Source organism: Shewanella sp. GutCb (assembly GCF_002836135.1).
In the GTDB taxonomy this organism is placed as follows: domain Bacteria; phylum Pseudomonadota; class Gammaproteobacteria; order Enterobacterales; family Shewanellaceae; genus Shewanella.
In genome coordinates this window covers 115,344-160,573 of the sequence record NZ_PJBL01000028.1, presented here as the reverse complement: position 1 = coordinate 160,573, position 45,230 = coordinate 115,344, and the positions used below count along the sequence as shown (strand labels likewise).

Sequence of the window (45,230 nt, the reverse complement as noted above, 5' to 3'; positions counted from 1 at the left end):
ACGTTAATAGTGAGGATTATTTATGCCCCTAAAGAAATAAAGTTAGAACCTTTTTCGGGTTTTTTGGTTATTGACAATAGAGAAGTCAGTTTGGAGGGGGTGAGGAATATTGATTTTATATATTGTAAAAAACGGATGTCTTTAATGGTTGTCAACAAGGTTGGAGAGGTAGTTTTAAATACGAAAATAAATTATTCATGCAATAAGTCTATCGATGAAATAAAAGAAATAACATCCGATATTAAAACAGCATCAATTTATTATCGATAGAATAAAAGTGCTTATAAGTCATTTATTGACACATACTTAAAGATATTTCCAGCCCTTTGAAAATATGTACGGGGCGCTAAGGCAAGCCCCCCCTAAAGAAAGGCCTGTCCAGCTTGTCTATCACTCCCTATTAACGCAGTTTGTTTCCCACCCAAATATAAGATCAAAAGCACACTATTAAAGACCAAGACCAAGACCAAGACCAAGACCAAGACCAAGACCAAGACTAAAAGCGGAAGTCAAAACAAGTACAGCAACAAAGCGTGGTTACACTGCTGGCGTAAAGCATGCCTAGCGGCCACCGCTCTCCAATGCAGCGCCCCCTAGGGGCACAGCAGGGGCGTGTTACGGCTACTTAATCTGATTATCTGTCATTGTTGTTATCATTTGCTTTGCCACAACATCTACTTCCTCATGCATACTGAGTTACCAAATTGCTTGTAAATTTGTCCTTGTGATTCAGTCACCGAAGCTATTTTAATAATCTATTTTTATAACACGCATGCGCTTTGCCAATACCAGTTGTAAAAGTGTCCAAAGCATTTTTCCGTAAATTTCAGATGAAAACAATTTGCTACCTTGAATCGTTGTAAGTCATATCCAATACACTTTCGAGGAAAACTAGTTGCACACCTTGTCCGTCCTGTTATCTAAGAAGTTCAAGCGTGTACACTTTCACCTAACTGAATTTACGCCTCTCTTTCTTTTCACTCAATAGCAAACCGTGAACTGATTGCGCATAATTTAGAGACTAACCGCACAAAACCAATAATACTGCATAAAAGTACAAGCACTGGTTAACTAAGAGGTCGTCGTTAGACGGAACCCATACCTTTCTAACTGATGAGAAAAAGTATTACAAAGAGGTCAGTGCTGCATAGGACAAATTACTGGAGATAACACATAAAGGGGCATAAACGAGCTGGCTTTTGGCAATGGTGGTTCCATTGACCATGCCACTGCGGCATTTGTAAATCCATCGACATCAAATGTCCCATCGGAAGCATTAGGCTTGAATAGATAATTCAGGCTGTTCCCACTTCACTTCACGGCATACCCTGCGTCTGACTGCCTAGTATTTCCGCCACAGCAGCTCTCATCATTGACGGTGGCTGAGATAAGTCGGCCCCACCTGCAATAAAGAACGTCGGGATATTACCCGCTCTGATTTTTGCCAACTAATATCGCTCTTGGCATTTTGACCATGTCGAGCGGAATGAGTCAACTTGTGGGGTATTGTTTTCACTTAAAATGATATTGAACAGGACATTAAACAGGAGATCATCTAGCAGTTGTAAATCAGCCTCTTGCAAGCTAGTGTAGATGATTAATTAATCAAAAGCGGTATAAGTGATAAGCACTGAGTGCTAGGGAATAGCGAATGGATAATAATCAAATATCGGTTAATACCTTTGATAAGCTGGCTCAAAGGTATCAGGATAAATACATGGATCTTGCAATGTATTCAGACACCTTTGATTCTTTTATTAGCCATTTACCCACCGATGATGCTCGCGTGTTAGAGCTGGCTTGCGGGCCGGGCAATATCACTCAAATGTTATTATCTGAAAAACCAAATTTGTCGATATTAGCAACGGATCTAGCACCCAACATGCTGATGTTGGCCAAGAAAAACAACCCCAAGATAGAGGTTCTGCAGCTAGATAGCCGCCATTTAAACCGCGTTGAAGAGCAGTTCGATGCCATTATGTGTGGTTTCTGTTTACCTTATCTTGATAGGCTGGAGGCAATAGCGCTGATTGATGCCGCGGCGCTGCGCCTTAAACTTGGAGGAATTTTGTATCTGAGTACCATGGAGGGGGAATGCCTGAACGTGCGCGAAGATACTTCAAGTGATGGTGATAAGGTCTTTACTTACTTTCATCATGCGGAGCAGTTAGTGCCGGCACTGAATCGTCGAGGCTTTAAATTGTTGGCGTTACAACGCAAACAACAAGCTAGCCCGATGGGTGAAGTCACAGACCTGTTTATCACCGCTCGGCTAGACTCAGAATAAGAGCCGTTTAATACGCGCTATTGAACAAGCGTTATCAATAACAACTATGGCGTTGGCAGTTAGCAATCACAGGCTTTGTTATAGCTGAGCTAACGCCATTAGTTTAGGTAAAAAGGTATTGTCTTGAGAGGCGATAACCGTTTGCTCGGCAAGTACCTGCTGTAAAATCTCATGGGTCGTGAGTGGATTGGCTAACACGACTCGAAACACCACGGCTTTGATCTCCATCAGCTGCTTGTTCTCAGGATTAATACGGGTGCGTGAGACAAATGAGGTGCCTTGTTCACGCTGACGTTTCTGCACAAATTTAGTTAAGCCATCCAATAATTCATTAAACTCAGTCAGCTTTTGTACATCCTTGTTAGCTCGCGCCGTTGCCATCGCCGTTTGCACCACCTGCGGAACATATCGGTAGGTTAATAAGCAAAGCTCAGGCTTGGACACTAATTCAAACTCAGTATGCTTGTTAATTAAGCTCGCAAAGTAGTGCGCTTTCTCTAGACTGTTGTTGATCAGTATTTCATAACCATCGCGGCCAATAACTTGCAGGCAAGCATGGACTAGCATTGCCATGCCGGGACGCGATCCCTCTAACGTTTGGCTGCCTAAATCTTTTGAGCCTTTTCTGAGTATGTATTCGGCGTGGTGTTTAATGGCATTGGCAAAAGTGGGATCTTTAAAAATCACCATTCCTGCGCCCATGGGCACATACATCTGCTTGTGAGCGTCGATAGTCACTGAATCAGCCCGCTCAATTCCGGCTAATAGATGACGGTACTTTTTAGATAATAGACTAGCGCCCCCCCATGCGGCATCAACATGAAAGTGACAGTTAAGCTCTATTGCTAAGTCTGCTAATGCATTTAATGGGTCGATATTACCGGTTTCAGTTGTTCCCGCAACACCCACAATGGCCATCACTTTAATATTGTCTTCGGCAAGCTTGGCAGCGATTTTTCGCATCTGTACGACATCGACTTTGTTATCGTTTGAAGTCGGAACTTGAACAATGTTTTCGCGGCCGATCCCGAGTAAATCAGCCGTTTTAGATAATGAGTAATGGCCACGTTCAGAGACCAAAATCGCTAAGTCATCAAATCCATAGTGACGTAGCCCTTTAATCACGCCTTGAGCTGCAACGCCGCGATACTCACCATCTGCTTTAAGTAATTGGTTACGTGCAGTCCATAGAGCAGTGATATTAGCGACGGTACCACCTGAGCAAAACGCGCCTAATGAAACGTTAGCGCTGTGCATCCAACTCTGATAAAAATCATCATTCTTTTCATAAACAAGATGATGCATCATCCCCAAAACTTGACGCTCTAATGGCGTAAACGCTTTTGAGGTTTCAATTTTCACCAGATTTTGATTTAACCCCACCATCATTTTAGATAGCGGCAATACAAAGTAGGGCAGTGCAGATGTCATGTGGCCAATAAAGCTGGGTGCTGAGGTATGCACTGAATGCGCGACCAGCGTCTTCATCATGTCGTCAGCATAGTCTGAGACAAACTGCGGCGCGGCAGGTATTTGGTGTTGTTGAAAATCCAGCTCAATTTCGGTCAATGGCTTTTCAACGGCCACCACGCTGTCTTGTAAAAAACCCATTAAGTTCTGTGAGATATTTTGTTCAATAACACTAAGGGTTGAATCGGGGGCTTCTGGAACGGTAAAGATTCTCAGTAGTGCTTCTTCAGAAGCGGTGGCTCGTCTTGGTGTCATCGGCTAACAATCTCTATTCACCACACAGTGATTGTGTGCTGGATCAGTCTTTAAAATGGGATGCTCACTTTACTTTAAGCTTTCTAGCGCATCAAGTAGAAAAGTAAATTGCCATTATTGGCAGCGGCTTATTAAGTTTGCGATTAGCTTACTAAAAAGGCGCCGTAGCGCCTTTAATCGGACGTGGTTTGAGGCTATTTTGCTGGCATGGACAGCGAATAAAGTGCGGCAACATTTTTGCTGGTGGTATAAAGATTTGCTTTGGCGTTTGCTAACACTTCAGCTAAAGGTAAAGCGCGTGGCGTGATTGAAAATAGTGCTGTAAAGCCATGTTCTAATAACACATTGGCATCGTCACTGACACAACCTGCAATCGCGAGAACGGGTACATTGAACTGGTTGGCAACTCCCGCAACTCCCATCGGCGTTTTGCCGTGTAATGTTTGACTATCTAGCTTGCCTTCGCCGGTGATCACTAAGCTAGCGCCTTCAATATGGCTAGCTAAGTCAACGGTGTTCATCACAATGTCGATACCCGGTTTGAGCTGCGCATTGAGAAAAGCCATAACGCCGAGCCCCATTCCGCCTGCTGCACCAACACCCGCTAGGTGACGGTTGTCTTTGATGCCCGTTTGCGCAATAACATCTGCATAATGGTTTAGGGCACTGTCCAGTTGCTGCACCATGGTGGTTGTCGCGCCTTTTTGAGGGCCAAAAATAGCGGAGGCGCCATGTTCACCGCAAAGCGGATTATTAACATCGCAAGCCACTTCAAAGCGGCATTGTGAGACCAGTGGATGCAGATCCGTAATATCAATATGTTGTAACTGACTTAAGGCCGCACCACCTGGCGCTAGGGCGGTTGAATCAGCGTCTAAAAGATGTACCCCAAGTGCTTGTGCCATTCCTGCGCCTCCATCGTTGGTGGCACTGCCTCCGAGGCCGATAATAATATGTTTGATGCCACGATTAAGCGCGTCAACAATCAGCTCACCGGTGCCGTAGCTGGTGGTTAACATTGGGTTACGCTGGTCTGCAGCGACTAAATGTAAGCCTGATGCAGCGGCCATTTCGATTACGGCTGTTTTTTCATTGCCATGATAACTGTCGCCTAAAATGCCGTAAAAAGCGTTAACTTTGTGGCCTAATGGACCGGAAACCTGCGTCCAAATAAGGCGACCATTAGTCGCATCAACCATTGACTGCACGGTGCCTTCACCGCCATCGGCGACGGGGATTTTGAGATATTCAGCATTGGGTAATACCGTGCGAAATCCTCGCTCAATTTCGTTAGCCACTTCCATTGCGGAGAGGCTTTCTTTAAATGAATCGGGGGCTATCACAATTTTCATGCCGTCTTCCTATTTTCAGCGCAAGGCTGAAACTGTTTAAGCGAACGATTAGCCTTGTTCTAGGCAAATGTCTTATTAAGAGTATGAATAGTCGTGCTAACACGACTGTTCAAATGAGGAGGAAGGCGAGTAAGCACACTCGCCTTTTAATTGAGCTTAGATAAGAAACCTAGATAAGGAATAAGCTCAGTATATACACCACCGTCATGGCGGTGAGTCCTTGAATTAAGGTGGCCATGGTTTGTGCTTTATAAGCTTGCTTAACGCTCATGCGGCTAAACTGGGTAACAACCCAGAAGAAGCTATCATTGGCGTGTGATACGGTCATCGCACCTGCACCAATCGCCATGACGGTGAGCACTCTGCCCATGTCACTCGCAAGGCCGATATCACCCAACATAGGAGCGACTAACGCTGAAGTAGCAACAAGTGCAACAGTAGAGGAACCTTGAGCAGACTTTAATGCTGCAGCAACGATAAACGGCATAAAGATCCCGACGCCTAATGCCGACAGCGAACTGCCTAAAAACGCGCCAATTTCAGTTGCTTTGAGTACCGCGCCAAATGCGCCACCGGCACCAGTGATAAGTAGAATTGGGGCTGCTACAACCAGACCTTGGCTGATACGCTCGCTGAACTCTTTGACCTTGTTGTTACTTTTAAGCAGTGACAATGATAGGAAAAGACCAATCATTAATGCATTGACCGGTTGACCCAGAAAAGCCAACACATCAAACAGTGTCCCATCCCCTAATGGAGCTGATGGGAAGTTGGCAATGGAGCCAAAACAGATTAATAGGATCGGCACGAAAATGGGTGCAAATGCTCGTATCGGGCTAGGCAGTTCACCATAATTTTGCTTGAGTGTTTCGTAGTCTTCAGTCTGAGTTAACAGGTCTTCTGCGCCTTCACCATCAGGTTGTACATTGGCAAATCGATTCGCCCACAGGGTGCCAGCAAGCGCCGCGATAGCGGCAACAAACACACCGACAAAAATCACTAATCCAAGGTTAGATTCAAGCCCAAGGTTACCTGCTGCAGCAATCGGCCCAGGTGTTGGTGGTACAAAAGTGTGGGTGGCATAAAGGCCAGTTGCTAGCGCGACACTCATTGACACGCTAGAGACCTTCATTCTATTCGCCATAGACTGTTTAAGTGAGTTTAAAATCACAAAACCAGAATCACAAAAGACCGGAATAGAGACGATGTAACCAATGATAGACATGGTCAACGTTGGAAAGCGAGTGCCAAGTAATTTAATGACGACATCTGCCATGGTGATGGCGGCGCCACTTTTTTCAAGTATGGTACCTATGATGGTACCTAGTACGATAACAAGACCGATATAACCTAGGATGCCACCAAAACCTGAAGTGATGGTTTTGGCAATATCGGCGCTAGGTAGGCCATAGGCAAAAGCGGCAATAAACGACGCTATTATTAAGGTTAAAAATGGGTGTAACTTAAATTTAGAGGTAGCGATGACGATAAATGCAATCACCGCCAGCAAGATCATTACGAGGCTCATAGCGTTTCCCTGTAGGGGTATTTTTAATTTATGTGTAGGGTTTGATGTTACTTAAGCCAAATATGACGTCGACTCATTGTGAGTCGAGGTCATAGGATTTCAGGCTTAGCTATTATGCGGTTCGATGGGATGTATATCTTTGGTTGAATGCACAAATATATATCTAAAAATAAATGTTTTCTTGTTCAATTGAACATTTTTTGCTTTGAGGCTGATGTTTAGGTCATATAGCCAAAGCGAATGATATGCAACATGAGTCATCAGCCTATTATCGGGTGGTTAACATCACTTGCCCTAGGTAGAGCTGCAGTAGACCATCCAATTTCTGTAAATTACTGCCGGTGATTTTTTCAATTTTTTCGAGTCGATAACGTAAGGTGTTTCGGTGAATAAACAGCGCATTGGCACACTGCTGTTGATCGCCAAAATGTTGTAAGTAACAGGTCAACGTTTTAGCCAGTTGACCATTTTTATCGGCACTGATTAATGATTGATATGGGCTTACTAGCTCTTGCCCACGCCAGTTATCTTTGAGGGAAGATAACAGCACTAACAGAGAGAAATCTTCATAAAGATATTTACTCTGCTCTGGGCGCATTTGAGAACCGATAGAAAGAGTCTCTAAAGCGGTTTGGTAGGAGCGATTAATTTCTTGTGGTTTCACAAAGAAATGCCCGAGGGATATTTTTAATCGTTTTCTCATTTCACTCGGTAGACGAGCGATAAGCTGATCAATACGCTCACTCTCAAGTGTTGCATCCCACTTCTGTCCATCAAGAAAAGCAGGTTTGAGGATCACCAGCTCAGTCATTGAGGTCATGGCGACTAAGTTACCGCGCGACGGATTTTCCAGTAAGTGCAATATCTGTTTTAGCATCGAATTAGCCGAGGTTTCCTCTTCGTCCGCTTGCACCTGAATAATGGCCGCAACACGAGGGGTGTCTAAGTTGATATCGAGCTGCGCCGCCCAGTTTAGCTGATGTGAGGTAAATGCACCGTCGGACTTAATCAAATCGATGATCAACTCCTCTTTTTGACGGTATTGCCATTGTGCCAGTTCAAGGGAGTTGGCTTGCTCAACAATGATTTCGGCGGTCATTTTAAGGAGCTCACCGTAATGACCGAGCTCTTTGGGGTCACCGGTGATGCCAATAACACCAATGATGTCGCCTTTATAATGCAGAGGCAGATTAATCCCCGCTTTGACGCCTTGTAAGGTGTCTTCACTCGCATGGCTAATTGCAACAGTTCTTTGTTGGCTAATGGCCAGTAATGCGCCTTCATGCACCTCACCAATTCGATGGGGATCGCCTGAGCCCAATATAATGCCGTGTTTATTCATTACATTGATGTTGTGACCAATGATTTTCATGGTGCGATTGACTATCTGTTTGGCAAGTAAGCCATCTAAAAAATACATTGATACCCCTAATGAAACTGAGCTGTAATTGAACGGTTTAGGTTTGCTCTGGACTGATGAGCGTGGCGACACGTTGCTGCAATTTGGGGATGATTTGTTGTTCGAACTCGGGGTGACGCTTTAGCCAAATGTTGTTTCTTGGGCTTGGGTGAGGCATGACTAACGTGTGTGGCCATAAGGTTTGCCATTGTTCTACTGCGTGGGTGACGGTTAATTTGCGCTTTAGATGCCACTCAATAGCGTATTGGCCCACCAGTAGGGTTAATTCAACATTGTGTAGTTCATTGAGCAAAGGTTGTCGCCATGCAGCTTCGCATTCGGGACGAGGTGGCTTATCGCCACTTTTCTTATCGGTTGTTGTGTAACTGCCAGGAAAACAAAACCCCATCGGCAGAATGGCAAACAGATCGGGGTTATAAAATTGCTCTCGCGTAACCCCTAGCCAAAGCCTGAGACGCTCGCCACTGGCATCGTCAAAAGGATGCCCTTTATGGTGTGTCTTTTGCCCTGGCGCTTGGCCAGCAATCAGTATTTTTGCATTGCTGGCAAGTTGCACAATAGGCTTGGGCGCAAACGGCAAGTGCTTAGCACAAAGCTGACATTGCTTTACTTGGCTAAGTAAATTGGTGAAGTTAGCATTTTCTCGCATAAGTGGAGGCGGACTCAGTGACGATGCATTTAGCTGTGCAGCGCAATTTGATAAGCCCAATACCCTAAATAGCTGTAGCCTGTGATGAGTGTAGCGTAGCTCAGCAGTTTGACACTTAGCGTGCCACGACTTGACGCTGCAACATGAGCGATGGCCAAGGCAAATATGGTCAGTGGCGCGGCATAATAGGCAACAACCATGAGCAATAATGCGACGGTCGCGAGAATTAACGGTGTTTTATCAGTAGGTGCATTAGCTGTCGGGCTCAGTTGTACTGGCAGTATACTCAACGCAATACTGACAATGATCACACCGATATTGAGTGAAATAGCACCGGCGCCTTCGATGTAAGTTATCGCTAATATAAAGGTTAATAGTGCAGGTAACAGCGAGATCAGTGTATGGATTTTGGCAAAACGTCTGCTGTGGTATTGACCTGTGAAATAGAATAAGCCAGTTAACAGCAGATTAAAAAAACAAAAGCCGCCAAGCGAGATTGCCAGCATTAATATATTGGTGGTGTCGGATTGAAACGCGAATGCAGGCATAGGCGCTAACAGACATAAACAGAGAAAAGGCTTGAGCAAAGAGGGCATACGGGTCATCGGGAGTCTTAGTAATCGAAGAGATGGCTTACAATCGCTTAAAGTGAGCCTAACTTCAAGATGAAAGCCGAGTAAATCGTTAGATTTAGATCTACGTCAGGCTATAAACCTTATTTTAGAGGCATAAAAAAACCCGCGATTGCGGGTTTTTAACGAAAGGCTAACGACTACAGACGGTAGCTCATGCTAAGCATGATGAGGTGCGCGTTGTAGTCATGGCTGTTACTGCCAAAACTTAACACGTTCCAGATCCCGTCTGGCGCAATATCATTGCCAGCGTCGTTATCTTTATAATTTTCCATCTTATAGTCTACGCGTACGTCCATCTTGTCCGTTGCACGGTATAAAGCGTAAACATTAACGTTATGGACTTTGGCATAGTAATCGCCGTAATCACCCGTAATACCTTGGGTAACTTGGGTGGTACTATTCGAATCTGAGTAAGTGTAATCAACACCTAAACGCAGTTTCTTTTCCATAAGGTTGTTGTAGCTAAAACCGGTACCAACCACATCGACTTGATCTTCAACAACGCCATACCAATTTGGGCTAGAGAAGTTGGTGCTACCTGCTTGATCTGAATCGATGTTTTGACGGTTGTAGAACGCCGTCAATGTCATGTCTTCAGTGAGCAAATAGCTGACACTTGCATCGTAACTCATATCTTTCGATTCAGTTAAGCCGATTTGTGTGTCGCTGTAATCGTCGAGCGCATAACGCGCACCAAAGTCGATAGTCAGCGTCTCAATTGGGCTGTGTGTAACACGGGCTTCAACTTGAGTACGGCTTCTATCCGCTAGGTTGTACTTACGCAGCAAGTCGTTTGACTCACTTGAAGTCCATTTTGATGCTTGATACTCAGAACCATCACGGTCGCTATAACTGCCTTTAACCCACATGTCCCACTTATCAAAGGCACTGACGCGGTACTTCGCCCAAACAGTGCTTTCTTCGGTGGTTTCGCGGTCTTGGTAGTTACGCTCATCTTTACGGTAGTCAAATCCACCTTCAAGTTTATGGCCACGAGCAAGACGGTAGTCAGCTCCTAACTTAGCTTTGTGAGTGGTGATGTCGTAAGGCGTGTTGTAAGCTGCTTGACCCGTTGTTGAGTCAATACTTATTTGCGTCCACTCTTCAATGTTGGTCTGGTTGTCACGGTCGTTGTAATCGTAACTCGCGTTTAAACGCAGTTGACGAGTAATACGTGACACAACTTTAAGTGTGGCGCCCGTGGTTTCAACTTTACCGTCGAGTGACTCTGTCGGCATTTGATAGCCGTAGCCTGAGCTGCTGTAGTCTTGGTCTTGCGTCATTTGACCATAATGAACTCGGCCATTGATGATCGTTTTGCCTGCTACATATTGACCCATTAACGATACTGTGTGTGCTTCATTATCTGGATCAAGTGACATATAGCCGGTCGTTTGTGCGCCAAACGTTGGGCTAAAGGCATTATCAAAAGACAGCTCACTGTACTCATTCTTAAAGATAGAGCCGTTGTAATTTAGCGCTGTAAACCAATTGTCACCGCCAAAACGAATACCCGCTTCAAGCGTATCAGTCGAGTAATCAACAGGTTCAGCAATCATCATCGATTGATTTGAGAAGCTACCAGAAGCTTGTTTAAGGCCGGTTTTGTCTTCACGCATATAATTGATGTAGGTGCTCCATAAAGACTCACCCTGCTGATTGACAAACGCGTAGTCAATACCTAACCCTGCTCGCTTACGTTTTAGCGATAGCTCAAGCGGGTTAAGGCTTGAGTTCAAGTTGGTCATGTCCGCAGTGCTGCCGCCGTTTACCCAGTCACCAGGAAGGGTTAGGTTATCACTGCCAACTCCTTGGTAAGGGCTCATGGCGCTATCCGTTTTGTAGGTAGCAATCTGGCGATAATTTAGGTTTAGATTGTATTGACCCGCTTTGCCGACATTGATATCAGCTCGGCCATTTTCCATGCCGAGATTATCAGCTTCGATAGAGGCTTGGTAACCGCTTTTACCTGAGTATTTAAGGTCAGCATCAACTTTAGCTGCGAATTCATCTTCAGCGGCAAACGCATTTGCTGAATGAATATCGCTACTGTCGTTGTAACCTACACCGACACCCACAGTGCCGCTATAACCGGTTTCGACTGCACAACGTTTACAAGCCCATTTATCGAATTTTACTTTAGTGGTATTCGCATTTTGAATACCGTAACCGTCAGCTGCTATTGCGACGCTAGGTACAATTGCACCAGCACTTGCAAGTAGGGCGAGGGTGACTAAATTTAGTTTGAATTTCATCTTCTCGTCTCCGTTAGCGCTGGAACAGCTTGCCAGATGGATGGTTTGAACCATGGATCTGGTTATGACAGTTTAGACAGCTGCGGCCACCAGTAAAGGCATTATCGCCGACACTCGAACCTTGTCCTGTATTGCCCATGTAAGCTCTGCTTTCATGGCCATCGCTGGCATGACATTGTTGACACAGTTGCGGAGCACGCGTTTTTAACATGCCTTCATTTACACTGCCGTGAGGGTTGTGACAAGTAACACAATTCTCAGTAACGGGTGCATGCTCCCACAATTTTGGGCCACGTTTCTCTGCGTGGCATGAGTAACAGGTTTCGTTAACGCTAGGCTTAACGAGATCTGAATCACTCATTGATCCATGTGGGTTATGGCAATCGCTACAGACCATTTGGGCCCATTTCATTGGGTGGCTTGAGCGTTTGTTCATGTCGGCTTTCTGTTTGGTATGACAGCTAGTACAGACTTCCATTTCAGTATTTTTTGATAATACTGGATCTTTGGCTGCATGAATTGAGTGACAAGAAGCACAAGCAATATCAGCATTGTCATGGTGTCCACCATTCCAATCCATACGCTTGTCATCTTTGTGACAACTCATACAAACACTGTTTTGCTTTTCAGCAATTAGCGTAGAGTCTGGACCAAAAGCGATCATCGGCTCGTTGCCGCCACGGTTATGTTTACCCATTGGGCCGTGACACGCTTCGCATTGAAGGCCTGCCATCGGACTTTTACTTGAGTCTATAGAACCGTGAACACCGTCAAAGATGGCCATGACTTTTTCTGACTTCTTGTGACACATAAGGCAAGAGTCTGCGCCTTTTGGCGAGTATTTGCCTTCGGCGAATTTCTTGTCGAGTGTGGCTTCAACTTCATCAGGGCTCATCTTCGCATCCCACTTTGACGCCATTGCTGTGTGAGCAAAGCTAAGTGAAAGTACTGCCGATGCTAATAGCGCTGGAAGTAAGGTTTTTAGTTTCTTGGTGATCTTCATAATCGATTTCCTAAACTTGCACAAACTTAGTGAAAGTGGGGGAGAGGACTCCCCCCCGATTTCAACACTTTTTAATTTTCAAAGTTGTTTTAAGTGGTGTACAAATTACATCTTAACCGCAGTGTGATCCGCTGGAGTTGGCGCATGGCAGTAGAAACACGTTTCTAGTTGAGCAGCGTTCGTCGCTTCCTCTTTAGATACGTTGACTAATGCACCTTGACCTTCAACGTGTGTCTTGAACTTGTCCATGTTGTAGCTGTGGCAAGAAGCACAAGTTGCCGCGATAGGCGTAGTGTATTGACCACCAGCAGTTGCAATCGCGCCTTTTTTCTTAAAGGCATCACGGTTGAAATCGTTATGACACTGGTCACAGTTCATTCCTGGGATTACCGCGTAATCACCTTGGCTGTGAGTCTTATGGAGTTTAGTCTCCAATGCACCCATGTTTACACCGCCAGCATAGGTACCGTCTGGAGTGTGGCAAGCTGCACAAGCATCTACACCGATGATCGGTTGGTCGTTAGCATCTTTGCTATGAGAAAGTTGCTCTGACATAACGAAACCAGCATGGTGACCACCTTTGTGGACTTGGAACTCAGCACTATGACATGTTGCACATGCGCTAAAGTTAACAGAGTCAACGTGACGCATACTTGGCGCTTCACCAGAAAGGGTAGCGAAAGCAAGATCGGCTTTCATACCTGTGTATTTGTCAGTGTCATTACCATCGAAATCAGGATCATCACATTTAACAAATTCGCCGTCAGCAGAACACATAGCCCAACCAACAAAGGTGAAGGCTGTTTCGTCGTCAGCGCCAACAGCGCCAAGCTTAAGGTCTTTAGTTGTTGAGTAGACTAACTTACCATCTTCGATAGCGGCATTAGTATCAACAACACCGTTCTTAATCGCATTGATAGAGTCTTTGCCACCGTAACCTAGGGTTACGTTGTTTGGACCGACGTTAGTGATAACTTCAAAACGCTGCACCATTGGCAGGATGGTGCTGATATCAACTTCAGCGCCACTAGAGTCAACAACTTGAATACTAATTGTTGCCGCTTGAGTTGTGCTATCAATTGTAGACGCAACGTTGATGCCGTAAGTGTCGATTAGCGCTTTAGTGTCACTGAAGCCGCTAGTGTGTAGTTCAGCTGTCCAGCTGGCACTATGACAAGCAACACAGTTTGAGTTGTCAGCCTGTTGTGAGTGACCTTTACCTGCGACAAAATCGATACCTGTGTGACAGCTAGTACAAGTTTCCATTGTAGGAATACGTGACCAGTTGCCCCATTCCGTTAGCTCACCGCTGTCAGCTTCTGGTTCAACGTGGCAAGTTTGACAGTTGTCTTGAACGATACTCTGAGCTTTTACTGCGTCTTTAGTAAAGTCACCAGTAGTTCTGTCAGCCTTCCAGCCTTTAGCTGAGTTATGAACATTGTGAATAAGATGATCAAAGTCAACCTCTGGCTTGCCTTTACTGTCAGCCAACCCAGGAGTATGACACGAGGTACAGGTTTCTACTGAGGTGTAGCCGTGATAAATTTTCTCACCAACAGCATGGCAGGTATTACAAGTTTCAGTTGAAACAATGTTTTTAGTGTAAAGAGCTGCGTAGCCGTCACCAGAGAAATCTTGAGATAGCTCAGTACGTGGCACACTGGTCACACCATCAGCGAGTGTCGAGGCACTTGCGATGACGTTGTAGCGTTGCGTTAGCGCTGAGTTATAACCTTCAACAGGAATGGTGAAACTATATGTACCGTCTTTATTATCGGTAAACTCTTTGTTTGAACCAATCTTCTGCCACTGGGCGTTATCACCTGCTCCAGTTGAACCTTGAGGTAGAAGCTGTGCAACAGCTTTAACTTCAAAAGCTGTTAGACCAACAACGGGTATGTCTTCTTCATTGGTTGCGAAGACATTGATTGTTGGCACACCGTCATTATAAGTCACGTCGGTGACTTTAAGATTTAGTGTGTTGATGTAGTCAGCTGCTGGGCCACCTGGGTTGCCAGGATTACCGTCAGTGCCATCGTCGCCGCCACAGCCGGTTAAGGCCATTGATACAGCGCTTGCTGCTAGGAGCAGCGCAATTTTAGATTTATTTACGTTCATCATTTTTTCCCTGCATAGGTTTTGGCACTGCCTAAACGTGTGGTCCGATTATGTAGACCGACTGTAATTTTTTAATTGCCGTTTAAGTCAATGCTGGAAATAAGATTCCCCAATGAAAGGCTAACGTAATGCAAGGCGAAAATCTGCATAGCAGGTGCCAATGTGTGACGTGGATCTTTCTATTTCTAAAGAGGTATTGGTGAGGGTTGCTAAAGCCGAATCAATATCAATAAATGCGCGATAAATATCCGAAATATGTAATAAAATGAGTATTGATGATGTGAGAATGACTCTCATTAAAAAAGGGAGGCTAAGCCTCCCTTTTTAGTGGTATTTCAGTGTGACTACTTATCGATAAAAACTAGTTACCGTGTAGCTCCATAATTTGCTCTGGAGAGTGACATGTAGCACAAGCTTCTTTTGCTCTACCAAGAACATCAGCGGAATCTGTACCATCCAAGATACCACCGTTTGTTTCGATATGAGATTTGCCCGCATCGCTTAAATGAGCTTGATGACAACTTAAACATGCACCCGCGTCAGATGAAACCCAGATGCCAGCTTCTTCTTTTGTGTCAAGATTTGGATAGTTCCAAACACGTTCAGGAGCACGGCCTAAGGTAATTCCATTTTCGATTTTATTTTTGCTATCTTCAGCAGTGTGGCAAGTCAAGCAATCTGTCTTCATCACAGTACCAGACTGCAAACCACTACCCCATTTACCATTCATATCATGGCCGGCTTCATGGTGTGCTTTATAAGCAAAACTAGTCGCTCTGTCGAATATACCAGACTTTTTAACCGTTTCTCTAAGTGACTGATCAGAGGTGTGGCAAGTTTGGCAGTTAACACCATTGTCATTATGGATAATTTTTTGGTTATGACAACCTTGACACTTAGTGGCATCGATAATATCACGACGCATCATAGCTTCAGCATCGGTTGCTTCACCAGTACCAGACCAGACGAAGTGATAAGGTGCATCTTTAACTGGGATAGAGCGAGTCTTATCAGAACACTCAGTCATTACTACTTCAGCAACGCCGTAGCCGCCTTTGTTAAAGCAAACTTCTATCGTTGACCAAAGCTCAAATGTCTTACCTGTCGCATCGACTGGCATATCGAAACCTTCACTTACGATAGTGAAGGTTTTAGTACTCGCATCATAGCTACCATCTTTAAGCTTTGTGCGACGCTCTGAGTATGATGCATCTTTGTATGCTGGGAAATCTTTATCGCTATCCCAAGCCACAACGACTCGATTGTTTTGATTAATGAATTCTCCAGCAATAGCTGCGCCATCGGCATCCAGAATCTGAACGTCGTAGCTGAACTTTCCTTCATCGGTTAAGCCTATGTTACTAAAATCAACGCTCATTGCTTTAGCATCGTTGTAGGCTTTTAGTACATCACCATGACGCTTTTCAGCGCTGCCAGTTCCACCATAGGTGTCGGTAGAATTATGACAAGAAACACAGTTTGTGCTGCTGTGATTTTGAGAAGGTTTTTCTGTATGACAACCGATACAAGCTGTATTACTTAAATCTGCTTTAAACAAATCAGCATTTGCTGGTGCGTTTTCACCTTCAACGTGGCAAGAACTACAATCAGCAGCAGGCTTTTGAGGGAACATAACCTTGCCGTAATCATGAACACCGCCGCCATATCCGATAACCTTATATGGAGCAGCAACCGGGCCGTCTGGCGTGCTGGTCATTCTGTCACTTCCCTTATGAATCGCATGGATCATATAGGTGAAGTCAACACTGTTGCCACTTTCAGGATCGCCTGAAGTTGCAGTATGACAAGATGCACAGTTTTCTAGATCGGTACGACGGCCGCCATGAAGTTCTAGACTTTCAGGCTGGTGACAGGTGTAACAGGTCTCAATTGAAACAACATTACGAGTTTGAATCCCATCAGTCATGCCGGTTGATGGCTGCCAGTCGTAATTAGCATTTGCTGCAAAGTTTGGAAGATCAAGTTCGATAGTGGCACGCTGAGTATTGTCAGCGTCGTAAATGACTTCTACTGGTTCAGCAACATTGCCAATATTTTGTTGGAAAGTGTATGTGTAGGTACCATCTTTGTTATCGACGAAACAGGTATCACAGTCGCCAGCTTTTTCTACGTTAGCCTGGAACTGTATAGACGGGGTGATATCTGACTCACCTTCAGGAACCCAGTCTGGATTGGGAGCTTTTTCAGAATTGATATAGGCTTGCCATTGATAGCCTCTATCGGCCTGTGTGTCACCCATTGTCTCGGTGACATGAGAAAGTTGCGCAATACCGAAACGTAAGTCGTGATCTTTGGTCAAACCAAGAACCGCGACACCGTTGTCATTTTCAAGTGTGAATTCAACAGTTACCGCGCCAGTCTCTACGGTTGCATTAGTGAATATGGCATTTACGCTTTTTGCTGCGTCGATATTAACACCAACAACACCATTTTCGCCGTCTTCGCCTTTCTTACCATCATCGCCACCACAACCTGACACTGCTAGTGAAAGCACTCCGGCTGTTAGTAGCGCTTTTGAAGCTGCGCTTAAGTTAAACAATTTCATCATTTTTTGTCCCTGCAATAGTTTTTTAATCATCACCAAAATGGATATAAGTTGAGAACAAATCTCATTAACCCACAATTAGTGTGCGGAATTTTATTTCCATCTCTAAGGCTAACGAAGAGGGAGGTTTTTAGCAGGTGTTTTAGCCGCTTTATGTGATTAAGATCTGACTATTTCTTTAGGGGTATACAAAAAAGTGCGTTTTTAGGACTATTTTAATTTTTGATTAAGAATGAGGCGACCTAAAAAGGCGGAATGTTGATGCTCTGTTGGTTTGGTGTTGGATGTAGTAACAGTATTTAAGTCGCTGTCACCAAATAAATAAAGTGTTACTGAGGTGGATTTTTAATAGGAGCAAAATAGTAGCTTAAAAATAAAAAAAGGATGAGAAAGCGAGTTCCTCATCCTTTGTATTTGTAGTACCTTCTACCACTTTTTGAGAGTGTTAGTCGGTGTCAACATACTTAAATTATTTAAGCATGTGGTTCTCTGCGACCTTTTCTGCATTATGACATGTTAGACATGATTCGCTATTCAGCATCGCTTCAGTATAAGTGCCAGCTACTACGCCACCCATCCCCTCGATGTGTGATTTGGCTGAATCTTTACCGCCACCGATATCGTAGCTACTAGATACGTGACACGATGCACAAACCCCAGCTTGTGGGCTAGAGAAAGTTTCGTCTTTACGGTTCCAGCGCATTGGTGTTGAACGTGCATTCTCTAAGCTGTAATCGCTATTATCGTGACATGCGGTACAGGTTTTAGTATCGACTAAAGACTGGACATCTTCACGACCATGAGCTTTACCGAATGTACCGTGAACTCGGACGATCATGCTATTGTAATCACCCGCTTCATGACACTGTGCACAAGTGTGAAGGTCTGCGTTTCGGTAGTGACTAGCGCCTTTTCGAACGACCATGTCATTGTTGTGACAGCTTGCGCAGTTGTCATAATTTACCGCACTTGCACGTTCGACCCCTGCAGTACCATCAAGCTTTAAGAACTCAGTTGTTGCTGCATTGGCGCTAAGGATCCCACTGCAGTTGCCCTCAGAATCGAGTTCAACCAAGGTTGACGCTTTATTCTTGAAGCAGGCACTGAAGCTTGCTGATAGCGCTAAGTCTGCGCCATTGTCAATCGCCTTAGCTAATGCTGGTAACGTATAGCCAGCAGGTGTTGCATCAACGACAACATTAAAACTACCATCGTCATTTGCAGTTACAGTACTGCTAGCGCGTGATGCTAAAAAAGCGTCCGGCTTAACAGCATCAACAGCATTGGCATAAATCGTCAGTCTAGGTACGTAACTAGCGCTAACAACTTCTTCACCCATCATTAAGTTGACGGTGAAGCTAAGCTCTGCCACCTCTGTATTCCACACAATATTGCTGTAGCTTGTTTCTATGAGCTTACCGGCTTCAATTGCAGATTCACGACTTTCTTTGTCGTGTCCGGCGAAGTGACGGAAGGCGCCACCGCGAGTGTTACCATCGTTTGAGGTATGGCAATCGACACAACCGATATATGCGGTGCCACTGTCATCAGTTGTAGTACGGCCACCGTAGTGGTAATCGCCGTGACAGCTTTGACAGCTATCGGCATCCATATCTTTAAACCAATCTAGCGCGTGCACCGTTACATTTTCAGGCAGTGTTTCTGCTGTTTCAGTGTACTGCACATGGCAGCTTTCGCAGTTGGCGGTAGCGGCAGGGTAGTTGATTGGCTTTAACGGATTGCCTTCCTCATCAACTTGTGTAGTCCGGTCATATTTATAGCCAAAAACAGGGTTTTTAGCGGCGTTTCCAATGACAGTGTCAAACTTACCTAATGCACGACGATCACTTTCTGTCGCACCAGTATGAATAGCGTGAACCAGTCCTTTAATGGATCCATCGACGGTGAAGTTAACTTCATTACCTTCTTCATCTGTGCCTGCACCAGAATACTGAGTGTAGTCAGTGTGGCAGAACAGGCAACCATCGGCCGTATTGCCATAGTTACCATGACGGATGTGGTCTTCGCCAACATGGCAGCTGGTACACGTTTGGCTTTCTAGTACTAACTTAGGTGAGCTAACCGATTGCTCTGTCGCTGGCTCCCAGTAGTATGACTCAACATGCTTAACCTTATTGGCACCAGCGCCATAGGTCATTAGGTATACACCTTGAACCTGAGTGGCATCGTAACCGTAATCTAGGCTCTTGGTATCAATGATATCGGGCGCTGTAATGCGGTACTTACCACTACCAAGATACTCAAGACATTCTAGTCCTTCTTGGCAATTACGGTTCGGGCGCCAGTTATCTGTTCCAGTGACCAATGTGTCATTTTGCTTGTTACGATATGACAGCCAAATTTCACGTTCACCATCGGCACGTGAATCTACAGTGCTGCTATTGCCTTCTGAATCGGTGATCTCGTAAGGCAAAAATGCTTCTGCTCGCGTTCCCATACGACCAAAGCTAACGCGGAATGGATCGGTTAGCTCCTCTAGTCCGGTAACGGCAACGCCGTTTAGGTTAGTAAAGTTAAACTCTATTGTAAGGGTGGAGTTTGCTTCATCGTAGCTGGCAAGTTCAACTTGGGTTTTAACTGCGGTTACATCGTTAATGTGCAATGCAATCTCACCATTATTGCCATCTTCACCATTTTCACCATCACTGCCACAACCCGCAAGCGCAAAAGAGAGTGCGCTAATGCCGATTGCTGATTTCACAGTTGCTGCTAATTTATACCGATTTATCATCATTTTATTCCCTGCATAGGTTTTATCTGCTGTGAGGTTTTTTACCTCTTAAGCGTGAGGGGCTTCCTCACCTTGATCTTACCCAAAAGAGGTAGCTCGCTATAAATCAATACAGCTAAATGTGAGGTATATCTTTTAGTCGTTATAAAATGTTAATTGTTTTTTAAGTTGTTATTTAACAGGTAGTTGTGGCGTTGCAGGGCAGAGGATTAATAATGGGTTAAGCTTGGCTCGCCAAAGCTTAATTTTAGCTGAAGGTTGAAGATGGTTTCACGATAGTTGTTGATTTAAATCAATTTTTATGGCGATCTTTAGTTCGTAATTTTAACGTTGCAGTTACATTCGGCGTTAACTTGTATGTGATACGTTAGCTCCTCGTGATGGGTAAGTGTCTTGAACTGTCTTATTAACACCATCCTAGGTGGATAGGCAATTGAGTGATGATACTTATCGCAAAACATCACGGAAACCAATGACTCAATACGTGCTTAAGACTATCTGAGAGTAAAAAAGGAGGCTTTAAGCCTCCTTTTTTAATTGCTAGATGATCAACATATTAGTTGCCGTGAACTTCAAGCAGTTGACTTGGATTATGGCAAGTCGCACACGCTTCTGCTGAGCGAGTTCTAACGTCATCGGCATCCATACCATCTAAAATTCCGCCATTAGAGGTGATATGACTTGCGCCTGAATCACTTAGGTACTTCTGATGACAACTTAAACAAGCTCCAGCATCAGATGATACCCAAATATCGACTCCGGTCGTAGTGTCGCCATAACGCCATACACGATCGGTTGCTCGACCTAGCTGGATGCCATCATCGGTGTGGCAGGTTGAGCAGTCTGTTTTGAGAACGGTACCAGATTGTACACCCGCATATTTAAGATAATGTCCCTCTGCTTCGTGGGCTTTATAGGCAAAGCTGGTCGGCTTCATGCCTCCAGGGAAGCTATCATCCCCTTTGGTGGTCTTGTCTGAGGTGTGGCATGTCTGACAGTTATAACCATTGTTATAATGATGATTTTCTTGATTGTGACAGCTCTGGCACTTTGCAGTGTCAACGATAGAACGACGCATCGCAGCTTGGGCGTCTCCATCAATGCCAGATCCTGACCAAACAAAGTGGTATGGCGGCTCTTTAACGGCTACAGAACGTGTCTTATCTGAACAAGCTGTCATTACCACTTCAGCCACGGCGTAACCGCCATTGTTAAAGCAGACTTCAACTGCTGACCATAGCTCAAAGGTTTTGCCATCGGGATTGGTAGGCATATCAAAGGTGCTCGCAACAATGCTAAAGGTCATCGTTGTGGCATCGTAGCTACCATCTTGGAGCTTAAAACGTCGCTTGCTGTATGATGCATCTGCATAAGCTGGGAAGTCTTTATCACTGTCCCAAGCAACCACCACACGGGTACCTTGATTAATAAACTCGCCAGCAACCGCTGCGCCAGTCGCATCGGTAATCTGGACATCAAACATCAGTTTACCAGCAGTATCTAGGCCTATATTACTGAACGTCACCCCCATAGCTTCTGCATCCGAGTAGGCTTTTAATACATCGCCATGACGTTTCTCTGCACTGCCAGTGCCAGGATAGGTATCTGTTGCGTTGTGACAAGATACGCAGTTGGTACTTGAGTGAGATTGTGAGGGTTTTTCTGTATGACACGCTACGCAAGCATTGTTACTCAGATCAGCTTTAAATAAGTCTGCATTAGCGGGCGCACCATCGCCTTCCACATGACACGAGGCACAATTGGCTGCCGGTTTTTGTGGGAACATGACTTTACCGTAGTCATGTAAGCTACCGCCGTAGCCGACGATTTTATAAGGGGCGGGAACGAGCCCATCTGGAGTGCTTGTCTCCCTATCTTGTCCTTTATGAATCGCGTGGATCATATAGGTGAACTCAACACTGTTGCCACTTTCTGGATCACCACTGGTTGCGGTATGACAACTGGCACAATTTTCTAAGTCAACTCTTCTGCCGCCATGTAGTTCGAGGCTTTCAGGTTGGTGACACGTATAGCATGCTGTAATGTTAACCACATTTCTAGTTTGAATACCTGTGGTTTCACCAGAGGAGGGCTGCCAATCATGATGTGCATTAGCCGTTGCTTGGGGCAGTTTAAGCTCCAATGTGGCCCTGTGAGTATTGTCTTCTCCATAAGTAACGGCGAGTGGCTCTGTTACATTGCTAATATTTTGCATGAAACTATAGCTATAGCTACCATCACCATTGTCGACAAAGCAGTCTTCACAACTACTTGCCGCTTCTACATTAGCTTGATATTGGGCTGATGGTATTAGCCCTGATGTATCATCCGGTAGGTCACCAGGTTCTTTTAACACATTGATATAGGATTGCCATTGATAGCCACGGTTATACTCTACTTCGCCGAGGGTTTCGCTCACTTGGGCAAGCTGCGCAATACCAAACCTGAGATCGTAATCCTTTGTTAGCCCGAGCACGGCGACACCATTGGCATTCTCTAGGTTAAAACTTACAGTCACAGCGCCTTCTTCAACAGTGGCACTGGTAAATTCAGCCATTACAGTAGAGGTGTTTTCAATATTGACGCCAATAACGCCATCTTCACCATCGGCACCGTCATTGCCATCACTACAACCAAACAACAAAGCTGTACTAGCGAGTGCAATCAAACTGAGTTTTGAGCTTCTAGTTTTGATATCCATAATTTTGCGTTCCATTATTTATTCATCATAAATCAGTTAAAGCCTAGCAACCTGAGTTGTTAGGCTTATAATTTTTATTTTATGGGGTGCACTGCAAGCACATCGTAGGTGGCGCCTTGGCCATGACATGTCGCGCAACTTTCGGTCCCAGCGCTAGCGTCTGCTTCAGTGCCTTTAAAGACGGCACCTTGCTGAGCCATATGGGACATTGAGGTATCGCTAGTATGACAAGCACTGCATATTGCAGCTGTCGGACTGGTAAAGCTGCCATCATCAAATGCTAATGGCTGCACTGCACTATCAAGCGGCAATGCGGCCGTCAGCACGCCAGCGTCATCTTCAGTGTGGCACTGAGCACAATTTCCGATATTGCCAGGGTAGTTAATATCAGGATAGCTTTCACGTGAACCCGCATGCAGCGTATGTACTAAATGCTTATAATCTGCAGTTGATGCGGCAGGATTATCAGCACTGGCTTCAGCTTGCATATTACGGTTGTGACAAACTTGGCACTGTCCTTCAAGATCGTTTCGTGAACCGTGGTAGTTCAGCTGCTGATCGCCATGGCAGCTGCCACAGGTTTCGTTGGTTACAACGACTCGGCGTCCAGTATCACTCAGTGCTGTAGCACTAAAGAACTGATGGCTCGACTTGAGGTTGGTGGTGTTGTCTGTTTCAGCACAACTTGCCAACGTGTCGTCATCGCTGCAGAGCTTACCTTGAATGGCCAATGTGCCTTTGTCTGCGGTTAATTCACTAGGGACGGTGAGTCCGCTGATTTGATAAGTATATAATCCATCACTACCAGAGATAGGCGCCGTGTCCTGCAGTTTGATTGAACGGGCACTGCGGGTGGTGTAATCGACACTCACTCCCCAGTTGGCATAAATCCGTAGGTCATTGACAAAATTAAGCTTATCGGCACTTTCTGTGTAAACTTCGTTGGTTGCAGGGTTAGAAAGCCTTACCGCTAACTCAACGGTAGTGTCTGTTAATACTGCACTAACGATTTCCACATTAAATTGGCCAAGAACAGCATCGGTATCAGCTTGACTATGGGCACTCATGGTCCATTCTGAATTATGACAAGCGACACAATTACTATTGTCTTGCTGGGTTGGGTGACCTTGGCCCGCAGGGAAGTCAATATTGGTATGGCAACTGCCGCAAGCCTCCATAGTGGGCACGCGAGCCCAGTTCATGTTTTCGGTTAACGTTTCATCAGCAGCGTGGCAAGTTTGACAGTTAGCCAGTGACGCTGGGAAACCGACTAAATGCTTGCCGTGAACCATGGGGGCAAATACATTGTCAGGATTGCTGACTTTATCTAGATTATGGCAAGTCACACAGGTTTCCACTTCATTGTATTTACTGCCATGAAAAGCCAAATCATTGTGGCAACTATTACACGTGTCCATTTCAATGAGGTTACGGGTATAAGCGGGTTCACTGCCTTTGTCTTGCCAATCGTGATGTTGGTTAGTGATAGGCAAAGCGGTGCCATCGGGTAAAGCATCGCCGCCCACTTTGATGACCACTCGCTGAGTAGCACCAGACATAAAGCTAATGTCATTCATGCCGTCAAATGCACCACTAAAAGTGTAGCTATATTGCCCATTTTTATGGTCGATAAATTCGCCGTCACAAACATTGGAGCAAGACTCTGACGTAAAATATTGCCACTGGCTGGCATTGCCTGCATTGGTATAGCCCATGGGTAGCAACTGAGCAGCTATATAGGTCGCAGACGGAATACCGACGACAGGTTCATCTTGCTCGTTGGTGATGCGGTAGTTAATCGTCGCAATACCAGCATCGAAAGCAACGTCACTGACTGCGATGCTAAGCGCGGTTATTTCTGTTGCTGGTGGCCCGCCGGGTTCTCCAGGGTTGCCAGAATTGCCATCATCGCCGCCGCAACCCGCTAATATGGCGATTAGACCTAGAGGAATACTTTTATGAAGTCTTGATTGGGTGATCAGTTTCATTTTTCTTTCCTTGAAATCCTTTAAATGACAAAACTACATTTGATAACTAAATGTTAGGCCAAAATAGTGAGCGTTATAATCGTGGTTTAAGTCGCCAAAAATCAGCACGTTGGGAATTGAATCAACGGCTAGTCCTTGGTTAAGCCAGTCTGAATCTTTGTAGTTTTCAAAGATCCAGTCGAAGCGTAATGCCATTTTTTCTGCTAACTGATATTTAGCAAAGGCATTGACGTTGTGTTTTTCGGCAAAGTAATCGCCATATGGCGAGGTGAGCCCTTGAATAACATCGGTATCACTTTGGCCATCAGAGTAAGAGTAATCTAAGCCCAAGTTGAGTTTGCTATCGAATAGGTTTTGGTAGTCTAAGCCTGCCCCAACGAGCGTTGACTGTTCATCGGTGTTTGTGTACCAATTGGGTAAGCCAAAGTTAGTGCTGCCAGCTTGTTCACTGTCACGCCAGTCTTGATTGAGGTAGGCATTAATGTTGAAGTCCTCATTTACCCTATAACTGGCTGAAATGTCATAGCCTTGAATATCAACACTCGTCAATCCAACTTGGGTATCATCATAGTCATCAAAGTTGGCATGAACGTTAGCGCTGGCAGAAAAGTCTTCTGAGCCACTGTAGGCCACATTTAGCTTATATTCTTGGCGCTCTCTATCGGCAAGATAGGACTTTCTTAAATAAGGATTACTGGGGCTTGATGTGGTGGTAACGGCGTTATAGGCGCTGCCGGTTCTATCGCTTGCAGTGGCTTTTATCCAAGCTGACCACGCGGGTGAAACACGGTAGTTGAGTTTTGCATACAGGGTGTTTTGCTGTAATGAATCTCTATCTAAGTCACTGTAGTCGTTATGATCATAACGATATCCACCATCAATATAGATACTGCGGCTAAATCGGTATTTGGCGCCGACATCGACTAATTGTTTGGTTCTGTCATATTCTGGGTTTACTGCGGTACCTGCATAGTAGCTATCAGTGATAACTTGAGGATAAGGATTGAGCGAAGTCTTATTATCTCTATCGGAATAGTCGTAACGCGCTCGCACGCTCAATCCACGTGCTAGTCGCCCTGAGTACTTTAACTTCATGTCGGTGGTATCAACTTGTCCATCTAGATTGCTAGTGGGCAGGACAGGTGATGGCCCGTTAATCGTCGCGGGGAGAAATGCTTGGTCTTGGGTAAAGCTGGCAACACTTAAATTCATTAATACTTGATGACCATTGCCGCTGAGTTGTGCGTTTGCTCCAACACGATAGGCTTTGTTGTCAGGGGAGGCTGCACTTTGGCCTTCATAGGCCGCGCCAAAGGTCGGGGTGAATGCCGAGTTCCAACTAATGGCTTGATGATCATTTTTATATTGGCTGAAAGAGGAATCAATACCGACGAGCCAACCTTTGCCATTAAAGTAGATTTTGGCCGCTAATTCATCGGTAGTGTCATCAATCGGCTGTGCCAACATGGCACTATTAGTTAATAGGTTGCCGGAGTAGGCACGTTTGCCTTGGCGTTTTTCATGTTGATAATTGATATCGGCTTTATAGAAGCTACCTTTATAGTCAGCTTCGAGTAAAAACCGATCGCGCTGAGTTTTGAGCGTGGTCTCGGTGACATCATTGTCTAACGTTGGCATTTGCCCTGTGGTTGCCCCTGTTTGCCAACTATCGGGCAGAACGAGTTGATCGCCACTGTTTCGATAAGGGCTTAGTGCTGCATTGGTATCGTAATTGGCTAATCCTCGATAACCGAGCGCAATTTGATATTGTCCGGGACGGCCGGTTTCAATTTTTGCGCTACCAGTGTCATAACCCAGTTTGTCTGCTTCGATTAGAGTTTGATAACCCGTTGCTGATGTGTAGTTAACATCGGCCTCAAGATGACCAACCGCACCATCGGTGTCAGTGCCGCTAGTATTGCCAAAATGGATATCACTGGCATCATTATAAGCGGCGCCAACGCCAACACTGCCACTAAAGCCTGATGATGTTACGCAGCGTTTGCATTGCCATTTTTCAACTTTTGCATTATCACGATTTGCACTTTGTAATCCATAGCCATCAGCAAGCGCTGGTGCGATGGAGGCGCTTATTGCTAACGCTATCAGAGATAGTTGTAGAGGCTTGTTAATATGGAACGGTAAATTTTTCATGGTTGCCACTCCTTGTTAGCGCTGCAGCAGCTTGCCAGATGGATGATTAGAACCATGCACTTGAGAATGGCAGTTCATACAACTCTGACCGGCATTAAATGCATTGGGGTTACCACCGAACACAGCATTTGAAGTATGGCCAACAGAGGCGTGGCATTGCTGGCATAACATAGGTGGCTTACTGATAAGCATGGCTTCATTCACGCTGCCATGTGGATTATGACAAGTCGCGCAATTTTCGGTGACCGGGGCGTGTTCCCATAACTTAGGTCCGCGTTTTTCGGCATGACAAGAGTAGCAATTTTCGTTAACGCTCATCTGCTTTAGACTGGCGTCGGCGAGTGTGCCGTGTGGATTATGACAATCGCTACATACCATCTGTTGCCATTTAAGCGGATGAGATGACCGTTTGTTCATATCCGCTTTCTGCTGGGTATGGCAGCTGGTACAAACTGCAACTTCTGTCGCTCTGTCCGCAATAGGGTCGTGTCCGGTATGAACTTGATGACAGTTGGCGCAGCTGACGTCGGCATTGTCGTGATGGTTGCCACTCCATGCCATACGTTCATCATCGTTGTGGCAGCTCATACAAACACTGTTTTGTTTGTCGGCAGGGACAGGAGAGTTGGAACCAAAGGTGATCATTGGTTCTTTACCGCCGCGGTTATGTTTGCCTAATGGTCCATGGCAAGCTTCGCACTGCAGGTCGGCCATTGGAGAGCCTTTGACGTCGATATTGCCGTGGACGCCATCGAATAACGCCATGACTTTAGGACTTTTTCGATGACACATTAAACAGGTGTCAGCGCCTTTAGCTGAATACTTACCCTCGGCAAACTTTTTGTCTAATAACGCTTCGACCTCTTTAGGGGGTTGGTCATCCCATGGGGCAGACATGACATTAAAACTCAATGTCACTGCCGTGAGCATAAGTAGGTTGATTACCTTACTTGAGAACCATCCTGTGTTCTTATTCATCATGTCATTCCCATTCCATTCGCTTTCAATGCGTTATTTTTGGATTGTTATATTAGTATTTATGTAAATTACTAACTTAAGATAATAGAACAAAAATGTGACAAGTCCATAACATATGTAAGGTGATTTAGTCTTCTTGTTGCTGTTCTTTAAGGGCTAAGTCGAAAAGCGTGATCAAGATCACGTTCGTGTTCTGTTCGCTAATTGCTTGATAGAAGTGTAAATAATAACCATTATTATTTAGTGTGATTTAAACGTGGACGATTTATCTGTTAACAGTCGTTTATTAGTTGAGAGTTTTGTCACATAATAGAGAACACAATTGAAAATTATTATCGTTTACAGTTCGAAATATTGATCTAGGTAAGGTTTTTTAATCCAATGGTCATTTAAAATCGATACCAATTCAAAGAGAGTTGAGGCCTGTAATTAGGTGGAATGCACAATGAAGTTAAGTGAATTAAGTCCAGGCGATTTCGCCAGAATTTCTCAGGTAGGGCAAATTGATCTACCTGCTGTTGTAAAGCGCAAACTCCTATCGATGGGGATCACTCCAAATACTCGATTTTCTTTGATCCGCAGAGCACCTATGGGCTCTGGCGTAGAATTAGATATCCGAGGCAGTAAATTATGTATGCGTCGTGATTTAGCAGATATTATTGAGGTTGAAAAATCGAATGGATAAGCAATTTAACTGCGTCACTGTTGGTAACCCTAACGCGGGTAAGTCGACTCTTTTTAATGCGCTTACAGGCTCTAACCAGCAAGTTGGTAACTGGTCAGGTGTCACGGTCGAGAAGAAAACCGGTCAATTCGCTCTACAAGATACCGATGTTTTTCTAACCGACCTACCAGGCATTTATGATCTACTGCCTGCGGGGAATAGTTGTGATTGTTCACTAGATGAGCAAATCGCGCAGCAATATTTAGCTGAACAACCAATAGACGGCATTATTAACCTTGTTGATGCAACGAATATTGAACGTCATTTATATCTGACTGTTCAACTGCGTGAACTTGGTATTCCTTTAGTTGTTGTGTTAAACAAAATAGATGCTGCAGTTAGCCGCGGTATTCATATTGATGTTGCGCAAATGAGTAAAGAGTTAGGCTGCCCTGTTGTTGCTGTCTGCTCTCGTGATGAACAAGATATTGATAAGGTGAAGCAACAGTTTGTTGCTTTGCTGGATGGCAAGGTCTCTGAAGCGCCTTTGGTGCTTGACTACGATACAGAAATTGAATCAGCCGTGACTAACTTACTTGCACAAGATGAAATGTTGAGCCGAGGCCGCGCGTTAGCGATGCTTGCCAATAGCATAGGGTGTGGTAAATGTAAGAATAGCCAGATGGCCAGTGAAGTAGAGCAATACTCTCAAGCATTATCTCATCAAGGTAAAGATATTGAGATTATGGTGGCGACCACTCGCTTTAACTTTGTCGAACAGGTCTTTACTGGTTCGGTGAAAAGTGACAACGCAGAAACATTAACTGACAAGCTCGATAAGGTCGTACTTCATCCAATCGCAGGGATCCCAGTATTCCTGTTTGTGATGTATTTAATGTTTATGTTTAGTATCAATGTTGGTAGCGCGTTTATCGACTTTTTTGACATGACAGCAGGCGCTATTTTTGTTGATCATCTGGGCGCATTGATGAGCAGTTTTGGCTCGCCAACTTGGCTGGTGACGATTGTTGCTGGTGGTATTGGTCAAGGCATTCAAACGGTCGCGACATTTATCCCGGTGATAGCAGCACTCTTTTTAGTACTTTCAGTGCTAGAAGGCTCAGGTTATATGGCTCGCGCCGCCTTTGTTGTTGATGGATTAATGCGTCGCATTGGTCTACCGGGTCGTGCATTCGTGCCTATGATTGTGGGCTTTGGTTGTTCTGTACCAGCCATTATGGCAACACGTACACTTGGCAGCGAACGCGAACGTATTGTAACGGGCATGATGGCTCCGTTTATGTCTTGTGGTGCACGTCTTCCTGTATATGCATTGTTTGCAGCAGCGTTCTTCCCAGAGTCTGGACAGAACTTAGTGTTCTTGCTTTATCTGATAGGTGTTTTTGCCGCGATTGGTACGGGTTTACTATTACGCTCAACCTTATTACCTGGCACTAGCAGTGCGGTAGTCATGGAGTTGCCGAGTTATGAAAAACCTAAGTTTAAAACGGTAATGACTCGAACCGGTAAGCGTACCAAAAGCTTTATCAAGGGGGCAGGTAAGACGATTGTTATCGTTGTAACCCTACTTAACTTTGTTAATGCCATTGGTATTGACGGTACATTTGGTCACGAAGATAGTTCTGAATCAATACTGAGTGTAGCCAGTCAGCAAGTGACACCGTTCTTCGCGCCAATGGGCGTAGAACAAAAAAATTGGCCAGCAACAGTGGGTATTATCACCGGTATTTTTGCTAAGGAAGCCGTTGTAGGCACCTTGAATAGTCTTTATTCAGATGGCAGTGCAGGCGACGAAGAGCTTGCTCCACTGTCTGAAACATTTGCTGCTGCGTTAACGACGATTCCTGAAAACTTATTTGGTATTGCACTTGACGATCCGCTGTCTATTTCAGTTGGCGACGTATCTTCATTAGAATCAGCTTCAGAAGAATTAGAAGTTGATAGCTCTACCTTTAGTGCACTACAAGCCGGTTTCTCAGGAATTACAGCAGCATTTGCATACTTACTGTTCATTCTTCTATATACACCTTGTGTTGCTGCTATGGGCGCCTTAGTTAATGAGTTCGGTGGACGATGGGCGGCATTTGCTGGAGTTTGGACGTTTGCTTTAGCCTACGGTACCGCTACCGTGTTTTATCAAGGAGCTACGTTTGCTCAGCATCCATTGCAATCGAGTTTGTGGATTGGCTTTTTCGTTATCGCACTAGTGGTATTTTATGTGTGGCTAAAGAAGAAAGGCAGAAAAACACAAATAATTATTCCTGGTATTAAAGTGATTACCGAATAGCGCGATTAGCGTATACTCGATATGTATAAACAAAAGCAGCGATGATTCGCTGCTTTTTGCTCTGTAAATGGCTATGCTGTAACCATTAGTCGTGTTTTTAAGCGTGAACCGTTGACCCTAATATGGATCTATAGGATTATGCTTTTTCGTCATTAATCATCGTTCGCAAAGAGGAATTCCATGAGTCATGTGGACACTGAAGTACGTCCTAGTAACTTCATACGTAACATCATAGATGAAGATCTTGCCAGCGGTAAGCACACCAGTGTGCATACACGCTTTCCGCCAGAGCCTAATGGTTTTCTTCATATCGGCCACGCAAAGTCTATCTGCCTAAACTTTGGTATTGCACAAGACTATAAAGGTCAATGTAACTTACGTTTTGACGATACCAACCCTGAAAAAGAGGACATTGATTATGTGAACTCTATTCAGGCCGATGTGCAGTGGCTTGGTTTCCAGTGGGATGGCGATATTCGTTATTCTTCAAATTACTTTGAACAGTTGCATCAATACGCTGTTGAGTTGATCACTAAAGGCTTGGCTTTTGTTTGTTTTTTAAATGCAGAACAAACCCGAGAATACCGTGGCACATTGAAAGAGCCGGGTAAGAATAGCCCCTACCGTGATGCAACACCTGAAGAGAACTTAGCGCTATTTGAGAAAATGCGTAACGGCGAATTCAAAGAGGGTGAGTGTGCACTAAGAGCCAAGATTGATATGGCGTCGCCGTTTATGTGTATGCGCGATCCCATTATTTATCGTGTTCGTTTTGCTCATCATCACCAGACTGGCGACAAGTGGTGCATATACCCTATGTATGACTTTACCCATTGTATTTCGGATGCGATTGAAAATATTACTCACTCGCTTTGTACGCTTGAATTCCAAGACAATCGCAGATTGTATGATTGGGTATTGGATCATCTTGATGATTTCCAAGCACCAAACCGCACGCGTCAGTATGAGTTCTCAAGATTAAACCTTGAGTACACATTGATGTCTAAGCGAAAGCTCAATGACCTTGTGGTACGTAATCTTGTCTCTGGTTGGGATGATGCTCGTATGCCAACCATTGCAGGCTTTAGACGCAGAGGTTACACAGCAGCTTCAATTCGTGAATTCTGTAAGCGCATTGGTGTGACCAAGCAAGAGAACATGATTGAAGTCGCAATGTTGGACGCTTGTATTCGTGAAGAGCTTAATGAGTTTGCTCCACGGGCAATGGCTGTTATCAATCCTGTTAAATTGGTGATTGAAAACTACCCTGAAAACCAAATTGAGATTGTTCAAGCACCAATACACCCGAGCAATGAAGATATGGGTAAACGTCCATTGTCATTTGGTCGAGAGCTTTTCATCGACGCGGATGATTTCCGTGAAGAAGCTAACAAGAAGTTCAAGCGTTTAGTACAGGGTAAAGAAGTTCGTTTACGTAATGCTTATGTGATTAAAGCTGAGCGTTGTGATAAAGATGCTGACGGTAATATCACCACTATTTACTGTACTTATGATGATGAAACATTGGGCAAAAACCCAAGTGACGGTCGTAAGGTAAAAGGGGTGATTCATTGGGTTGAGGCGTCGACTGCCAAGCCTGCTGAGTTCCGCTTATATGAGCGTTTATTTATCGACACGAATCCTGCTGCTGCAGAGTCAGTTGATGAAGTGCTAAACCCACAATCATTAACAGTTAAGCAAGGCTTGGTTGAAGCTGGCTTAGTTGATGCTGCACCTGAAAAAGCTTACCAGTTTGAGCGTGAAGGCTATTTCTGCGCCGACAGTAAAGATTCAGCTAAAGATAAGCTTGTCTTTAATTTGACGGTACCCTTACGCGATACTTTTGCTTAAGTCATATTCAGCCTATTTGCTGAATGATTAAAAAAGCCGACATTATGTCGGCTTTTTTGTATCTTCTAGAAAGAAGACTGTCTCATAATATCGTGAGCACTATTGATACATTGGACCGAAACCCACACTCCATAAGATCACGCTAGAGGCCATCAATCCGACTAAAAGTACTAATCCTGCAGTCACCACTGAGCTTGCATAGATAAAGCCTTTCTCTTCGGGAATATTCATTATAATGGGAACGCCGGTGTAAAGCAGGTAAACCGAGTAAGCTAAGCCGGCGAGTCCAACGATCATAATGAACCAGAGTGTTGGATATAAGGTGGCTAAACCTACCATGAATAACGGGGTGGCAGTATAGGCGGCAAGTTCTAATGCTTGGGTATAACTGGGTTCGGCATCAAAGGTTTTGGCCATCCAAAAAGCCAGATATGCGAGTGCGAATACGCCAGCGATGAGACCAAAGTACATACCTGTAGACATGATGAGTGCGCTATCCGATGTTAAAAACTGACGTTCTCCAACACCAAGATCCCAACCAATTTTTGAAGTCGCGAAATAAGTACAAATAGCGGGAATGAGTGCAACGATTAATATGTGACTCAGACTGCTTCTAAGTGCTTCGTGATTTTTTTCTATTGTTTGCCACTCTTCTTTTGGATGAGTGTAAAGCCCCATTAAGTGATTCAATATCATTATAGTTATCCTTGTTTAGCATTTAACTTTTAGATTAAATTGGCTCGCCAAACTGCAGACGAACTTTTTACAGCTCTAAGGCTATTTATTGAACAAAACTAACCAAGAGTCAAGCCAATCATTTTAAGCATAGGTGTTAAGCTAGGATTGTGCAGAGAATAACTGATAAAATAGTCAGCCTAACGAACAGAGCAAAGAGCCTTAGCATGCAGCAGTTACTTGCACCTATTTACTCATTTTTAAAATGCGAAACACCAGATAGTTGGATTGAAGAGGCGAAAAAGCCAGAGCAACTGAAAGGCTTGTTAATTGATCATTGTAACTGTGAGTTAAAAGCCGCGCAGACAGCGATGTTTTTGATCCGTAAATACGCCATCGATAAGCAAAGTGGACAGGTATTATTGAACTGGGCCAAGCCTTATGAAGATTTTGTTTACATCAAAGATCGTGATACTGGCGCCTTTTTGTCTAAAGAGAGCAAAAAGAATGAATTACTAGGGGAGTTGGTTGCCCGCAAAGACTTTGCCCATAGTGACGATCTCATCCAGAAGATGGTGCGCCTTATTAAAGAGGAATTTCACCACTTTGAGCAGGTATTGGAGATTATGCATAGCCGCAAAATTGACTATCAGAATGTTAGAGCTGGTCGCTATGCCAAAGGCATGATGAAGCAGGTGAGAACACACGAACCTGCAACCTTGATAGATAAGCTGATTGTAGGTGCATTCATTGAAGCCCGCTCGTGTGAACGTTTTGCAAAGTTGGCACCTTATTTAGATGATGAGCTTAAAAAATTCTATATCTCCTTACTGCGTTCAGAAGCGCGCCATTATCAGGACTATTTAAAGTTGGCTCAGGCTATTTCTACGACTGATATAGGTGATAGAGTTGCGCATTTTGCGACGGTTGAAGCGGAACTTATATCGTCAGCGGATGAAGACTTTAAGTTTCATAGCGGCGCACCAGTTATGGCTGTAGGCGCTTAAATAATGAACCGGCAAGTAACCCTACTTGCCGAAAGGAAGCTCGATAAGTTCGATATTGTCTTGGCTAACACACAACATGCTACCTTGCTCATACCAATCACCGACGACGATACGACGTTTGCCATTCGTGAGTGAGTGGATAGCAGGGCGGTGAGTGTGGCCATGGATCATCTGCTGCGTTTGTGTTGAATCAAGTAATTCAAGTACGGCATCTGGTTCTACATCCATAATACTATAGCTTTTTTGCTGATTACTGCTTTGGCTACGGCTTCTTATTTTTGCAGCAATACCCAGCCGTTTTGATTTAGGCAGATGCGCATAAAGCCATTTAGTCCACGCCATATTACGGAATTTTCTGAAGCGTTGATAAGGTTTGTCGAGAGTGCAAAGGCTATCGCCGTGCAAGATGACGGAGTTAATGCCATACAAATTGAGGACAACGACTTCAGGCAATAACGTCATGCCACTACGTTTTGCAAATGTACTGCCAATTAAAAAATCTCGATTGCCGTGAATAAAGTAAACGGGGAGTTTTTGTGTCGCTAATTTGATTGCATCAGCGAGTTGATTTGCAAATGGTTCAGCAATATCATCGCCCACCCAGACTTCAAACAGATCACCCAGGATATATAAAGCTTCTGCATCGGCAAGTTGAGTCTCTAAGAAGGTGAGAAAAGCTTGGGTAATATCGGGGCGATCTGCACTTAAGTGCAAATCGCCCACAAATAATGTACGCATCGAGTTAATCTTACTCTTCGATAGTCACTTTTTCGATGATAACTGCTTCAAGCGGGACATCTTGATGCATACCACGGTTACCAGTGCTTACCGCTTTGATCTTATTTACCACGTCCATACCTTCAGATACTTCGGCAAATACACAGTAACCCCAACCTTGAGCTGACTCAGACTTAAAATCTAAGAAAGTGTTGTCGTTGATGTTGATGAAAAACTGAGCGGTTGCTGAGTGTGGATCTGAAGTACGTGCCATAGCAAGCGTACCGACTTTGTTCGAAAGGCCATTGTTTGCTTCATTTTCAATGGTCTCACCGCAAGGCTTCTGCTCCATATCTTCGCTAAAGCCGCCACCTTGGACCATAAATCCGTCGATAACACGGTGAAAAACAGTCCCGTCGTAAAAGCCTTCTTTTACATACTTGACGAAGTTAGCTGCTGTTTTAGGTGCGTTTTCGGTATCTAAAGAAACCTTGATGTCGCCATGGTTGGTATGAAGTGTGATCATAATATTAACTCTCGCAATTTAACACATTGTAAATAATGGCTGGATTCTAACGTAATTGTGCGGTTGCATAAAGCGTTCAGTGAGATGACTATTTAAAAAGTGCGAACAAGACTTAGCTTAATTAATCATTTGGCAAACGTAACCGAAGTATTTCGCATTCGTGTCAATAGTGGATGCCTTCGTAATGTAATCTAGACGATATTAAGAGCATCTGTTCATTTTTGCGTACTTGGTGTGGGAAAACTGCTTGGAACCGCGAGTTTTGCAATGGTAGACTGGACAACTTATTTCCAAATATAGCCGTTGAAGAGAATAATCAATGTTGAAGCTTTACAATACTCTTACCCGCCAAAAAGAACAGTTTGTACCGATACAGCCAGGAAAAATAGGCATGTATGTGTGTGGGGTGACCATTTATGATTTATGTCATATTGGTCATGGACGTACCTTTGTTTCGTTTGACATGATTGTTAGGTATTTGAGATACAGTGGCTATGATGTGAATTTTCAACGCAATATTACCGACGTTGATGACAAAATTATCAAGCGCGCCAATGAAAACAATGAAAGCTGTGACTCATTGACTGAGCGTCTTATCGGTGAAATGCATCGAGATTTCGACTCGCTCAATATGGCGCGTCCAGATTTTGAACCTCGCGCGACATTGCACATGCCAGAAATCATCACTATGGTTGAAAAACTAATAGCCCGTGAGCATGCCTATGTTGCGTCAAATGGTGATGTACTATTTAGTGTGTCTTCTTTCCCTGAGTATGGGCGCTTGTCTGGGCAAAACTTAGAACAGTTACAGGCTGGTGCTCGGGTTGAAATCGAAGATGCTAAGCGCGATCCAATGGATTTTGTACTGTGGAAGATGTCTAAACCGGGTGAGCCTACTTGGGACTCTCCTTGGGGGCCGGGTCGTCCTGGCTGGCATATTGAATGTTCAGCAATGAACAGCAAACATTTGGGTGACCATTTTGATATTCATGGTGGCGGCTCTGATCTGCAGTTTCCACATCATGAAAATGAGATCGCTCAGTCTTGCTGCGCACACGATACACCGTATGTAAACTACTGGATGCATACGGGTATGGTGATGGTCGATAAAGAGAAGATGTCCAAATCTTTAAATAACTTTTTCACCATCCGTGATGTATTAAATCACTATGATGCGGCAACAGTGCGTTACTTCTTATTATCGGGTCATTATCGTAGCCAGCTAAATTATTCAGAAGATAACCTTAAACAAGCTAAATCGGGATTAGAGCGGATCTACACCGCGCTTAAAGACTTAGATTTAACACTAGAGGCTGCGGCGGCAGAACAGTTTGTGGCTCAGTTTAAGCGTGCAATGGATGATGACTTTAATACACCAGAGGCGTATTCAGTATTGTTTGAAATGGTGCGAGAGATCAATCGCCTTAAATTAACTGATATGGCTCAGGCATCGGCATTAGGTGTTGCATTAAAGCAGCTTGCGGATGTATTGGGTATTCTTTCGCAAGATGTCGACACTTTCTTTAAAGGTGAGGGCTCAGACGATGAAGTTGCTGAGATTGAAGCACTCATTGTTGAGCGTAACCGTGCACGAACAGAGAAAGACTGGGGCGCTGCGGACATTGCACGCGATGGGCTCAATGCGTTAGGTGTTATTCTAGAAGATGGGCCTGAAGGTACGACTTGGCGCAAAAAGTAAAACGATTACGTTGAATTAAAAAAGCCTGCAATTAGCAGGCTTTTTTGTGTCTGGAACACTTATGCCACATCCCATGGATGGGAAAATGTGGTATTTGTGTCTGGAACACTTATGCCACATCCCATGGATGGGAAAATGTGGTATTTATGCCAGAACCCATGGATGGATAATTCTGGTCGCTGTTCTAAACAAAAGGTCTGGAACACTTATGCCACTGTTCACGTTATGGATCGAACGGCGTGGCATTTATGTTTGTAACCTTTATCTCTCTAGAGGCTCATCGTGATATCGCTCGCAAGCGTATAACGTGTTCTCAAGTAAGCTGGCAATGGTCATTGGGCCTACACCACCGGGTACTGGCGTGATAAAGCTAGCATTTTCAGAGGCTTTTTCAAATTGCACATCACCAATAAGTTTGCCATTTTCTAAGCGGTTAATACCGACATCAATAACAATGGCACCTGGCTTGATCCATTCACCGGGAATAAACCCTGGCTTACCGACGGCCACGACAACTAAATCAGCCTGTCTTACTTTCTGTTCTAAATTACGGGTAAAGCGATGACATGTTGTTGTCGTGCAACCCGCAAGCAGTAACTCGAGAGTCATTGGGCGACCAACGATATTCGATGCGCCAACAACGACGGCGTCTAGACCATAAGTATCGACACCCGTCGACTGAATGAGCGTCATAATGCCCATTGGCGTGCATGAACGTAGCACTGGAATACGTTGAGCGAGTCTGCCTACATTGTAGGGATGGAAACCATCGACATCTTTATCTGGACGAATACGTTCAATGACTTTTGATTCTTCAATATGCTCTGGTAGCGGTAGTTGCACCAAAATACCGTCAATAGTGGGGTCATCATTACATTCATCAATAAGTGATAACAACACTTCTTCAGGCGTTGTACTGTCTAAATCGTATGAGCGAGACATAAAGCCAAGCTCTTCACAGGCTCTGCGTTTACTCGCCACATAAACTTGTGAAGCAGGATCTGCCCCAACAAGTATCACGGCTAAACCAGGCACTCTTAGACCAGCCTCTTTACGGGCGGTTACTTTGTCTTTGAGTTTAGTTCGAATGGTTTGAGCGATAGCTTTTCCATCGATTTTTTGAGCGGTCATGGGGCTAGGTGTCCTTTATACGGCGCGATAATGGAAAACGGCGTCATTTTAACAGGACATATGATAGGTGTCATTGATTTAGACCGCTAACAAACAATTCTTAAATACGGATAATGAGTACAAGGTAAAGTTGTAGAAAGTATCCATTTTGTCGGAGGGCGAGTGCTGCTATAAATAATGCAAATACAGTTATAAGTAGGATAAATTGCCATTTTGGCGGCAAGAGACAACGGTTACATTTTTTATGCTGACAATATTGATCAATAAATAGATTTCATGACCGGAGCCGCTATATTAAATGGTCTGCTATATTGACGGTATCTTGCGCATATTGCTGGCGATAGCAGCAAAGAACGATATCGTAGCGTGTTAAATAAGCAGCCGAACGCTTTTTTAAAGAAAGTCGTTGACGGCCTTTAGACTAGGGGATAATATGCGCTCCGTTCTCAACGAGATAGTTCGTTTAGAGCAGAAGCAGAAAATATTTCCCAATACTATATTTTCGTTATGTTTCAATTTCGGTGATTAGCGCAGCCCGGTAGCGCATCTGGTTTGGGACCAGAGGGTCAGAGGTTCGAATCCTCTATCACCGACCACATTTTAAAACTAACGTGAAACGTTAGTTGCCCAGTTCAGGAAATGAATTTAATTCATTGCCGAGCGCCCGTAGCTCAGTTGGATAGAGCACCCGCCTTCTAAGCGGGTGGCCGCAGGTTCGAATCCTGCCGGGCGCACCATTTTTGTGGTGATTGTAGCTCAGTTGGTAGAGCCCCGGATTGTGATTCCGGTTGTCGTGGGTTCGAGCCCCATCAGTCACCCCACTCTTTCTGTAAAGAAGTTGAAAAGCGACCCTAGGTCGCTTTTTTTACGCCTGTAAATCGTACTTTGAGGCTCGACTCCAGCGCATTCGATAGCTATAATGTCGCGTCTTGATAATTATCAACTAAGAGTGACCAGTGCCAAACATCAGTGTTTATGGGTATTTTGGTTAAATTTACGAGTCAAGAAACGAATACCTTAATAGTTGATTTTTCGACTATTGCAAAGGACGACAGACATATTTAGAGGTAAAAAAATGCAAGTTTCTGTAGAAACCACACAAGGTCTAGAGCGTCGCCTAACTATTTCGGTACCTGCTGAGCAGATCGAAAATACAGTTAAAGAAGCATTAAAAAGTGAAGCTAAGCGTGCTCGTATTGACGGTTTCCGTAAAGGAAAAGTACCGGTAAGCGTTATTAACAAGCGTTACGGTAAAGCTATTCGTCAAGACATCACTGGTGAAGTGATGCAGCGTAACTTTGTTGAAGCTATTATTGCTGAGAAGTTGAACCCAGCGGGTGCACCAACGTTTGCTCCTGGTGTTGCTGAAGGCGAAACCTTTGAGTTTGTTGCCACTTTTGAAATCTACCCAGAAGTAGAGCTTAAAGGTTTAGAGTCAATTGCTGTTGAGCAACCTAAAGCTGAAGTTACTGAAGCTGATGTTGACGCAATGATTGAAACGCTACGTAATCAACATGCTTCATTTGAAGTTGTTGAACGTGCAGCTGCTGAAGGTGACAAAACTAAATTCAACTTCGTTGGTTCAGTTGACGGTGAAGAGTTTGAAGGCGGTAAAGCTGAAGACTTCGAACTACAACTCGGTAGCGGCCGCATGATCCCAGGTTTTGAATCTGGTATCGAAGGTCATAAAGCCGGAGAAGAGTTCGAAATCGAAGTCACTTTCCCTGAAGATTACCACGCAGAGAACTTAAAAGGTAAAGCAGCTAAATTTGTTATTACCCTTACTGAAGTTCAAGGCGCTAACCTTCCTGAAGTGAATGACGAATTCGCAACACTATTTGGTGTTAATGAAGGCGGAATCGACGCGTTACGTGCTGAAATCAGCAAGAACATGGGTCGTGAGCTAGCGCAAGCGCTTAAAGCAAATGTTAAAGAACAGGTCCTTAACGGTCTTGTTGAACAAAATGCTTTGGATTTGCCAAAAGCATTGATCGAAGGCGAAGTAGAAGTATTGCGTAAGCAAGCTATGCAACGTTTTGGTGATCAAGCTGCGAGCATGCCTGAACTACCAGCTGACTTGTTCACTGAGCAAGCTGAACGTCGCGTTAAAGTAGGTTTACTACTTGGTGAAGTTATCAAGACTAGCGAACTTAAAGCTGAAGACGAACGTGTTCAAGGTCTAATAGCTTCAATGGCATCTGCATACGAAGATCCAAGTGAAGTTGTTGCTTACTACAATGGCAATGAAGAACTTATGCAGAACATGCGTAACGTTGCACTTGAAGAGCAAGCAGTAGAACAGTTACTAAAAACTGCAACTTTGACTGAAAAAGAAGTCAAATTTGAAGAATTTATGAACAAGGCAAGCGGTCGCGCGTAACCATCGCTTGACTTAAATGGCTATTAGCCATTTATAATGGCTCGTATGAGGTTCCTCATGCGGGCCATTTTTATTTAGGGATTATTAATAATGCAAAATGCACCAGAATCAGTTTTAAATGCACTCGTTCCTATGGTGGTTGAACAAACTGCTAAAGGTGAACGCTCATATGATATCTATTCTCGTCTTTTAAAAGAGCGTATCATTTTCTTAGTTGGCCCCGTAGAAGAGCACATGGCTAATCTGGTCGTTGCACAATTGCTGTTTTTGGAGTCAGAGAGCCCTGATAAAGATATCTTCCTTTATATTAACTCTCCAGGTGGTTCTGTAACGGCGGGTATGGCAATATATGACACTATGCAGTTCATTAAGCCAAACGTTAGCACTGTGTGTATTGGCCAAGCGGCAAGTATGGGCGCATTCTTGTTAGCTGGCGGAGCGGAGGGCAAGCGTTATTGTCTACCTAATTCGCGAGTGATGATCCACCAACCATTGGGTGGTTTCCAAGGCCAAGCGTCAGATATCGCTATTCATGCCAAAGAGATCTTGGGCATTAAGAATAAGCTAAACACTATGTTGGCAGAACATACAGGCCAGCCGCTAGAAATCATTGAGCGTGACACCGACCGTGACAACTTTATGAGTGCTGATGAAGCAACTGAGTATGGACTTGTCGATTCAGTGATGAATAAACGAGGCTGATTTTTGCTTTAGGCTGAGCTATGCTGAGTGATGAAGTAATATAAAAGAATTCTGCAGCTGATAGGCTGCAAACAGAGGTAAGGTAATGGGCGAAAACAAAGGTACCGGTGACGGCGGGAAGCTGCTGTACTGCTCTTTTTGTGGAAAGAGCCAGCATGAAGTGAGAAAACTTATTGCTGGACCTTCTGTATATGTTTGCGATGAGTGCGTAGAACTCTGCAATGACATCATTAGAGAAGAGATAAAAGAGATTTCTCCTAAGCAAGATCAAGACAAGTTGCCAACACCGCATGAATTAAGAGCGCATTTGGACGACTATGTTATTGGCCAAGATAAAGCTAAAAAGGTGTTATCTGTAGCGGTATATAACCATTATAAGCGCTTGAAAAATGCGAGCCCTAAAGATGGTGTCGAATTGGGTAAAAGTAATATTTTGCTGATTGGCCCTACAGGTAGTGGTAAAACGCTGTTAGCAGAAACACTTGCACGTTTCTTGGATGTGCCGTTCACGATGGCCGATGCAACGACGCTGACAGAAGCGGGTTATGTTGGTGAAGATGTCGAAAACATCATTCAAAAGTTACTACAGAAATGTGACTACGATGTAGAGAAGGCCCAACGTGGTATTGTCTATATTGATGAAATTGATAAAATCAGCCGTAAGTCTGACAACCCATCAATTACACGAGATGTATCAGGTGAAGGTGTTCAACAAGCTTTACTTAAGCTGATTGAAGGTACGGTTGCAGCGGTTCCACCACAAGGTGGTCGCAAGCATCCACAACAAGAGTTTTTGCAGGTAGATACCTCGAAGATTTTGTTTGTTTGTGGTGGCGCATTTTCAGGCTTAGAAAAAGTCATTGAACAACGCGCAAACGTGGGTTCAGGCATTGGTTTCGGTGCAAACGTAAAGGGAGACGCTGATAAAGCGACAATCTCTGATATGTTATTGCAAGTAGAGCCAGAAGATTTAGTTAAGTTTGGTCTTATTCCTGAATTTATTGGTCGACTTCCTGTTTTAGCGACCTTGTCTGAGCTTGATGATGCTGCACTTATTCAAATTCTTTCAGAACCTAAAAATGCGATAACAAAGCAGTTTGCGGCGTTATTTGAGATGGAAGGTGTTGAGCTAGAGTTTAGAGAAGATGCGCTTAAAGCGATTGCAATTAAGGCGCAGACTCGTAAAACGGGTGCGCGTGGATTGCGGTCTATCGTCGAAGGTATTTTACTCGATATCATGTATGACCTACCTTCAACAGATGATGTTGTGAAAGTGGTAGTCGATGAGTCTGTAGTAAAAGGTGAATCATCACCTATTCTTATCTACGAAAATAACGAAGCACAAACGGCTAGTGCAGAGTAAGACATCGTCTTAATTGCACTCGAGCATTAAAAAGGAGCCTTTATGGCTCCTTTTTTGTGCAGTTTATTAATTAATTGTTATTCGCCATTGAAACCTATCGAATCATCCCAATATACTCTTAAGTATTCATACAAAACGGAATCGAGCTATGACTCTAGAGCGTGATACGCGAATAGAACTACCCGTACTACCACTAAGAGATGTAGTGGTTTATCCTCATATGGTAATTCCGTTATTCGTAGGACGAGAAAAGTCCATTCGTTGCTTAGAAAAAGCGATGGAACAAGGTAAACAAATTATTCTAGTCGCCCAGCGTGATGCTGAGTTAGACGATCCTACCAGCGATGACATTTTCGATGTTGGTACAGTAGCCTCTATTTTACAACTGCTTAAGCTTCCTGACGGTACTGTTAAAGTCTTAGTTGAAGGCGGTCAGCGTGCGCGCATAGATAATTATTCTGAGCAGGACGAGATATTCCAAGCGACCGCACACTACCTTGAATCTGAGCCATTAACAGATAAAGAGGAAGAAGTCTTAATTCGCTCGGCTGTGGGGCAGTTTGAAGGCTACATCAAGCTGAATAAAAAAATTCCACCAGAAGTGCTAACGTCACTTTCTGGTATCGATGAAGCCGCTCGACTTGCAGACACCATGGCAGCGCATATGCCGCTGAAGCTTGAAGATAAGCAGTCTGTGCTAGAGATGGTTGATGTTGGTGAGCGCATCGAATATTTGATGGCGATGATGGAATCTGAAATCGATCTGTTACAGGTCGAAAAACGGATCCGTGGTCGCGTTAAAAAACAGATGGAGAAGAGTCAGCGCGAGTACTATTTGAATGAGCAAATGAAAGCGATTCAGAAAGAACTTGGCGATATTGACGAGTCTCACGATGAGTTTGAAAGCTTAGCTAAAAAAATTGAAGAAGCAAAAATGCCTGAAGAGGCTAAAGAGAAAGCGACAGCTGAACTTAACAAACTGAAGATGATGTCACCTATGTCGGCTGAAGCGACCGTGGTGAGAAGTTATGTTGAGTGGATGGTGGCAGTGCCTTGGCATAAGCGTTCGAAAATCAAACGTGATTTGGCTAAAGCGCAGGATGTACTTGACACCGACCACTTTGGTTTAGAGAAAGTCAAAGAGCGCATTCTCGAATATCTAGCAGTACAGAGCCGTGTTAAACAGCTTAAAGGTCCGATTTTGTGCTTAGTTGGGCCGCCAGGTGTTGGTAAAACATCACTGGGCCAATCTATCGCCAAAGCGACTGGACGTAAGTATGTGCGCGTTGCCTTAGGCGGCGTGAGAGATGAAGCGGAGATCCGCGGTCATCGTCGTACATACATAGGTTCTATGCCAGGTAAAGTCATCCAGAAAATGTCAAAAGTGGGGGTTAAGAACCCGCTATTTTTACTTGATGAAATTGATAAGATGAGTAGTGATATGCGGGGCGATCCTGCATCAGCATTACTTGAGGTGCTTGATCCTGAACAGAACTCCACCTTTAGCGACCATTACATGGAGGTTGATTACGACCTGTCTGATGTCATGTTTGTCGCGACATCGAATTCAATGAATATTCCAGGTCCGTTATTAGACCGTATGGAAGTGATTCGTCTGTCGGGTTATACCGAAGATGAGAAGCTCAATATCGCTAAGCAGCATTTATTGCCGAAACAGATTGAGCGCAATGGACTAAAAGCCAAAGAAGTTACCGTTGATGATAGTGCTATTGTTGGCATTATTCGTTACTACACTCGTGAAGCGGGTGTACGTTCGCTTGAGCGAGAGCTATCAAAGATTTGTCGTAAAGTCGTTAAGAGAATCTTACTGGATAAAAGCATCAAGCATGTTTTAGTTAACCAAGATAACCTTAAGTCTTTCTTAGGCGTACAGCGTTGCGATTACGGCAAAGCCGAATCAAACAACCAGATAGGCCAAGTGACAGGACTTGCATGGACTGAAGTCGGTGGCGATTTGCTGACTATCGAAGCAACCTCGGTACCAGGTAAAGGTAAGTTGTCTTATACCGGCTCGCTAGGCGATGTAATGCAAGAGTCGATTCAAGCGGCAATGACGGTTGTGCGTGCACGAGCTG

At 44.3% G+C, this 45,230-nt stretch carries 30 protein-coding genes and 3 tRNA genes (1 of these 33 only partly in view); 14 read left to right on the top strand and 19 right to left on the bottom strand.

Features of this window, described 5'->3' with window-relative positions:
* Nucleotides 1-270: hypothetical protein (locus tag CXF86_RS22945; protein ID WP_219622741.1), on the top strand; the 270-nt coding region annotated here is incomplete at its 5' end.
* 1,381 nt (nucleotides 271-1,651) lie between these two features.
* On the top strand, nucleotides 1,652-2,287 hold the full coding sequence (locus tag CXF86_RS17770; protein ID WP_102039658.1) for a class I SAM-dependent methyltransferase: 636 nt from the start codon (nucleotides 1,652-1,654) through the stop codon (nucleotides 2,285-2,287).
* A gap of 78 nt (nucleotides 2,288-2,365) precedes the next feature.
* Here CXF86_RS17770 and panP read toward each other — a convergent pair whose 3' ends face one another.
* The 15 genes from panP to CXF86_RS17695 all read right to left on the bottom strand — a co-directional run bounded on the left by panP (nucleotide 2,366) and on the right by CXF86_RS17695 (nucleotide 28,063).
* Nucleotides 2,366-4,012: a pyridoxal-dependent aspartate 1-decarboxylase PanP gene (gene panP / locus CXF86_RS17765; protein ID WP_102039657.1), complete on the bottom strand. Its 1,647-nt coding sequence runs from the start codon at nucleotides 4,010-4,012 to the stop codon at nucleotides 2,366-2,368.
* Between the two features lie 194 nt (nucleotides 4,013-4,206).
* Nucleotides 4,207-5,364, bottom strand: coding sequence for a glycerate kinase (locus CXF86_RS17760; RefSeq protein ID WP_101093619.1), 1,158 nt, complete (start codon nucleotides 5,362-5,364; stop codon nucleotides 4,207-4,209).
* A 169-nt stretch (nucleotides 5,365-5,533) separates the two neighbouring features.
* Nucleotides 5,534-6,892: a GntP family permease gene (locus CXF86_RS17755; protein WP_102039656.1), complete on the bottom strand. Its 1,359-nt coding sequence runs from the start codon at nucleotides 6,890-6,892 to the stop codon at nucleotides 5,534-5,536.
* Between the two features lie 268 nt (nucleotides 6,893-7,160).
* A complete protein-coding gene (locus tag CXF86_RS17750; RefSeq protein ID WP_101093617.1) occupies nucleotides 7,161-8,312 on the bottom strand; it encodes a sugar diacid recognition domain-containing protein in 1,152 nt (383 codons plus the stop codon).
* A gap of 37 nt (nucleotides 8,313-8,349) precedes the next feature.
* Nucleotides 8,350-8,961 (bottom strand): uracil-DNA glycosylase family protein, encoded by a 612-nt coding sequence (locus CXF86_RS17745; protein WP_102039655.1) that lies wholly within the window; start codon nucleotides 8,959-8,961, stop codon nucleotides 8,350-8,352.
* Nucleotides 8,962-8,990: 29 nt separating this feature from the next.
* On the bottom strand, nucleotides 8,991-9,566 hold the full coding sequence (locus tag CXF86_RS17740) for a hypothetical protein (RefSeq protein WP_102039654.1): 576 nt from the start codon (nucleotides 9,564-9,566) through the stop codon (nucleotides 8,991-8,993).
* 167 nt (nucleotides 9,567-9,733) lie between these two features.
* A complete protein-coding gene (locus CXF86_RS17735; protein ID WP_101093614.1) occupies nucleotides 9,734-11,851 on the bottom strand; it encodes an MtrB/PioB family decaheme-associated outer membrane protein in 2,118 nt (705 codons plus the stop codon).
* Between the two features lie 13 nt (nucleotides 11,852-11,864).
* Nucleotides 11,865-12,854, bottom strand: a complete 990-nt coding sequence (locus CXF86_RS17730) for a DmsE family decaheme c-type cytochrome (protein WP_101093613.1) — start codon at nucleotides 12,852-12,854, stop codon at nucleotides 11,865-11,867.
* 105 nt (nucleotides 12,855-12,959) lie between these two features.
* Nucleotides 12,960-14,975, bottom strand: coding sequence for an OmcA/MtrC family decaheme c-type cytochrome (locus CXF86_RS17725; protein WP_102039653.1), 2,016 nt, complete (start codon nucleotides 14,973-14,975; stop codon nucleotides 12,960-12,962).
* A gap of 358 nt (nucleotides 14,976-15,333) precedes the next feature.
* Nucleotides 15,334-17,541: an OmcA/MtrC family decaheme c-type cytochrome gene (locus CXF86_RS17720; protein ID WP_102039663.1), complete on the bottom strand. Its 2,208-nt coding sequence runs from the start codon at nucleotides 17,539-17,541 to the stop codon at nucleotides 15,334-15,336.
* A 466-nt stretch (nucleotides 17,542-18,007) separates the two neighbouring features.
* Entirely contained in the window at nucleotides 18,008-20,260 is a 2,253-nt protein-coding gene (locus CXF86_RS17715) for a multiheme c-type cytochrome (protein WP_157822950.1), read from the bottom strand.
* Between the two features lie 586 nt (nucleotides 20,261-20,846).
* Nucleotides 20,847-23,006, bottom strand: coding sequence for an OmcA/MtrC family decaheme c-type cytochrome (locus tag CXF86_RS17710; protein ID WP_101093609.1), 2,160 nt, complete (start codon nucleotides 23,004-23,006; stop codon nucleotides 20,847-20,849).
* Between the two features lie 59 nt (nucleotides 23,007-23,065).
* Entirely contained in the window at nucleotides 23,066-24,979 is a 1,914-nt protein-coding gene (locus tag CXF86_RS17705; RefSeq protein ID WP_102039651.1) for an OmcA/MtrC family decaheme c-type cytochrome, read from the bottom strand.
* 33 nt (nucleotides 24,980-25,012) lie between these two features.
* Nucleotides 25,013-27,133, bottom strand: coding sequence for an MtrB/PioB family decaheme-associated outer membrane protein (locus CXF86_RS17700; protein ID WP_102039650.1), 2,121 nt, complete (start codon nucleotides 27,131-27,133; stop codon nucleotides 25,013-25,015).
* 15 nt (nucleotides 27,134-27,148) lie between these two features.
* Nucleotides 27,149-28,063 (bottom strand): DmsE family decaheme c-type cytochrome, encoded by a 915-nt coding sequence (locus tag CXF86_RS17695; protein WP_232775199.1) that lies wholly within the window; start codon nucleotides 28,061-28,063, stop codon nucleotides 27,149-27,151.
* Nucleotides 28,064-28,556: 493 nt separating this feature from the next.
* Here CXF86_RS17695 and CXF86_RS17690 point away from each other — a divergent pair, with 493 nt between their 5' ends.
* From CXF86_RS17690 to glnS, 3 genes are all read left to right on the top strand, one after another.
* Nucleotides 28,557-28,796, top strand: coding sequence for a FeoA family protein (locus CXF86_RS17690; protein ID WP_101093606.1), 240 nt, complete (start codon nucleotides 28,557-28,559; stop codon nucleotides 28,794-28,796).
* A complete protein-coding gene (gene feoB, locus CXF86_RS17685) occupies nucleotides 28,789-31,083 on the top strand; it encodes a Fe(2+) transporter permease subunit FeoB (protein WP_101093605.1) in 2,295 nt (764 codons plus the stop codon). The genes CXF86_RS17690 and feoB overlap by 8 nt, the downstream gene beginning before the upstream one ends.
* Nucleotides 31,084-31,263: 180 nt before the next feature.
* Nucleotides 31,264-32,934 carry a glutamine--tRNA ligase gene (glnS, locus tag CXF86_RS17680; RefSeq protein WP_101093604.1) on the top strand — a complete coding sequence of 557 codons (1,671 nt, stop codon included), beginning with the start codon at nucleotides 31,264-31,266 and terminating at the stop codon, nucleotides 32,932-32,934.
* Between the two features lie 99 nt (nucleotides 32,935-33,033).
* Here the strand turns inward: glnS and CXF86_RS17675 are convergent, their stop codons facing one another.
* Nucleotides 33,034-33,630 carry a Yip1 family protein gene (locus tag CXF86_RS17675; protein ID WP_101093603.1) on the bottom strand — a complete coding sequence of 199 codons (597 nt, stop codon included), beginning with the start codon at nucleotides 33,628-33,630 and terminating at the stop codon, nucleotides 33,034-33,036.
* Between the two features lie 206 nt (nucleotides 33,631-33,836).
* Between CXF86_RS17675 and miaE the strand changes: the two genes are divergently transcribed.
* Entirely contained in the window at nucleotides 33,837-34,616 is a 780-nt protein-coding gene (gene miaE / locus CXF86_RS17670; protein ID WP_101093602.1) for a tRNA isopentenyl-2-thiomethyl-A-37 hydroxylase MiaE, read from the top strand.
* A 21-nt stretch (nucleotides 34,617-34,637) separates the two neighbouring features.
* Here the strand turns inward: miaE and CXF86_RS17665 are convergent, their stop codons facing one another.
* The gene (locus CXF86_RS17665) at nucleotides 34,638-35,354 is read right to left on the bottom strand and encodes a UDP-2,3-diacylglucosamine diphosphatase (protein ID WP_101093601.1); all 717 of its coding nucleotides are present in this window, start codon (nucleotides 35,352-35,354) and stop codon (nucleotides 34,638-34,640) included.
* A 10-nt stretch (nucleotides 35,355-35,364) separates the two neighbouring features.
* Nucleotides 35,365-35,859 carry a peptidylprolyl isomerase gene (locus CXF86_RS17660; RefSeq protein WP_101093600.1) on the bottom strand — a complete coding sequence of 165 codons (495 nt, stop codon included), beginning with the start codon at nucleotides 35,857-35,859 and terminating at the stop codon, nucleotides 35,365-35,367.
* A 319-nt stretch (nucleotides 35,860-36,178) separates the two neighbouring features.
* Between CXF86_RS17660 and cysS the strand changes: the two genes are divergently transcribed.
* Nucleotides 36,179-37,558 (top strand): cysteine--tRNA ligase, encoded by a 1,380-nt coding sequence (gene cysS / locus CXF86_RS17655; protein WP_101093599.1) that lies wholly within the window; start codon nucleotides 36,179-36,181, stop codon nucleotides 37,556-37,558.
* A 261-nt stretch (nucleotides 37,559-37,819) separates the two neighbouring features.
* Here cysS and folD read toward each other — a convergent pair whose 3' ends face one another.
* Nucleotides 37,820-38,689 carry a bifunctional methylenetetrahydrofolate dehydrogenase/methenyltetrahydrofolate cyclohydrolase FolD gene (folD, locus tag CXF86_RS17650; protein WP_101093598.1) on the bottom strand — a complete coding sequence of 290 codons (870 nt, stop codon included), beginning with the start codon at nucleotides 38,687-38,689 and terminating at the stop codon, nucleotides 37,820-37,822.
* 519 nt (nucleotides 38,690-39,208) lie between these two features.
* Between folD and CXF86_RS17645 the strand changes: the two genes are divergently transcribed.
* From CXF86_RS17645 to lon, 7 genes are all read left to right on the top strand, one after another.
* Nucleotides 39,209-39,285 (top strand) — tRNA-Pro (locus CXF86_RS17645).
* Nucleotides 39,286-39,349: 64 nt separating this feature from the next.
* Nucleotides 39,350-39,426 (top strand) — tRNA-Arg (locus tag CXF86_RS17640).
* A gap of 8 nt (nucleotides 39,427-39,434) precedes the next feature.
* Nucleotides 39,435-39,510 (top strand) — tRNA-His (locus tag CXF86_RS17635).
* Between the two features lie 254 nt (nucleotides 39,511-39,764).
* Nucleotides 39,765-41,069 carry a trigger factor gene (gene tig / locus CXF86_RS17630; RefSeq protein ID WP_101093597.1) on the top strand — a complete coding sequence of 435 codons (1,305 nt, stop codon included), beginning with the start codon at nucleotides 39,765-39,767 and terminating at the stop codon, nucleotides 41,067-41,069.
* 90 nt (nucleotides 41,070-41,159) lie between these two features.
* Nucleotides 41,160-41,771: an ATP-dependent Clp endopeptidase proteolytic subunit ClpP gene (clpP, locus tag CXF86_RS17625; protein WP_101093596.1), complete on the top strand. Its 612-nt coding sequence runs from the start codon at nucleotides 41,160-41,162 to the stop codon at nucleotides 41,769-41,771.
* Nucleotides 41,772-41,856: 85 nt separating this feature from the next.
* Nucleotides 41,857-43,134 carry an ATP-dependent protease ATP-binding subunit ClpX gene (gene clpX, locus CXF86_RS17620; protein WP_101093595.1) on the top strand — a complete coding sequence of 426 codons (1,278 nt, stop codon included), beginning with the start codon at nucleotides 41,857-41,859 and terminating at the stop codon, nucleotides 43,132-43,134.
* 148 nt (nucleotides 43,135-43,282) lie between these two features.
* Nucleotides 43,283-45,230: the 5' portion of an endopeptidase La gene (lon, locus tag CXF86_RS17615; RefSeq protein WP_101093594.1), read on the top strand. 398 nt of this gene lie beyond the right edge of the window; only the first 1,948 of its 2,346 coding nucleotides appear in the window; it begins with the start codon at nucleotides 43,283-43,285; its stop codon lies off the right edge, out of view.

Bases quoted from the DNA above. Each gene is read 5' to 3' on its own strand.
- panP (WP_102039657.1), bottom strand. From the start codon at position 4,012: ATGACACCAAGACGAGCCACCGCTTCTGAAGAAGCACTACTGAGAATC.
- CXF86_RS17735 (WP_101093614.1), bottom strand. From the start codon at position 11,851: ATGAAATTCAAACTAAATTTAGTCACCCTCGCCCTACTTGCAAGTGCT.
- miaE (WP_101093602.1), top strand. From the start codon at position 33,837: ATGCAGCAGTTACTTGCACCTATTTACTCATTTTTAAAATGCGAAACA.
- feoB (WP_101093605.1), top strand. From the start codon at position 28,789: ATGGATAAGCAATTTAACTGCGTCACTGTTGGTAACCCTAACGCGGGT.
- cysS (WP_101093599.1), top strand. From the start codon at position 36,179: ATGTTGAAGCTTTACAATACTCTTACCCGCCAAAAAGAACAGTTTGTA.
- folD (WP_101093598.1), bottom strand. From the start codon at position 38,689: ATGACCGCTCAAAAAATCGATGGAAAAGCTATCGCTCAAACCATTCGA.
- CXF86_RS17705 (WP_102039651.1), bottom strand. From the start codon at position 24,979: ATGAAACTGATCACCCAATCAAGACTTCATAAAAGTATTCCTCTAGGT.
- clpP (WP_101093596.1), top strand. From the start codon at position 41,160: ATGCAAAATGCACCAGAATCAGTTTTAAATGCACTCGTTCCTATGGTG.
- CXF86_RS17660 (WP_101093600.1), bottom strand. From the start codon at position 35,859: ATGATCACACTTCATACCAACCATGGCGACATCAAGGTTTCTTTAGAT.
- clpX (WP_101093595.1), top strand. From the start codon at position 41,857: ATGGGCGAAAACAAAGGTACCGGTGACGGCGGGAAGCTGCTGTACTGC.
- CXF86_RS17700 (WP_102039650.1), bottom strand. From the start codon at position 27,133: ATGAAAAATTTACCGTTCCATATTAACAAGCCTCTACAACTATCTCTG.
- CXF86_RS17710 (WP_101093609.1), bottom strand. From the start codon at position 23,006: ATGGAACGCAAAATTATGGATATCAAAACTAGAAGCTCAAAACTCAGT.
- CXF86_RS17690 (WP_101093606.1), top strand. From the start codon at position 28,557: ATGAAGTTAAGTGAATTAAGTCCAGGCGATTTCGCCAGAATTTCTCAG.
- CXF86_RS17740 (WP_102039654.1), bottom strand. From the start codon at position 9,566: ATGACCCGTATGCCCTCTTTGCTCAAGCCTTTTCTCTGTTTATGTCTG.
- CXF86_RS17720 (WP_102039663.1), bottom strand. From the start codon at position 17,541: ATGATGAAATTGTTTAACTTAAGCGCAGCTTCAAAAGCGCTACTAACA.
- CXF86_RS17745 (WP_102039655.1), bottom strand. From the start codon at position 8,961: ATGCGAGAAAATGCTAACTTCACCAATTTACTTAGCCAAGTAAAGCAA.
- CXF86_RS17675 (WP_101093603.1), bottom strand. From the start codon at position 33,630: ATGATATTGAATCACTTAATGGGGCTTTACACTCATCCAAAAGAAGAG.
- CXF86_RS17695 (WP_232775199.1), bottom strand. From the start codon at position 28,063: ATGCTCACGGCAGTGACATTGAGTTTTAATGTCATGTCTGCCCCATGG.
- CXF86_RS17730 (WP_101093613.1), bottom strand. From the start codon at position 12,854: ATGAAGATCACCAAGAAACTAAAAACCTTACTTCCAGCGCTATTAGCA.
- CXF86_RS17665 (WP_101093601.1), bottom strand. From the start codon at position 35,354: ATGCGTACATTATTTGTGGGCGATTTGCACTTAAGTGCAGATCGCCCC.
- tig (WP_101093597.1), top strand. From the start codon at position 39,765: ATGCAAGTTTCTGTAGAAACCACACAAGGTCTAGAGCGTCGCCTAACT.
- CXF86_RS17750 (WP_101093617.1), bottom strand. From the start codon at position 8,312: ATGTATTTTTTAGATGGCTTACTTGCCAAACAGATAGTCAATCGCACC.
- CXF86_RS17760 (WP_101093619.1), bottom strand. From the start codon at position 5,364: ATGAAAATTGTGATAGCCCCCGATTCATTTAAAGAAAGCCTCTCCGCA.
- glnS (WP_101093604.1), top strand. From the start codon at position 31,264: ATGAGTCATGTGGACACTGAAGTACGTCCTAGTAACTTCATACGTAAC.
- CXF86_RS17725 (WP_102039653.1), bottom strand. From the start codon at position 14,975: ATGATGAACGTAAATAAATCTAAAATTGCGCTGCTCCTAGCAGCAAGC.
- CXF86_RS17770 (WP_102039658.1), top strand. From the start codon at position 1,652: ATGGATAATAATCAAATATCGGTTAATACCTTTGATAAGCTGGCTCAA.
- CXF86_RS17755 (WP_102039656.1), bottom strand. From the start codon at position 6,892: ATGAGCCTCGTAATGATCTTGCTGGCGGTGATTGCATTTATCGTCATC.